Raw genomic sequence first — 57,671 nt, 5'->3', positions numbered from 1 at the left:
ACCACCAACCATCTATGAGATAACACGCGCTCTGTGTCTGGGTTTAGGCGAGAGTAACTTACTTGGGTAAGTTGCTTTAGTTTACTAATAATCTACAAGTAAGTAAGTCGGCGTTAAAAAATCAACTTAGTAACGAAGTGTAAAGTTAACAAAGAGCTTATAAATGAATCGTTCCAGGGTTTTTACAAAACTCAACATACCTTGATTTTATCGTGCCTACTTACTTATCAATTTAGGAGATACAGTGCGAATCGTTGGTGGATAAATGATATGAGAGTCCTGCTAGTCGAAGATGAACCAGATTTGGGTTCATTGGGCGCAGAATCCGATTAGAGAAATGTCTGCTTACTGCAGTGTAGCTTCTCCATTGAACGACGGGGGTGCATTTTATTACTGCTAAATACCCTAATTTTGCAACATCTTCAAAAGAACTTCTGGGCTGTCCATTTTGTCCATCACGACCTCAATGAAAGCAAGTTGGTGGCGATTTTGCTCGGCTTTTTGCAATGCCGACTCTAGCTCAGACTCGGTGCTTACTTTAATGCCCCAGCCATTACTAGCAAAAATTTCATGGAGCTTGTGATAATTCCACCGTTGAATGTCGTTATATGGCATCGTTGCACCGTGTATATCACGCTCTATGGTATATCCATCGTTGTTAATCAGAAAAATAATTGGCTTCAAGTCATAGCGTAATATTGTTGAGAGTTCTTGTGCTGTCATTTGAAAAGAACCGTCACCCACTAGTAGAATAGCTCGTCGTTGTGGCGCTGCGACACAACAACCAAGTAATGAGCCAACTGAATAGCCAATCGAACCCCAAAGGACTTGCCCAATGAAGGTACTTCTCTTTGGCAAAGGAATTACTGAGGCTCCAAATAGACAAGTTCCAGTCTCAGCAACGATAATGTCATCTTCTTTGAGGAAATGAGCTAGCCTATACCAAAAACGCCGTTGTGTAATAACCGCATCCGTGTTGGGTTGGAAGGGAGTTGTGAAGCCAGCATCCAAATTCTCCATCGCAGGCTTGAAGTCTAAGGTTTGAGCGTCGCGGCGCTGCAAGCATTTGCTTAAACCAGATAAGACATCCCGCATTGCTACATTGTTGTACAGCGCACGTTTAATCTTTAGATACTGCCCATGCACTTCAATAGTTCGACCTGGATCAAGTTTGGCAGAAAACTTTCCTGTGTTGAAATCAGTCATCAAAGCACCAATACTCAAGACACAATCTGCCTCTTCAATACGTTTTCTGACATATTCCTCACTGGCAGCACCATTATATATGCCGATGAATTGTGGGTGCGTTTCCTCCAATAGCCCTTTTCCCATGTTCATGGTGGCATAAGGGTATCCGGTAGCTGCTAGCAACTCTCGTAATTCCATATGCAGGCTATAGCGATCCACACCAACATCAGCAAGAATCACTGGTTTTTGGGCTTTCTCCAGTATAGTTACACAGGCATCAACTGCCTCAGCTAAAGTAGCGCTAGCGCTTTGGAAGACAGGGGGTATCAATGAATCAGACGGTATAGCCACTTCATGGAGAGCAACATCCATCGGTATGGAGATGTAAACAGGTAATTTCTGGAGAAGACAGATACCTAAAACTCTGTCAATTTCTGCTGTTGCATTCTCTACTGTCAAATATGCTTGAGCCACCGTTACCTTTTCATACATTCGCGCAAACATAGAGAAATCACCAGTACCAAGCGTATGATGGACAAGCGAACCAGATGCTTGAATTTTAGTAGCAGGAGATCCAGTAATCGTGACAACAGGAACGTGTTCGGCGTAAGCGCCTGCAACACCATTAATAGCACTGAGTTCACCAACACCAAACGTAGTTACTAACGCTGCAACACCATTGATCCGACCATAGCCATCGGCAGCATAGGATGCATTAAGTTCGTTACAGGTTGAAATCAACTCAATTCCATCCTGGTTAACAATAGAGTCGAGAAACTCCATATTGTAGTCCCCAGCAACACCGAAAATATGCTTGACACCGATCTGCACCAGACGAAGCACTAGGTAATCGCCTACAGTAAAATTTGTCATTGTTTTAGCCTTCATTAATTTTTTTAGGATTTAAAATATTTTTCTAGTAGGCACAAAAATATTGGTGCTTAAATTTAGAATCGAGAAGTTGCAATTCCAAGGAACCAATTAATAAAAATTTACGACTGCCACTAAGTTTATTTGCACGTTTACCTATTATTTTCTACAGGTTTAAACTTTTTACCATCTGCCATTGGTACAGGATGAACTTGGATTATTTTTGATAACTTATCAGTTCTTTGTTTGCAAGGCTCCTCCCAACGGCTCTAGACAAGTAGGGTTTTTGAGTAAGGGCGACTTAATAGAGGAATTTGCAGCGATCGCATTTTCTGCCAAAGTAACGCTAACATCTGCAATCAGAGTAGAACAACCTCTAAATATCGTAGGTGATTCTGAGCAGCTTTATCGTCTGGTTTCTAATTTAATTATCAATGCAATTCAATACACGCCACAATTGGGAAAGGTGACTGTTATCTTAGAGCGCAGTGAAAATTATGCTGTGATTCAGGTTCAAGATACAGGTATTGGCATTCCACACCAGGAACTGACTCGAATTTTTGATCGCTTTTACCGGGTGAATAGCGATGCCTACGGCGGGCTGCGCCTACGCTCTCGTAAAACTGGCGGTTCTGGATTAGGATTAGCGTAGACGCAAAGCGGCTTGTCGTCAGACATCGCTAAAGCAATTATTCAGGCACACCAAGGTAGTTTAAACGTGCAAAGTGAATTAGGTAAAAATAGCACTTTTACTATTCAATTACCTTTCGATATCACCCCAATTTCCCAATTTAAATTGCTGTATTACCTCAAACCTAAATTTAAGTAAAACTTTCTCTACCAAACTTTACTCATATTCAGAATAAACCCAGGCAATACCAACTCGCCGCTAACTGTTGCAGGATTATCTAAACATTCCTCTGGTAATCCAGGACGATAAATATAAACTTTACGCTGCTTACGGTCAATCAACCAGCCTAAATATATTCCTGGCTCATTCATATATTCCTCCATTTTTTCCTTCAAAGTCTGGAGGTTGTCGCTAGGAGATTTAAGTTGGACTACAAAATCTGGACAAATGGGTGCAAACTTTCGCTGTTGTTCTGCTGAGAGAGCATTCCACCGTTCTAGTTTAATCCAGGAAGCATCTGGAGAGCGTTCTGCACCTGTTGATAGCTTAAATTCGGTACTAGAGCTAAAAGTTATACCAGTACTATCTTGTTCCGACCACACCCATAATTGCCCAAATATATTACCTTCTCGGTTTCCTGTCTCTGAACCAGTAGGAGGCATAATTACCAATTCTCCAAATTTATTGCGCTCAATGCGTAAGTCACGATTCACCTGACAGAACTCAAAAAATTGTTCGTCTGTCATTTGCATTGATGACGGAATTTGCAAAACCAAAGGAGATGAGAACATAGGGATTTCCTCCAGCTTCAGATGCCTAGCTCACTGACTATATTCTCAGGCAAAAAGACAAAGAGAAGACAAAGACGCAAAATTATAACTTTGCGCCTTTGCTTTTTTATCCGAAATCATTTTCAGATTTACTTATTAGGCTGAGGAGTTAGCCGCAGATAGGGTTTAACTTCCTTGTAGCCTTTGGGGAATTTCTCTTTGAGTACTTCTGGATCTTTGAGTGAGGGGACAATTACAACATCCTCGCCATCTTTCCAGTCAGCTGGTGTGGCCACACTGTAGTTATCAGTCAATTGCAGAGAATCAATCACCCGCAAAAGTTCATCAAAGTTGCGTCCCGTGCTGGGAGGGTAGGTGAAAGTGAGACGGAGTTTCTTATTGGGGTCAATCACGAAAACCGATCGCACTGTCACAGCCGCATTAGCATTCGGGTGGATCATGTCGTAAAGATCAGAAACCTTGCGATCGGCATCTGCCAAAATTGGGTAGTTAAGGGTGGTGCTTTGAGTTTCTTCAATGTCTCCCACCCAGCCGTTGTGAGATTCAACGTTATCAACGCTAAGTGCGATCGCTTTGACATTCCGCTTGTTAAATTCTGGTTTGAGCTTGGCAACTGTGCCGAGTTCTGTTGTACAAACAGGTGTAAAATCAGCAGGGTGAGAGAACAGCACAACCCAGCTGTCACCTGCCCATTCGTAAAAATTGATGTCGCCGTGTGTTGAGGCTTGCGTAAAGTTGGGTACTGTGTCACCTAGACGGAGAGCCATATTGATATTCCCTGTAGTTAGAAAAGCATATATATTCTAGTATGCCATCATGACATAAAACCCCTATTTTCCCATCGGACTTTAGCGGTTTGAAACAAAATTTTAGGTTGTCAGCACTCTCGAATATGAAATGAGAGGAAGGTAAAAATTATTGACTAAAGTACACATATATGCGCTAAATTAGTATTTTTTCCCTACAGGTTTTTCTTTACATTTCAAAAATCAAATAGGAATCCTATAGTTATAAATTTCCACGCCGACTTACTTATCTTAGCTGTGAATGCGTAAGTCTATATCAACTTTACCTTGTTTGACTTGAGCAACGCATCGTAACCACTCATGCCAAACAGCAGGATCACCAGTTTCACCATCTTCTATAGTACTCATGTCTCCAAGTAATCCTCCCAACTCATTTGATTGGGTTCTTTCATACACTTGAACTAAGAAGGCGTACATTGCAGTATAAGCTTCTTTTTCAGTCAGATTGATACTCATTAATTACTTCCTCCTGGTGTGAGACTGGATAAGCCTGTATTGGGATTATATTGTCAAAGCAGTTCTAGCCCCTATTTGGCAAAAACTGCTGTTGTCTGCATTGAATTAAATTAATTTGTTCGTCAGAATTTCCTGGTAGGCTTGGATTGTTTGCCTTGCGATCGCATCCCAGCTAAAATTTTCCAATGCATATTTTTGGGCGTTTAATCCGCGTCGTTGGCGTTCTACGGGATTTTGCAAAGCTTCTTGTAGTAACCCTACCAGTGCTTCGACATCTGTTGCGCCTACCCAACCCGATTCACTATCACGTATCTGTTGACAAATATGCACTTGGTCAGAAATGACTACGGGTGTTCCTGCTACCATCGCTTCAGCGACAGCAATCCCAAAATTTTCGTAGTAGGAAGGCAAGACAAATAAATCAGCAGCTTGTAGTAAACTAACTTTTAGTTCACCAGTTACAAAACCAGTAATTGTAGTGTGCGATCGCAGTGGGGAATTTTGAATTTGGGATATTATCTTTTGTTCGTAATCTGGATCTTGGGGATTTGTTCCAGCTAAGACAAAATGAAACTTATAACCAAGCGCTAACAGCTTCTCTAGCGCTGGAATCAACAAATTCAACCCCTTTTTTGGGTCAATTCGTGACATAAACAGCACTAATGGTACATCCTTTGGTATTTGCAACTGATCAGATACATTTTTAAGGGGGGATTGAGGGGGGATTACACCCAAGGGAATCACCAAATCTGGCGTAGATACTCCAAATCGTTCTGATATTTTAGCTTCTTGATCACTGGTAAAATGAATTGCTGCCGCACTAGCTAAATTTTGACGTTCTATCATTGCGACATAAAGCTGTTTTAATTGCTTTTTCTTGCGTAGATCAGCCGGATCGAGAGTACCTAAAGGACGGAAAATATAAGGTAGCTTTTGCTGACGACACACAATAGCAGCAGCACTAATTATTGGGGAGAATAGAGCATGAATATGTGCTATGTCAAACTCGTGAGCATGACGTTTTAGCCAGTTTAATAAATCTAGGGAAAATTTGTAGCGACGAAACGGGGCGCAACGAAAGTAAATTATTTCATAGCCATCTTGTTTAATTGGGCGATTTAAAGGAACATCGAGAGGTGTTTGACCATTATCGCCATTACTATCAGTTGTGATAATTGTAACTTCTACTCCCTCTTTAACCAATGCTGGAGCTAGCCCTAGTATCATTTGACTGGGACCGCCGTAAATCAGAGAAATTGAGGGGACAATTTGTAATATTTTCATTTTTTTTATCATTTGTTCTTTGTCATTTTTTATTCACTAGATATCTTGCAAAAGCCCCTAACACCCCATACTGGCTCCCCCTAATCCCCTCCGGTAGACAAAGCGTAAAAGCGTAGCTTTGGCGGGGTGGGGTTCTTATTTGTGATTTATGCAAGAAGTCTACTAATGACCAATGACTAATGACTACTAACTAAATCTTGATAAAACTCTAATTGCTGTTTAGCTAAAGCTTTATTTGTATATTTTATCATTGCTTTTTGATAACCCATTTCACCCAGACTGTGAGCAAAATAGGGTTTATCCATTAACTGAACTAAGCAATTAGCTAGAGCTTGAGCATCACCTTCGGGAAATACTAAACCAGCATCGCCAATTACATAGGGAATTTCCCCAGAATCAGAACCAATTACAGGTACTTGGCAAGCCATCGCCTCAATTAGCACATGACCAAACTGTTCTTTCCAGCCAACAGAAGTTAAAGTTTTAAACTTGTAAGTTGTTTCTGAAGGCAATACTAAAGTACTCATTAAATTGATATAGTTTGTCACATGATCATGAGGGACACTTTCTACCAAAATTAACCGTTCTTTAATATTGTTTTCCGTCGCTATTTTGATTAATTCACTTTGCAACTCTCCCCGTCCCAGCAGGAGTAATTTCCAAGGTTTGTTTTTCAAAGTGATTAAGGCTTGTAAAAGTGTTAATAAACCCTTCTCTTGCACAAAACGCCCTACAAAGCCTACCACAAAATCGCCTTTTTCAATACCCAACTTAGCTGCTAATTCGGGTTGGGCTTTGGGAGTAAATAGACTTTCATCTATGCCCAGTTGTGGCATGACTTTAATTGACCCTTGATATCCCCGTTGTCGCAAAACTTCTGCTCCATCCTGATTGCCACAAATGATCCCGTGGCTATGGTTGAGGTTATATTTTTCTAACAAAGAAACTGGTGGTTTCAGTTGGTATGGAAGATTCCACCAAGTAAAAAATACATTTTTTGCCTTGAGTCCTAAGAGTTTATTTAAGACAATCATTTGAGTATAAGCCAATGCTCTAGACCCTTGTTCTACCTGAATAATTTGGGGACGAAACTGTTTTAACAAAGATATCAAATCAGCACCAAAGGTAAGGAGTCCCTGATGATTTTGACTAAAATTAGAAATAGGAACTATTCTAAATGTGCCTTCATCGCGGTATTCAGTTTCAATAATTCGGTTTTGCACACCACCTGGTTTCCAGCGCTTTGGGACTACTACTGTCACTTCAATGTTGGGTTCTAGTTGAGATAAAGCCCGTAATTTTTCACAGTTCAGGTCTACGATATAAGTGTGACTAGCAACTAAAATTTTCATTGTTAGTTATCCTTTGTTATTCACTAACTCCTAACTCCTAACTCCTAACTCCTAACTAAACTTTTTGATCTAATCGACTGTAAATTTGACCATCGTTCCATATTGATTGAATCATAGTACCCAAGGCTTTGAAAAAACCCAAAATGTAGAAAATAGCGCGAGTGGCAATTTTGATGGGCGAACCGCTTTTATGGCAAGGTGGGCGTCCCAGAACGTGACAGTCAAATAAACGGCCGAATAGGCGTAAAGCTTGAGTAGGAGTGAGGTTTTTCAGTCCCAGCAAGAAATGGTTGTGGTAGAAGGTGAGTTGATATTTGAGCGATCGCATACTAATATCATGACAACCCCCTGTTTCTTCGCCTAAATGCACCAAATGGGCTTCTGGGTCGTACCAAATCTTATACCCCGTCTGGCGCACCCGCAAACAAAAGTCTGACTCTTCCCGCACCGCACTACCGCCAAACCTTTCATCAAACCTGAGTCCGTACTTAGTAAAAATTTCGCGCCGAAAAGACATATTGCAACCCCTTGCTGTCAGCACTTGCTGGGGTTTAATCGTATGTACTAAATCAATATGATACCAAGCAATTCCTGGGTCCATAGCCTGGGGAGGTAGATATTCAATCTCTAAATCTCCTCCAGAATCACCCAATTTCATTCTGTCAAATACCCGTCCGGCGACAGCCCCCACCTCTGGATTTTGTAAATAATTTTTCGCATGGGCTGCTAACAATCCTGGGGTTAACTGAACATCATCATCAATAAATAATATTATTTCACCAGATGACCGCCGGACAGCATAATTCCGCGCCCCTGGCAAACTTGCCCAATCTAAGCGCAACCATTTAATTTTACCTGCCTCCACCATCTCTTCCAGGTAGGCTTGAATTTCTGGTTGGTGTTTTGGGGTTTGGTCTACAACTAAAACTTCAAAATTTTGATAGTCCTGTTTTAGGACATCCACAATGCTATCGCGTAGCGCTTCTTCTCGACCATAGGTTGGTATAACTACAGAAATTAAAGGGTAATTAGTCATAATTTTTTCTACTATTTTATCTAAAGGTAATTGGAATTTTCGTTAATCATCTGAAACACTAATTTTGCTTCTTCATTACTGTTCCAAGTATTTTCATCACGAATCGCTCTATTTTAATAAATGAGAATACATAAATTCCTAGTAAAATACTCACTATCATTAAAGAAACTCCTATCTTCAAATAGTTATTTATCTGAATTAAATAATTTAATTTAGGTAATAAAACAAAATACAAAGGTTGATGAATTAGATAAATTTGATAAGAATAAATTCCTAATATACTAATAAAGCTTAATATAGGTCGAATTTTAGCTATTTTATCGAGACGTGATAATAATGCTTGAATACCCAAAAAAAATAAAGGAGTAAATAGCATATCTATACCTAACATATATATATATTTGATTTTAAAAATAGTTAAGATAGCATAAATAATAAATCCCAGACTAAAAAGAATGCTTGCAACAATAAAATCTGTTTTTCTAAAAATTTGATGCTTGGCATAGATAATTCCCCAATAAAGTCCTAGACACAACTGAAATAAATAACTTCCTATAAAATTATCTTGTAAGAAAAATAAATAATTATTCGTATCATGATTTATTAAAAAATAGAAAGCTCCTAACTTCGTTATTATTGCTCCTATAAGTCCTAAAACTAATATTTTATTCGGCTGTTCTTTGCAAAATATAAATATCAATGGTGTAAGTAAATAAGCCTCTAAAATTACTGTAAAAAACCAAAACCCAGGGTTGATTGATTGAAATCTTATCCCGGCTATACCTATAAATGACAAGAGAAAATTTAGGTTTAAATTAATCTTAATATTAACAAGTAAATAAAGTAAGCAAGTTAATATAACAGCTAGTATATAAGCAGGATATATTCTATATAAACGTTTAAATAGCCATGATTTCCAGTTAACTTTAATCTCCTCTATCTGGTTCTTTTGTAACTTAGAGATGAGAGCATAACTTGTGTTGAAACCAGCCATTAAAAAGAAGATATCTACAGCAGCATATCCGAGCTTTGCTCCATTGCTATCTAAAACTAAAATTAGTTGCGCTCGCGCCGGATAATTTTGAAAAAAATGAAATATGACAATTGCTAAAATTGCTAATCCTTTTGTCTGATCAATCCAATTAAATCTAGTTTGGCGTGCTTGATTGTGAGTATTCATATATCTGATATCTCGGAGTTTATGTTCAGCTTGATATCTAGCAATTCGACCTTTAGGAGCTGGTTATTCGCTAATATCTGCTGATAGCTAGAAAGATACCAGACTTAGCCACTAGGAGGATTTAGTAACCCTTGGTTAAGCTTAATACACAAGCAAGGTTCTGTCCACCGACAGCGTACTGGAGTATTTTCACTATGTCCAATATCTACTAATACGTTCTAACCTTCAGTATAACCTTGCCGCTGCTGCGTAGAGATTATCGAATAACTCATTTTGTTTTTCAGCGTCATGGACATTAATCACTTGTGCTAAAGCTCCAGCACTGAGAGACTCGTAATGTTCTTGTTTATCACTTCTATCTAAAAATTCTTGTACTTGTTGTAATGCCTGCTCTGCTAAATCATCGTAGGTATGATTGACAATTTCCCAATATTCTTCAGTTTTAGTTTTTTCACCATTTAGCCAATTACCCCAATGTCTGAGTTTGTCCAGTGGTAATTCTAAAACATACCCATTTTCATTATGACGAACAATTTCTGGCAAAGCACATACATTGGTTGTAATTGCCGGAGTCGCAACAGAGAAACCTTCAATAATGCTATAACCATAGGTATCCATTAATGATGGCATCAGTTGAAAATGACTTTGCGATAGTAATTCGATAACTTTTGCATTAGGAATTATGTTATGGAAAACGACATTATTTAAATCGAGTAACTTTAAATCTTCTGTATATCTATTAGCATCAGGAAAATCAGTAGGTACGCCGAAACCACACCATAGTTCAGATACTATATGTATAGTAATAGGCAAACCTAACTTTGCTGCTTTCTTGGCTAGTCTTAAAGCTACAACTCCGCCTTTTCTGGCAATGTGGTTACCGATAAAAATAAGTTGAAGATTTTGCTGATTTTGATAAGACTTATGCTGGTTAACCCTGACAGGAAAATTTGGATGTATAACATCTACTTTACCGATTATTTTTGATGCTACATCCCATTCTTGTACCCAGTTCAAGAATCGCAATCTAGCATAATCAGATATGGCAATAATTTTTTTGCAGTTTTCTAATGCCAAACGATTATTGAGAAATTTATAAGTTAATTCTTCTAGTTTGCTTTGCGGATCTCTATACAAAAATCGATGATCTTCAAAAGTCACAAACCAAGGTTTATTAGTATAGATAATTCTATTAAAAGTATGAATTACCTGGTATCCGCCCCATACAGGTCGCCAAGGCATAAAGCTTCCTAAAGGATACCAAACTTTATCTATAGGATATTTGCCTGCGAGAAAAGTTTTAGAACGAATGAGAGTATGTTCAGAATTACGAGGAAGATTAGGAACGCTGAGATGTTGTTGACCACCTATAATAACTTTCACCATTTTTATCCTAATTAAAATTCTGTTTTGAATCGTTTATTTGGAATTTGTGGTTGAGATTCAGCATCTTTTATCTCTTGTTTATCTAGCTCTGGCAATTTAAAAAGAACTCCCGCAAAAAACCAATAATAGACAGCAACTGGATCAACATCTAGAGGATAGTAGTAAGTGTTGTAGCTAATAAACAATATAAACACCCACAAAGCTGCTCCATAACTGCGGAAATTACGGTTCTTTATCGAGCGATAGGTTTTAAAGCCAATAATTGTTAAACTTGTTACCAAACCCAGAAACGCTAGTACTCCAATAATTCCAACTTCATAAAGTACTTTGGGGTAGTAGGTTTCCACAAGCTTAGTTTTACCCAATGCACGGGTAGAATTAGTTGCTCGACCTAAGCCACTTCCCAGTGGACCGTCTACGTTTTTCCAATTCTCTTCAAATTGCTGGATGATAAAATCTTGAGGTGGTGAAGCCTCCCAGCGACCGGTAAAACTCTCGGTTCTCTCTTGCACCAGAGTAGGGTTAGTCACGATCGCAATTCCCACAATCAAGGCAAGTCCCACGCCTATGGGGATAAATCGTTTCAGGTTGCCAATTTGTCCAGTGATCAATAGCAAAATCCCGAAGCAGATTGGTACTAAAGCTAAGGCGATTCTCTGTCCAGAGATGACAGCATTAAGAAATACTGTCACTAAAGAACCTAAACCAACTAGCCGCCATATTGGGGAGGGATCGGTGAAGCCCGTGGCAAAGGTAAAAAAGGTGCCAGAAATTAAGAACCATGCCCACTGCCAAGGAGCTACAAATGTCCCTGGTAGGCGAATAACCCCTTCTTCGGGACTATATACTAGCGCTCCACCAAAATAACATCTGGCTTCGAGTGTTGCTCTAAATAAGGCATCTCCTTCAAGACCTCTGGTGCCTTGACATACACCCGTTATTAGTAAGAAGTATTGAATAAATCCCAGCACACAGCAAATTAGTATAAGAGCAATCTGGAGGCGTGATAAAAATAAAAAATCCCGTTTATCCCGAATTAAATAGTAAGCACAACCAATCAGGGGGACATAGCCTAAAAATACTTTTAGTCCTAGAATTCCCATACCTAATGGTATTTCTGGGGGTGCTTTTTCTAATAGTCCCGAAATAGGCGGGTTAAACTGCTGTCCACCATTGATAAACAACAGCGTTAGCAGACTGCAACCCAAAACAATATAAAGTGGGATTTTAATCTTTTGGGGAATAATTAGGGGTAGCCCCTGTTTCCGGCAAGTCTGCCAAATTCCAATTAGCGCTGGAACGTAAAAAGCATCTTTAGCTAATTGCAGTATGGGACTATTGCCTAAGTAGTAGGTGATAGTACCCCCAATAGGTACGTAAATGATGAAGGCATATAGCGCTTGGCGCGGATATTTGTAGGAAAGGGACATGATGATTATCGCCAAGACACCAGGGACTGCTGCTTTAATTCCAGCTATGAAAAAGAGCAGAATGCCAACGAATATACCGCCAAAGGTGGCGGTGGTGAGTAAGCTAATGAGTTCTTTACGTGCTTGGGCTGCTTTGCGCTTTTGGGCTAACTGTTCTTTGAGGTTAAGGGTAGAAGTTTCCTTTTTAGCCTGCTTTTTCGATTTTTTAGATTGCTGAGATTTTGACTTGAATTTTGGCATGGTGGTGCTGTAGCCTATCAGCCTCAGAGAATCTATTATAGTTGACAAATTTATTTGGATTGCTGTAACTCGTACAATCCGAATTCATCTCTAATTGATTGATTTAATAATTTGTAATTAAAAATGCTAAATCTTAATCTTTTTGAATTATCAAAAAAAATTCTCTCCTTTTTCCAAAATATAAATTAGCCAGGTATGATCTAACAATACTAGGACTTACGCAAAGCTACACACGGTAGGGGCAATTCATGTAGCTTTAGGTTGCCGCAGGGTATTGTCCCTACCTAAAAATCATTCTTTTCGGCTATTGTTTGCGTAAGTCCTGAATACAAATACAAATGTCACAGCTTCTATAGATAACCAAGGCTGGTTAATTTGCAGAAGCTATGACGAAAAATTGGTGCTTGTTAAAAGCTGAGATAATAGCTAATTTAGTCCATCAGATGTTGCTGGACTTGCGAAACTAATTCATTTGTCCAGTGGTTCGCAAGGTCGGCATTGGCTGCTTCCACCATGACTCTGATCACTGGTTCTGTGCCAGAGGCGCGAACCAAAATTCTGCCGGAATCACCCATTGCAACTTCAGCAAGAGCGATCGCTTGTTGCAGAGGTTGGCAATCTTGCCATCCCAAACGGCGATCGCGATCGATAACTCGCACATTTCGCAACAATTGCGGATAGGTCTGGAAGCTTTGATCTACTAATTCGCTAAAGGAAACACCCGCCTCTTTCACCAAAGCTGCTATATGTAATGCTGTTAACAAGCCATCTCCAGTCACAGCATAATGACGGCAAAGAATATGACCTGATTGTTCGCCGCCTAGCATTGCCCCAGTCCGCAACATTTCGGCTTGCACGTATTGGTCGCCGACTGCGGTACGAATGAAGTTACCACCCTGTCGCTGCCAAGCTTTCTCAAAGCCTAAGTTGGCCATGACAGTAGATACAATCAGGTTGTCTGGCAGTTGTTCCTTTTGTTCTAAGTGGCATCCCCAGAGATAGAGAATGTAATCGCCGTTAACTTGCCGTCCGGTATTGTCTACTCCTAAGACGCGATCGGCATCGCCATCGAAGGCAAAGCCGATGTCGGCGTTGTGTTCTTGTACTGTTGCTGCCAGAATATCTAAATAAGTGGAACCGCAATTAACATTAATGCGATCGCCATCTGGTTCGTTATGCAAGCAGATTACCTCTGCCCCCATTTCTCTAAATACTGATGGTGCTAACCCGACTGCTGCACCCCACGCCAAGTCTAAAACAATCTTCATTCCTTGAAGATTTAGGCTACTGTTCAAGGGTTTTTTCAACGCCGAGCTATAATCCCCCACTAACTCCAAACGTGAGTAATGCCGGCCGCAATTACTGACTCTAGCAATAGGTGATATTTTACCACGCAGTCCGGCTTCTATTTCTGCCTGCAATATTTGCGGTAACTTCCCACCATCGGCACTAAAAATCTTAATCCCATTGTCTTCTGGGGGATTGTGGCTGGCAGAAATCATCACTCCGCCGATGGCTTCACTGATGCTGGTGAGATAGGCAACGCCAGGAGTGGGACATAATCCCAAATACCACACCTCTAATCCTGCTGCTGTTAACCCTGCACTTAACGCCATTGCCAGCATATCGCTGGAGTTTCTAGAGTCCTGTCCAAGAATGACTGGCCCTAGTTCAGTAGCATGGTTACGTAAAACAATCCCTGTCCAAAAACCAACTTGTAATGCTAGGGGCGCACTCAGTAATTCTCCCACTCGTCCGCGAATCCCATCTGTGCCAAATAAGGGATTTACTGGTAGTGGGATTAAATTCAGTGCAAAACTGCTCTCAATCCCTTTGCCCAATCCCTCAACTTCGGAAGCAGAACCCCCAGCAATGCCCGATGTCCGAGTTATAGATGAAACCATATTGTTTAAACACTCCACACAATCACACTGAAAAATAACACTTAAGACTTTATTCAGCAATTTTGAGATGCTTTTTCTCTTTAGAAATTCATTCCAGATTAGGCGAAGATTACGTAATAATACTGAATTCACTCCAATGGAATTGTAAATATTTTATAAAGTCAGTCTTGCTTTTTAGATTATTAGTAAAGTTTCCACATTTTAGCGGATTATTCCTTTTATGCCCTCAACTTTACTCTTGATTATCTGTATTAGTTCACATTTTGCAATGCTAATAATAAAGAATAAATTGTAATAAATATTACACTTGTTTCATCACAGGTGTTTTTCAGGAAAGCTGAGGATGAAAGCAAAATTCAGCTAATAACAACAAAAAATCAAAACAGCGAAATGTAAAATTCTATTCCCTTAGGCTTGTTGGTGTGTAAAAACCTACAAAATCATTGCAGCTTAAAAAATTTTAATATAAATTCTCATCAAATAGTTTTAAGGTAACGTTTTAATGGCTTTTTTAGCCGTTAGTGAATCCAAACTTCGGCAGTTAACTTTTTAAAGTTGAGAATTTTAGCATGAGCAGCAATTTAGCAACCAAATTACGTGTAGGCACTAAAAAAGCCCACACAATGGCAGAGAATGTAGGTTTTGTCAAGTGCTTTTTAAGAGGAGTAGTCGAGAAAAACTCTTACCGGAAACTAGTTGCTAACTTCTACTTCGTCTACTCAGCGATGGAAGAGGAAATGGAAAAGCATCGCCAGCACCCAATAGTTTCTCAAATTAACTTTCCCCAGTTAAACCGCAAGTATACCTTAGAGCAAGACCTGAGTTATTACTTTGGTACCAACTGGAGAGAGCAAATCAAACTATCTCCCGCAGGTGAAGCTTATGTACAGCGCATCCGAGAAATATCTGAAACAGAACCAGAACTGTTAATCGCCCATTCATATACTCGTTACCTGGGTGACTTATCCGGGGGACAAATTCTCAAAAATATTGCTGTAACAGCGATGAATTTGTCTGATGGGCAAGGAACAGCCTTTTATGAGTTTCCAGAGATTTCTGATGAGAAGGCATTCAAAGCCAAATATCGTCAAGTTTTGGATGAATTACCCCTTGATGACGCTACGTGCGATCGCATCGTTGATGAAGCTAACGCCGCCTTTGGTACGAACATGAAGATGTTCCAAGAATTAGAAGGCAATTTAATTAAGGCGATCGGTGTAATGCTTTACAACAGCCTCACACGGCGTCGTACACGCGGTAGTACTGAACTGGCAACTGCTGAGTAACTGTGTTGAGATTGCGGAGTATGGTGTGTGGAGTCATAAATCCAGACAGCCTGATGAAGGATAATTCATAGGTGTTTCTGGAGAAAGAGCGATGCCTAGATTGGGCGATGTCTACGTTAAAAACGCTCAAAATAAAATACTTAGGGGCAATAGCCTTGTGACTGCTTTTGATTTGTGAAAGCAAGCATGGGGAGATTGCCCCTCAATTATGTTTAAGAGTTAGCAGTTCTTAAGTAGTTATGCAAAATTAAATATACATTTGTCATTGCGAGGAACGAAGCAATCGCAAGGGTTTGGGCTTTTCGTAATTATATAAATATTTTTGCGTAGGTACTTAACACCAATATTTTGGGGTTTTGCATAAATTTTCAACTTATAGCAGAGTTGAAGAGGGCGAATGCACGCGATCGCACTTATGGGTTTATCTGAGGTAGTCCAATGAGTGCCACTGCTGACTGCATCGACCCTGACTTGACCGCATTGGGTGTTGGGAATTGGGGGATTGAAGGATTGGGGCGATCACCCTTAGAGTAAATGGGTGAAAAGTAACTTATGTCTACTGTTGACTACTAGTACCAAAAAAGGTACAAGAGTAATGTGATGTCAAATTTATCTAATTAAACATAGCTCTGTAAAGCTACAATATGTGCTTTTGCAGGTTTATGTATTTTTAGAGAAATTTGATATAGATGGAAGAAAAACGAATTCCTGCACAGTTCTATCAAAACGAAAATGGTACAGAACCTGTTCGTGATTGGTTAAAGGACTTAGACAAAGAAGATCGAAAATTAATTGGTGCTGATATTAAAACAGTAGAGATTGGATGGCCAATTGGGATGCCAACTTGCCGTCCAATGGGTAAAGGGCTATTTGAGGTACGTACAAATTTACCTCAAGGTCGAAAAGCTCGTGTGTTGTTTTGCATTTATGACGAAAAAATGATTCTTCTCAATGGGTTTATCAAAAAAACTCAGAAAACTCCACAAAAAGAATTGGAGTTAGCCTTAGAACGCAAGCAAAAACTGGAAGTGCAAAGATGAGCAAAAATCCATATATTGGTTCGTCTCTTGATGACCTTCTTGAAGAAGAAGGCACACTTGAAGAAATTAACCTGATTGCTGCTAAACGTGTTATTGCATGGCAGATTAGCAAAGCAATGGAAGAAAAAAAGTTGAATAAGGCAGCAATGGCAAAAGAGATGAAAACTAGCAGATCATCTCTTGACCGGTTGTTAGACCCGAATAACTCATCTGTATCCTTAGACACCATTGCTCGTGCTGCCAGAGTGGTTGGTAAACGGATACGTTTGGAATTGGTGGATGCAATGTAGGCATAATTCAGCATTACCTATCTTCCTAACCTATCTGATCAGAGATGGGTTAAATTTTGCCCGTCTTCTCTCCTCCAGAGTCGCCCTTCACTAACCTCGGTCAAGCAAGTTCTGACTAAATAGGCTATTGCTGTGCCCCTAAATAGCGAGTCTATTTACCTGAAAATAGCTGTAAAATAACTAAGTCAATCTTCAAACCAAGCTTAATCTCAGTATTGAGTTTTGTGACTTTTGAAACTTCTAATACTGAGTAAATCAGGCAAAAATATGGCTGCAAAAATTCCTGTCACAGTGATTACAGGCTTCTTAGGTAGTGGAAAAACCAGCCTAATTCGCCACCTGCTACAAAACAACCAAGGACGCCGCATTGCTGTTATAGTCAACGAATTTGGCGAACTCGGTATTGATGGCGAGTTATTAAAATCTTGTCAAGTTTGCCCCGAAGATGGTGAGGTTGACAGTAATATCTTTGAATTAACTAACGGCTGCTTATGCTGCACCGTGCAAGAAGAATTTTATCCGATGATGCAAGAGTTAATCAAGCGGCGAGATAGCATCGACTGCATTTTGATTGAAACCTCTGGTTTAGCCTTACCAAAACCGTTAGTGAAGGCTTTTCGCTGGCAGGAAATTCGCAACGCCGCCACTGTGGATGCAGTGATTACTGTCGTAGATTGTGCGGCGGTAGCGGCGGGAACATTTGCTAGTGATCTAGAGGCGATCGCAGCCCAGCGCCAAGCAGATGATAGTCTAGAACATGAAACACCTTTGCAAGAACTGTTTGAAGACCAACTTGCTTGTGCAGACTTGGTGGTGTTGAATAAAATTGACTTGGTGGATGCCGAGACAAAAGCCAGAGTTGAGGAATTGATTAAGCAAGAGTTGCCCAGAGTGGTGAAGATTGTCGAGAGTGATGGTTCTAAACTCGATGCATCTATATTATTAGGATTCCAAGCCGCAGTCGAAGACAACTTAGATAGCCGTCCTACTCATCACGATACCGAAGAAGACCACAATCACGACGAAGAAATTACCTCAGCTAATTTAATTTTGGATCGAACCTTTGACCCAGAAAAGCTGCAACAGCAGTTGGAGAAATTAGCACAAGAACAAGAAATTTACCGGATTAAAGGCTTTGTGGCGGTGCCAAATAAATCCATGCGCTTAGTGATGCAAGGCGTGGGAACCCGATTTGATAAATTTTACGATCGCCCCTGGAAACCAGAAGAGACCCGGCAAACCCGCTTAGTTTTCATCGGCCGTGATTTGAAGTCTTCTGAAATTGAATCACAACTTGTAGCTTTATAAGTATACGCACATCCCCGACTTCTTTGAGAAGTGGGGGATCTATCTCTTGAGAGTTACGAGTTATAAATAACTAGTTAATTCAAAAGAAGAAAAACATAATAACTGAGAATCTTTCACTTGACAAAAACATGACAATATCCCAATTATTTAACGTTGCCAATCTTTTCGTATTGCCATTTTGGGCATTGATGATTTTATTGCCAAACTGGAAAGTGACACGGCGAATCATGGAATCATATTTGCCTTTTGTGCTGTTAGCAGGGGCGTATTTGTATTTGTTTATCAACAGCATTACCCCAGAAAATGCTCAAGCTTTATCGAATCCCAAATTAGCTGATATTGCGCGATTTTTTGCAGATGAAACAGCTGCTGCAACAGGTTGGATTCATTTTTTAGTGATGGATTTATTCGTCGGTCGCTGGATTTATTGGGAAGGGCAAAAAACAGGTATTTGGACAATTCACTCTCTAGTTTTGTCTTTGTTTGCTGGGCCTTTAGGATTACTGTGTCACATTTTGACTGACTGGATTGCTAAGACATTTCTCCCGAAGTTTCAGCAGAATGAAACGACGATGGTAGCAGAAAAACCTGCATCATCTGGAACATAATACAGGGCTTACGCAAACAATAGCTAAAACCCTGATTTTTAGGTAGGGGCAATTCATGAATTGCCCCGGAGGGCGTGTAGTTTTGCGTAAATCAATAATGGATAATCAGTTTACCAACATTACCAATTACCTGATTTCAAAATGATTAAGCGTTATCGTGTCTATACTCGGCATCTAACCAACAGCGTGGTAGAAGTTCACCTGAAGGAAAAATGAGATTTTCTTTTTTAAACGTTTCAGGTTCCTGTTCTTCTTGACCTTCTTGATCTTTTGCTTGAACAACATCACTATTTGGGTCAAGTAATTCCTGAATTTCAACAATTTTGACCAATGCGCCAGTATCTTTGATTTGTAAAAGCATGTAAATTGCCTCAATAAGTTTGCATGAAAGTTTAAAGCAAGTCTCAAAATAAACTCGCTCACATCTCAACCGATTTAGAAGGCCGAGATTCCTTAATTGTTAAAGGAAATTTTTACCGCCTATCTACACATAAATTGTACGATATTCATCTATGTGTAACTGTGGGTTTCGTTTTTATAAAATTGAAGTAGCAAATAAATCCCCAATTCAGTATCTCAAATCTAATCAGGGAATACTAACTAAAACATTGTCCAACTAAAATAAATAATCTTAGTTTTAGCGATTAGATTTCGCGTTGATATTTTTCCAAAATATCTACTAAGTTGACCTGGCATTGCAGTGGTAGTAAATCGATTAAAGGAACTTCCCTTCTACCGCCACCAATTTTTATTGGAATTGATTCCAAGACTTTTCTAACTTGGTCTTCATTTACAGTGTTGGAAGTAATTAAGGGATACAACTGTTCAGCAACAAGGGTATGCAGTTTGGCATTAGATAAATAAAGATGCCATTTGGCAATGTCCATGTAGACATTTTCGCCAATTTCAGCTGCTAGGGCTTCCAGTAGTTCTGTGGTGTTAGTCTTAGCCATAAAAGTAACCCTACATTCAGAAAGAGCGAGAAATCCAGGCTTTTTTACATTATTGCTCACTTAACAGGCTGATTCTACTACCACAGGTTACAATCGCCCCAGCATCAGCAGTCCGTCTTCAGGTGGATTTAGATGAATCGCTATAATTAGCGATCGCACTAATATAAATCAGATGCACCAACAATATTCCTGTCCAACTTAGAGTCACCAAAGGCAGCCACTCCCAGGTAGTGCTTTTTAGGATGTGAAAAAACCACAAGCCAGAATTAATAGTAGCAGCGATCGCCACATGCATAGCAAAATTCATCCGGTCATCGATCTTGCGGTAATCTGGGTCTTTGCGATCGGGTTTGCGAGGCCAACGAGGAGGCATAAATATTTGTTACAGATTTAAATACACCCTATTCAGGGTAACTGAAAGTTCATGTCAGCGGAAGAAAATTATTTTACATAATTCCTGAAACAGCAGGTTTACTACTTTACAAGAAACAGACGAGAGTTTGAAAGCCCCGGAGGAACAGGGGCACAGCATTACTCATACGTGTCAACTTCAGAAAAAATCTGCTTTGAGAAGACGTTTTGCCCTCATCCCCTAACCCCGAATCCCAACTTAGGATTCGGGGAACTAGATAATTTGCTCCCCTCTCCCAAAATTGGTCGAGGGGCTGGGGGTAAGGGTCAAACCTCGAAAGCTTGCCAAGCCTAACTTCTACGTTAAGTTGACACCAATGAGCTTTTTCTGTGCCCCTACGACAGATATGGTTCAAATACTTGAATTCTGCTTTAACTAGGAAAGTGTCAATATAGGCTTATATCGAAGTGGAAAAATCAAGTACAACGAATTAACAATGACAGACGCTAAAAACGTAATCGACGGAAACCTAGAGGTTTGCTGTACTTCTCCGATGAGTGGGTTTTACCGCGACGGTTTTTGTCGCACAGGTGGTCAGGATTTCGGAGCGCACGTCATCTGTGCCGAAGTGACATCAGAATTCCTAGAGTTCACCAAATCGCGGGGGAACGACCTCAGCACACCTGTTCCTGATTTTAATTTTCCTGGACTGAAGCCTGGCGATCGCTGGTGTTTGTGTGCTTCTCGCTGGCAAGAAGCTCTTGATGCTGGCGTTGCTCCACCCGTCATCCTTTCAGCAACCCATGCTAGAGCTTTAGAAGTGGTTTCCCTAGACGAATTGAAAAAATATGCCCTAACTTCCTCTTGATTCGGCATTAGGCATTCGTTGGTTCATCTCCCTGATCTCCCCCCACTCCCCACTTCCTTTTCTACAAAGAGCGCTGTAACCCTATCTTGTTCTTAACAGTCGTTTGGATACTGCATGAAGCTGGACTTGTACTAAAGTTGCAAGTGTAGGTTGCCAAGGGTTCTTTTTGATAATTAAATACCCGGACATTGTAACCAAAATTCCGTGCAGCGCTACCCAAGCGATTTATGAAGTCGTAGCGCTCTACATACTCTAGTAAGCTCCAAAATTGCTGATTCACGATCAAGTCTACCCGTGCAGGTTCTTTTTCAGAAGCTGGATATGCTATCCAATTATCCAATAGCTTTTTCTCAGAGTTTTGTTGTGCCCACCATAAACTGGGAACGGTTAATCGTTCTGGGTTTATGGTGTTAGCTGTGATTACATAGTCTTTTGGCTTGGTCAATAACTCTAGTTCCAGAGGCGCACTAGAAGGCGATGGTATTGAGGGCGTTTGCGCTAGTGAAGGCGGGACTACTAAAGTGGTGAGGCTAATGGTTAGTAGTAATAAAAATAATGTCTGGCGTTGGCACAATTCCAGTATATACATAACTGATACTATTCCTAATTAAGGTATAAGTAAAAATTCGCACAATTTAAAGTTTTATGGCAACTATACGAATTCTTCGATAGTCTGCTGTCCAAGTTCCTTGTTGATACAGCGTTGGCTTCAGATATTCCTCGACGGCGCGAATTACTTGTATTTGTTGCTTACTAGAAAGCCCTGCTAAAAAAGTGCTGGCGAACATCTGAATCCAGTTTGCCATACCTGCTTCTCCCTCTGCTAAAGGAGTTGGACGAGCAAAAAGCATGGCATGAATGACATCAAAGCCTTGCTGTTCTAGCAGAGTGGCGTATTCACCAATGCTAGGAAAATACCAAGGATTTCGGGCTTGTGTAGAGATATTAAATGCTTCTAAGGCAGTTTCTAAAGCTGTGGCGATCGCCTGCACATTTCCCTTACCACCAAATTCTGCCACAAAACGTCCCCCAGGTTTTAGGGATTGGTGTATGGAAGCGATCGCACTATCTGCTTCTTTCACCCAATGTAATACAGCGTTGGAAAACACAGCATCCAATCGCTTATCTACTTGAAAGTTTGTAGCATCAGCAATATCAAAGTGGATATGGGGATAGTTTTCTCTGGCTTTTTCGATCATCGTGGGTGCATGATCAACTCCTATGACTTGAACCCCAGCTTGGGCAATTTTTTCTGTGAGTTGTCCAGTACCACAACCAAGATCCAAAATCGATTCTCCTGGTTTAGGGTTGAGGAATTTTAGTAAGTCGTCACCATACTGCCAGACAAAGGCGTGTTTATCTTCGTAAAGGGCAGCATCCCAATCATTATTAGGTATTGAAAGATTGTTCATAAGTGGTGAAATTACAGAGTGTTGATTATCGGAAAATCAACCATGTGCCTTGGGTTGATCACCGCCTATTGATCACAGTAGAAAATATTTTTAATTATGTCCAATATATACTTTTAGCTTAACTAATATTTTAAAGATATTAATTCAGATAACAGATGGAACTACGACACTTGCGCTACTTTGTCACTTTGGCAGAAGAACTGCACTTTCGACGAGCGGCGGAACGATTGCACATTGCCCAACCTCCCCTAAGTCAACAAATTCGGCAGCTAGAGAAGGAAGTGGGATGATGGAATGCAAGAATTAAGAGAATTATTTAAACCTAACATTGAACATACTGAATTTTTGGGTTGAAACCAAGATATTAAGCTAAATACTCTGGCAGATTATGATTGGTACATACGTTTTGCAAATCAAGATAGATTAACTTTCAACGTTCACTCTCATCCCTCAATAAAACTTTCTGATATTGTGCGAAATATAGGTCATCCAGAACCTCAGACTGGGGGAATTGAAAAAACTACACTTAATACTCTTATGGCTTTTGCTCTACCTGAAAGAGTTAATAATATTTCACATCTTATACAAGCAGAGTTTAAGTTAGAGACTTCCCTTAAACCTATTGTGGCGTAAAACTGATTTTTAGTCTAATACCAATTCTGTATGAAGATGCGCCAAAATAAGAAAAAAGGTGGGTACATTAGGTTTAACGGTTATGGGTCTTCGATTCCAAGTTGAGATAAAAGAGAGCCAAGAAGAATTGGAAAAGGCTGTTAAACATGCCACAACAGCAAGTAGCAAAGAGCGACTGCAAATGCTCTTTTGGCTTAAAAGCGGTCAATTACAAAGTAGGCAAGCGTTGGCAGAACGTTTAGGGCGCGATCAAGCAACAATAACTCGTTGGGTGAGAAAGTATAAAGATGGAGGACGCGATCGCTTGCTCGAAGTTAAACATGCACCTGGTAAAGTTCCGATCGTCAGTGGTGAAACCTTAGAAAGGCTCAAACAAAGGCTGGAGGAGCCGCAAGGATTTAATAGCTCTGGTCAAATTCAACGATGGCTCGTTGTCGAGTTTGGACTGGATATCGCCTATAAAACGGTCTATGAACTTGTTCGTTATCGAATGCGTGCCAAGTTGAAAGTCCCTCGTCCCCAAAGCCTTAAACAACATCCTCTAAGTCAATCTCACTTTAAAAAAAACTTCCCCTAGCACTAAAATTCTTGCAAGATGAATTTGGAGAATGTTGAGGTTAAGGTACTTGTGTCAAGACGAAACACGTTTAGGATTAAAGACAATCGCAGGAGGTTTAATTACACTTCCTGGAGTTAAACCTGTAGGTTTAAGCCAGTGGCAACGCCAGAATTTTTATTTATACGGGGTTGTCGAACCTCTGAGTGGATACAGCTTTTTCTATGAGTTTCCCTACCTGAATGGGGATTGTTTCCAGCGTTTTTTAGAGTTGCTATCTGCTGACCTTGGTGATGATATCGCAGTTATCCAGTTCGACCAAGGGTCATTTCACAAAGCTAAAGCTCTCGATTATCCAGATAATATTATCCCTATTTTTCAACCTCCTCACTCTCCCGAACTCAATCCAATTGAAGGCTTTTGGGAATTTCTCAAATCGAAACTGCAATGGGAAAGTTGTAAAACCCTCGTGCAACTACAGCAGAAGTTAACTGATGTAATAAAAACAATTACGCCTGAGGTGATTGCTTCTCTCACTTCTTACGACTTTATTCTTGAAGCTTTATTTAGCGCAGCTTCATAAAGAATTGGTATTAGGGATAATAAGTCTTTTTACCCCAAACCCTTGAACTACCCAAAGCTACAAAATTTGGTGAATACTCTCAACAAGCTGCTCAATAAAATCAACCGTATCACCAACCATTGATTCGTCGATATACCAGCGATTACCTATGTTGAGGGTAGGATCTATATCTGCTTCATGAGCAATTTTATTTCTGCGATCCACAATTAAAGTAAGTTGTTGCTTAATATCTTTAGGAGGTTTACTCATTTTACTAGCAACCTCATCCCACAATTGTTTATCCGAAATTTGCCTAATTGCATCAGCTATTTTATCAGGCTGCTGAAAGCTTTTATAACTTAAACCTTTTCTAATCTCGTCTTCTAACCATGAAGTATTATTTAATCTGTTCAAAATACTATTTGATATAGCTGGAATTAAATTAGAAATAGTATAAGACTGCTGTAAAAAGTTAGCTCCATAAACCTGCTGAATGTCACTCTCTATCCAAGAGGTGATATCTATGGCTATTCTTCTATCTTCACGGGCGCTTCCCAAGGAAACTTGAAAACGGGAAAAGGCTGAAGATGCTGGTTCGGCACGTTGTCCTCGATGAATTTCCAGCATACCCAACGTGACAACCTCATGGATATAATAATCCAAGGCACTAACAGTTAGAACTAGGGCAGCTCGTAAAATGTCTGAAAGATCCAGAGCAGCAGTAGCTTGAGCCTTAACGGAAGTATGAAGAGCAATCAGATCCCGAACACGCTGGATACTAATGCGAAATTGGTCAAGCGCTGACTGCATAACTGGATGAGAGTGCAATAATTTTATCTGCTAAGTCAGAAAAAGTTGTTTTAAATTCCTCTTGCTTTCTTTGATTATTCTCGCGCACTATACCAGTTTGTCTTAATTGTTCCGTTGTCAGCGCATAAACAGGTGTACTGTGTTCCTGTGATAGAGCAATTAAACTGTTAAAATTAGAAATTTTTGTCAGAGTACAACTACCATTCATACCCTGTTCAGTATAGACTGCTTTAGGTAATAACAGATTATTTTTATCTAGAATTGGTTCTAGTTTATCAATTACTGCATCCTCAATTTTTTCTATCCATGTTTGAAATGCTGCTGTTTCTTTACCCCTAATAATTCTATAGTTTTGAACTATAATTCCTAAAAATTTTAAGTTAAATTCTGGAAATGGATAAGTAGCTTCCTTTAATATAGGGTTTACGCTTGCCATCCTTGCCCAACTACACCACTTTGATAAAATTCTAGACAGAGAATCAATTGCCATTACAGAGAAAAAATCAGCCGTTGTAGGCACTAAGAAAAAGTCACTTGTCATCAGTAAGTTCTGATTGATTGCTCCTAAACTTGGACTCATATCAATCAGAATATAGTCAGCATTAAATTTATTAGCAGTTTTTTCTAAAAGATCAGAAATAGCACCTGGCAAGTTTTTGAGTGTCTGAATTGCTCCACTGAGTTCCTGCGCGATACCTAATGTTACTTCGTATTCAGCAAAGCCAACATGACCAGGTAATAAAAATAAACCTTCTTGTCCTTCTATCGGAATACAATCTACAGCTTCAATAGCCCGTGGCTGTGATTCAAAAGCAGGAGCCAAACCAGTTTTTATATTTGAATGTGTGTTGTAGATGTTTTCTATCCTTGCTTCGTCATCTTCAGTTTCTTCTTTTAGAGCTATTCCTGTTAGATTACATTGAGGATCAGTATCTACAAGGATAACTCTCTTACCCTTTGAAGCAAGCATCCAACCTAAGTTAAAAGTCGTTGTGGTCTTACTGACACCACCTTTGTGATTGAACAAGGCAATCTTGTGAACCATTTTATTTTGCTTTTGATACTTCTGAAATCTTTTGAGTACAGGTATCATTCATTTTAGAACCTGTATGACTTAAATATAGCTTCTAAAAAGCTTAAGTAGGTACGCACAATTAAACCGAACTACATAAACTTATGTAAAGTACCAGAAACTCTTTGAAAATAAGCTTTTAAGCAATTTACATTTATTAATCTAGTTGTTTTTTTTAGCGCCGACCTACTTACAGAACAAAAAGTTATTTAACGCCCCCTTACCCCAATCCATCAACATCAGCACTTTCGCCTTCTGACTCCACAAGCTCAAACTTCACTTTGTTATATAAATCCTGCAATGAAATCTCAAATGGTACAGTTGTAAGTGCGATCGCTTCATCTTCTTCATCATATTCACGAAGCGCCCATTGCTTTTTTCCGGTTTTGGAAAATTGATCTACATGAATCCTTGTTTGATCAATTAATAGATATTCTTGGAAAGTAGAAATAGTTCGGTAAGCCTGAAATTTATCTTCACTATCGTAGCCTTTGGTAGATTTTGATAAAACCTCAACAATAATCTGGGGATTCAGAATTATATCCTTTGGGTTGTTAAAAAACTCTGGTTCACCCGCCAGAATCATCACATCTGGATAAGTGTAGGTACGCTTTTGGAGTATCCATAGACGAACATCACCCATAAAAACCCGGTAGTTCTGCTTTTTAAAAGCGAAATTCAACTCACTACTTAAGTTGAGTGCTATTTGATTATGATTTACTGTTCCACCCGCCATAGGAATTATTTGCCCATCAATGTATTCACTTTTGTAATCAGCAGCTTCTTCTAGCTCTAAATATTCCTCTGGGGTATAGTATCGCTGTTTTGTTATTTGCATAATTTTATCAGGTAGCAATGTTTAACGATACGGAGTGTCTATCTAGTGACCCATATTTACTAAACAGTTTAACGTGGTTAGATAGAGATGTTATGTGCTTTGTACAAAGTGAGCGTAGGCGCAGCCCAACCTAGGCATCGCTATCTAAATTGAAAAGTAACTACTAGCCTCTTTTCCTATTGATAACCGGCTGCTTGTAACAGAAACAACTTGGCATAACGTCCTCCTAGCTGTAACAACTCTTCGTGAGTTCCCTGTTCTATAACTTCGCCGTTTTCTATTACTACGATTTTGTCAGCCATTCGTACCGTCGAGAAGCGATGGGAAATCAAAAGTACCATCTGATTTTGAGTAATAGCGCGAAAATGATTGAAAATCTCAAACTCAGCTTGGGCATCTATTGCTGATGTTGGTTCATCTAACACCAAGATATCTGCTTGCGATCGCATGAAAGCACGAGACAAAGCAATTTTCTGCCACTGTCCCCCAGAAAGTTCCTGTCCTCCCTTAAACCAACGACCAAGTTGAGTCTGGAAGTTGTGGGGTAATTGGTCAATAAAAGATTGGGCCATGCCTTTTTGGGCAGCAGTTTGCCAACGGGTTTTGTTTTCGAGATGTTCTACATCACCCACGCCAATATTCTCACCTACTGTAAACTGGTAGCGGACAAAGTTCTGAAAAATTACACCAATGCGCCGCTGCAGCACATCCACATCCCATTCCTGCAAATCCAAGCCATCTAAGAAAATTCGCCCAGAGTCCGGGGTATAGAGTCGGGTAAGTAGTTTGATTAAGGTAGTCTTGCCAGAACCGTTTTCACCCACAATTGCCAGTTTTTCTCTGGGTTTCAAATGCAGCGAAATGTTTTTCAACGCTGGCTTGGAACTTCCCGGATAAGTAAATGATACGTTCTCAAAACGGATACCATCTTCCGGATTTAAACCAGTGGTTGCCTTCCCCCAAGACTTTGGTACTTCCTCTTCCAGGAAATCATAGAGATTTGATAGATATAGGTTGTCCTCATACATTCCTCCAATAGAAGTGAGGGCATTGGAAAAAGTAGACTGTCCTTGGCGAAAAACCGTCAGATACAGTGTCATATCTCCCAAGGAAATCTTACCTAGCACTGTTTCTAGCACAATCCAAGCATAAGCTACGTAAAAAGCACCAGTACTAACTAAACTCAGGAGATACCCCCACAATCCTCGCCGCAGAGTCAAATCGCGGTCTTCGGCATAGAGTTGATCGAACAGGTTGCGGTAACGTTCTAGCAGCATCTCTCCCAGCTGGTAGAGTTTGACTTCTGTGACAAAATCTTCTCTCGCTAGCAGATTTTCTAAGTAGTTCTGTTGGCGGGTTTCTGGCGCACGCCAACTAAACAAGCGAAAACCTTCTCCAGCAAATTTCGTTTCGGCAATAAATACAGGCATAGCTGCCAAAATCAGTACCACCACCGCCCAAACTGAGAAATTTACTAGTAAAATACCGTAGGTGACAAGGGAAAGGGCACTTTGCACCAACCCAAAGGTGCGACTTACTAGGGAAAGAGGACGAACTGATGCTTCTCGTCGTGCATTGGTCAATTTGTCATAGAATTCTGAATCTTCAAACTGCCTAAGATCCAGTTTCAGCGCTTTTTCTAAGATCAGTACATTCACCCTCTGACCCATTAGCGCCCGCAATAACGACTGACAAATGATCAGTCCACGTTGACTGCCTGCTAGTAAAATTACAGCGATCGCTTCAAATCCAACATACAACAAAGGGTGAGAAATATTCACAGAACCATTGCTGTGTGAGTTAACTTGAGATGCAAATACCACTGCATCAACAATTAATTTAGTGATGTAGGATATCGCCGCCGGTAAAAGACCAGCGACTAAAGTTAAACTAGCCAGAAGAATAGTCAGCGATCGGCTAGTAGTCCATACTAAGTTTACAGCCCGTCCACTGTAGCGGAAAACCGTCAGTGATTGGCGTAGGATATTTCTTTTTTTTTAATTTTCATCTTTTTTTGGGCGAGATCCCCCAGCTTGGGCGGATCTACCTAAGTCTATATTAATCTTTATAAATTTTACATTTTTATCAGAATGTTGGCTGAAAACCCCGAAGTTGAAACCTAAAAACTAGTTTTGTCGGGTGTGTTATGCCGTAGGCTAACGCACTAGGGTGTTAACTTTGTACCATTTTAGGTGTTCAAAATTCATGTAATATATATCCACTAGTTTTAATCAAGCGGATTCCGTCTGCGTGTTAAGGGGCGATTTATTCGCTGTTGAGGTTCCCTCATCTACTCCACCGTTTCAAGTCCGCTTCTTCGCAGGCGACCAGCGTAATTTTTCCGAGAACCTTGACGCTTCAGTTCGAATGCACTCGGAAGTGATGATTGTGGAACTGTCCTCTGATGCACCTCAGGTCGTTAGTTTAGTCACCTCACATCACACTTGATTGGAGTCCTCTGTAGTGTGATCGCTAACCTTGTATGTTGGGTTCCTAGCGTCAACCCAACATCTTCCCCTCACAGTCTGGATCACTTACACCCTTCCAGCAATCACAGCCTAACAACCCCCTTGCAGCGGACGGACGAGAAGATATTGGCTTTGTTTATCACTGATCTGCCGCCGATGAAGGGGAACGTTATACGTCGTTATACATATAGCTCCAGAGGGTGCAATTACACAGGTCAAAGTAGGGCGATCGCCTATCGCCGTAGGCTGGGTTGACAACAGGAAACCCAGCATCACTTTTCTCTGGCAGTACTAACCAGAAGCCAGATTGCACTTTAAGCTGCAACCGTGGATGCGATCGCGAGGCTAAAATGAGAGAGCGATCGCTTCCTTTCACCAGCCCTCAGACGAGGAGATTCTCAAATGCCATTAGCTGAACTCATGTCACAAATCCAGGAACTTCCAAAAATTGACAAGCTTCGGCTAATGCAGTTCCTTGCCACAGAACTGGTCAAGGAAGAAGATGCAAACTTCTTTGTTGCGAACGGGGAGTATCCAGTCTGGTCGCCGTACAATTGTTCTGAGGCTGCCAATGTCTTGATGAATCTTCTGGCGACAAAGCAGCAAGAGAAGAATGGTTGACACTCAAAAATTTCCCTACAAAATCATTGATAGCAACCTTGGCATGGTTGATCGAATGCCATACCTACCTTTGACGCTCAGTCTTGATGGTCAATCTCTGAACACTGAAGGTTTATTGGATACAGGTGCAAGCGTTAATGTTTTGTCCTATGAGTTGGGTTTACAACTGGGCTTAATTTGGGAGGATGAAACTCTCTCAGTTCTATTGGCAGGGAACTTGGCTCGATTTGAAGCTCGTGCAGTCGTTGTTGATGCTCAAGTCAGTTCATTCCCCACCATTAATCTTGCATTTGCTTGGACACAAGCATCCAATCTGCCTTTAATCTTGGGGCAAGCTAATTTCTTCTTTGAGTTTGATGTCTGTTTCTTCCGTGCGCGTTCTGAATTTGAAGTTCGTCCTAAACAAGTTGGATAAAATGAAGACAGGAGCGTACCTCAGCGATCGCTGAGGTACGCTCTAACAATCCCGTTGTACACCGACCGTACAGAGTCGTCAATCCCACAACCTCCTACCTACTTTCCCATTTAATCTTTCGTGAGCATCTTCCAACAAAGCTGGAATATCTAACTTTTCTGGACAACGAGGCAAACAGTCACCGCATTCTGTACATCGGTTGCCTTTCATTCCAGGGAACCAGTGACCGGCATTTTCAAACATTCCATAACGATATTGTCCATAGTCTTTCATGTCGTATGCGACTGCAAGATTACGTAACCGCAATACCTCTGGAATATTGATATTTTCTGGACAGGGCAAACAAGCATAACACTGGCTACATTTGTCGGTTCCCAAAGCAACTTTTTGGTGATTTTCTAATTGCTCGAAAGCAGAAATTTCTGCTGATGTTAACTCTCCATCATCGTCAGCGATTCGCAAAGATTCCATTAATTCATCGGGGGTTGCTGGCCCTATACTCAAAGTAGTAATCCGGTTGTCAGCAAGTAAAAATCGATAACTTAATTCTAAGGGTGAATACGGCTGACACAGGTCTTTTAGGGTTTGAGGTGGCGTGTAGAGGCGTCCTCCCTTATCAGCTGGGGAAATTATAAAAACGCCCATATCTTTCTCAGCTGCTAGCTGAATCGCTGGTGCATTTCTTTGGAAGAAATAGTAATAATGCAGATTGACAAATTCAAAAATATCTGTATTGATTGCTGCCTGAATTAGTTCTAATGGGCCGTGCGTGGAAAAACCGACGTGTCGCACTCGACCATCAGCAACAGCTTCTTTTACAGCTTGCATACAGCCATTTTTGGCTTGCACCCACTCCAAATGTTGCCAAGTGTTCAAACCATGAACGCCTAAGCAATCTAAATAATCTAGCTGTAATCGTTCTAGGGATTCGTCGATGCACCGACGCATGGTATCAGCGTCTGCTGTGGGTGAGATTTTAGTAGTGACATAAAGTCTCGTTCGGGGTACTGACAACCCAGCCTTTAGCGCCCTACCAAGATACTCCTCACTTTTGCCGTAACCTCTGGCGGTTTCTAGATGATTAATTCCTAGCGCTAAGGCTTGTTCGATGGTTTGGTGAGCATTTTCAAAACAAGCCAAGTACCGCATTGTTCCCAGAGAAAAAGCCGAGAGGTGCAGATTAGTTTTCCCAAAGCGTCGGTATTGCATAAATTTCAGTGCTGAGTGGGGAGTGCTGAGTGCTGAGTAGAAACACAATTAATATTGTTTGTACAAAATGAAAGGTGAAAAAGAAAGAATAAAGAACTTATTTTTTAGATTCTCTATTCTTTCTCAGCACTCCCCACTTAGTACTCAGCACTCCCCACTCAGCACTCAGCACTCTTTTAACTGTCGCCATTACCAAAGCGCTTAATCAAATCTTCAGGACGGAGATTGGAAATAAATTCACGGAAGGCTTGCTGTTCGGCTTCATCTGCATCGCGATCAACAGGGATAGAAGCATCGGCAATCACTTCCTCCATTACCCAAATGGGAGTATTTGTACGGAGGGCAATGGCGATCGCATCGCTAGGACGCGCGTCAATTTCTTTTTTAACATCGCCTTGCTGGACGATTAAAGCTGCATAAAATGTATCCTTTTGTAGGGAATGAATGATCACCTTTTCTAGAGTCATGTTCCAAGTCTCTAGAAGATTCACAATCAGGTCGTGGGTTAAGGGTCTGGGAGGCTTCTGATTGTCCAGTGCGCCCATAATTGCCCTAGCCTGTTCCTGACCAATGTAAATTGGCAAAGCCCGCCGATCTGAAGAATCTTTCAAAAGTACGATCGGGCTGCGAGTTATGGCATCTAATGCTATGCCAGCGACTTTCATTTCAATCATTGGCTAAGCCTCTACAATCCTTTGAGAGTCTTGAATGCTGTGTAACAAATAGTACCCCTTATTTGGAGATTTGCCGACAGTAATAAACATAAGCATTTGTTCTCTATAATTGCTTCTATTAAACTCCGAACTTGTGGTGAAAACCAGAGTAAGTCAAATTGGTCTTCTTAGACAATAACCTTATTACCCAAGTATGCCTTGTGAACGATGCTAATGTGTTAATATCCCTATCCGAAAAAAAGTCAAAAAATATACTTGGATATTCTAGATTTCTGTGAGAATTACCAATTGATTTCAGGCAAAATTAGGCAATAAATAGAGTTAGTTTGACAAAAAAGCCGTGTTTACAGGATTAATCCAGGCATTAGGAACAATGGAACCCTTAGGGGGCGATTCTTGGCAAATTACTTCTTTAAGCCAGTCGGGTGAAGTAATTATGCAAGATTTGGCTTATGGCGACAGTGTTGCAGTAGATGGCGTTTGCCTGACAGTAGAAAAAGTTTTAAAAGACGGGTTTATTGCCACGGCTTCACCAGAAACGCTACGCCGCACAACTTTGGGAGGTGAACAAACGCCACAGAGATATGTCAATTTAGAAACGTCGCTCAGGGTGGGCAGCAAAGTTGGCGGTCATTTTGTGATGGGTCATGTAGACGGCATCGGTCGATTGCTAGCGGCAGAACAAACGGCTAGTTCTTGGGAAATCACCTTTATTGCTTCCGTTGCGATCGCCCGCTACATTGTCCCTAAAGGTAGCATTGCTGTCAATGGCATCAGTCTCACAGTAGCCGCATACGAGCCAGAACTCTCCCAATTCAAGGTGGCAGTAATTCCCCTCACATACAGCGAGACAAATCTTTGCTATTTGGTTGCTGGGAGTTTGGTCAATCTAGAAGGAGATATTCTCGGCAAATACGTGGAAAAATTCCTTTACTCTGGCAACCCACACACCACAGCCCCTGATGACAATAGTATAGATGGCATTACACCCACATTCTTAGCAGAACACGGGTATCTCTGAATTTTAGATTTTGGATTTTGGATTTTAAATTAATCTAAAATCCAAAATCCAAAATTTCCAATTTAGCTGCCTGGTTGCTGGCTTACCTGAGCAGTTTGTAAGCCTCGCACTAACTGGCTGAGGGCGCCTTGTAATTGCACACCTGGGTCAACAGCAACCCACCCGTCCTGTGTTAGGTGGCGAACTTCAAAGTGCAGATGAGGTCCTGTGGAAGCCCCGGTGCTGCCAACTCGCCCGATGACAGTTCCAGGTTGTACCCATTGACCGGGTTGCACAAGGATTTCTGACATATGACCGTAGAGAGTTTGTTCAGCAGATTTGTGATTTAGGATAACGGTTAAACCATAACCACCCATCCAGTTAGCAGTTTCCACTTGACCAGCAGCAGCGGCCAAAACTGGTGTTCCCGTAGGCGCACCCAAGTCTGTACCAGCATGGAAGCGTTGGTTCCCTGTGATGGGATGAACTCGCCAACCAAACAACGAGGTAATGGGAGCGGGAATAGACAGTGGATACATCATTCCTGTACCACTGTAGGCGACTGCCCCAGTGTAGGGGATTTGCGGCAATACTGATGCCAGCGAGAAGTCGTAAGTTACGCTGCTGGGGCGGGGTGCAATGTTGCCATCTGCCATTGGTGGAGGTAAAGTACCGCCACTGGGCGTGATGGGAGTTGCACTCACTGTTGTAGGGCTGAACTCGCCAGGACTCGGGATAAACCGATTCCGGCGAAATGCGGTCTTGGTGTCACCACTAGAAGCACTTTGAGTAGGACGCCATCTGCTGGGGCTACCAGTAGTTGCAATCTGCCGCACGGGTGGAACTACTGCTAATTGTGCATTTTGACTTCTTCTAAGCCAATTAGGTGCTGGTTTACCATTAGAATCAGCTAGACTCTTTTGGGGTACTTTGGCGCAAACGCCGCCTAATACGCTTTGCCCTGACGGTAAGATGGCTCGACAACCACTGGAACGGTCTGTGAGAATTACAGAATTTGGTGCTTGATAACTAGCTGTGGCACCACTGTCATAACTATTAGGATCAATATAGGCGTTATTATAATCCTTGGTTTTCTCCGCCGTTGCACTGACACTACTGTTCGAGTTATTTAATGGTTGAGCAACTTCTCTTAGTTTTTCAGGTAAAGAGCGGGCTGGGGTATTGGGTTTTTCCTGTCTCACCCTTGCAGGAGTAACTTGGGAGGTTTCTACCTTGGGCTTTGACTGGATAATCACAACAGGTTTAGCAGCTTCAATTTTGGGTGTAGACTGCCTAACTGGCTCTTTTGATTGAGCAACCTCTGGCTTGTGTAGTCTCTGTCTGAGTCTGGCTCGCCGTTGGGAAAATTCCGGTGGCGCTTGAGCTGCTTCCGGCACAACAGCCTGTTTTTTAACTGCTGTTGGCTGGGAACTTTCAACAGTGGGAACGATGTTGTCTATTTGTGTTTCCGTTTGGGCAAACACAAAGCCGCCGCTAAGGAGGCTAACGCTACTCAGCCAACAGAGGCTCTGAGCTGGTAGTGTCGAGGCAAAACGTTTTTTTGTCAGACCTTGCTGCCATAAGTAATGCAAACGATGATGGGCAGAATTATTGCGCTGCGTCATTTGTTCTCTCAGTTGTGTGTAATTAGCCTAAAGAGATGATGCTAGTAGTTTGTGCTTGCCCAAAGAGCTATATTTTGAACAAACCTCAAATTTAAACGGAAGATTTATGGTATCCCAAACTGATTGTACCGGGTTCAATATAAATTTCCGGTGTAATTAGTTCCTTTGTATCATCTGTTTCCAAATAAACTCGTAAATTTCCTTGAGATGTCACCCCAACTACAGTACCTGAAAGATTATTGACGTACACCTTATCGCCCATGTTTGTAAGCAAGTCTAAATAGCGAGACAAGAGTATGCTTACTCCTTCTTGGCAAAGGCACTCCATACCGGATTCTATTCCCAGTAAGACTGTAGAGGTGAGCATTTCCAGACAATAAATTGGTCTGATATCTTGGGATGCTTGCCACGATTCCAGATTGATTCCAGTTTCCGGTACTGGGTTTAGCCAGTTAATCCCAATACCAATTACTGCTTGGGTGATTTGTCCTTTGTTTACTTTGGTTTCTGTCAAAATGCCGCCTAGTTTGCGACCATTTAAAACTAAATCATTGGGCCATTTTATCCCAACATCTACACCGCATTGGCGCAATTGAGACGCAATTCCCCAAGCAGTAGCAAAAGTTAGCTGGTAGCTGTCAATAGCCTCTATTTTGTGGTCGAAAGAAATCGCCACAGAAACATATAATCCTCCAACAGGTGAAATCCATTGGCGTCCCCATTGTCCCCGTCCAGCAGATTGCTGAGTTGCAATTACTACTGTTCCTGAAATAGCCCCTTGCTTGAGTAAGTCCCAGAGGGTTTGGTTAGTTGAGGAGACGCTTTCAAAAAAGTGGAGGGAAAATGGTATATGTGTATACTTACGCCCTGCTTTCAAGGCTGCTTCTAAGTTTTGCAGATTAAATCCCACAGCAGTTAACCCAAATTCCGTTGTTCAAGTTAGCATTGATTGGCTGATGAGTGATTTGTGTTTAGGTTTGGTTGAAGATGCACACTTGGCACTGGCGCAATTGGGAAGGACTGCCTTATCTAACTTGTAGTATTCTGGAACGTTGGCATCACGGCTTCTTTACCCAGCAGTTTTGGCCGCGATCGCCACAAGTTATCACAGAAGTATTGCAACCAGAGGCATCAGTCTATCGCTTAAAGCAGGTACATGGCAATACTATTCTCACCCCCCAAGAAATTAATAGCATCTTTTGCACTCTTGGGGATGATTTAGCATCGGCAGATGGTTTAATTACCGAACAGCCTCTACAAGCTGTTTGGGTAGCTAGTGCAGATTGTACACCCGTGCTGATTGGGGATGTAAAAACTGGACAGGTGGCAGCATTACACGCAGGTTGGCGCGGGACTGCTAAAAAGATTGTCCCCTTAGCGATCGCTCGGTTACAATCTCAAGGCAGCAAACTCGATGATTTGCGAATTGCGATGGGACCTGCGATCGCTGGTGAGGTTTACCAAGTCTCTATTCATGTGGCGGCTGAAGTCGGGGCTAGTATTATACCATATAACGACGAACAAAAAATTATCACTGGATTACATGAGTTACCAAATTCACCTTTGCTGGAAGATCCCAATCCTGGAAAGGTAAGGCTGGATGTCCGGCGAGTGAATACCTTACAACTGGAAAATATGGGGATTAGTGGAGAACAAATTGCGATCGCACCTTATTGTACTTTCCAAACTCCAGAGCATTTCTTTTCTTACCGCCGGGAGCAAGAGAAAAAAGTTCAGTGGTCAGGGATTGTTAGTGGCGAAACGAATCAGTAACCCCTATTTTCAAATTAGATTCTCATCTGAGATCGGAACTTGGAGAATGGAAAATATTCTTGCGAAGTCTTGACTCAATTGCTTTAGGGAACTTAACTGCTCACCACCATCTCAAGGGTTAATATTCCTTTCGGTTTGTTAACGACCAACTGCATGATGTCCAGCCACAAGGAACCGATGATGGTATCAGGGATGTCATCTCCAACATGAACGGGAATTACAAATTCAGTTCCGTCAATGATCAGTTTGCCTTCATAGAGATCAAATCGTGCTTCCCCCCGTGCTGTCTGCATCTCGATTTGTGCGCTCATTAATGACCACTCCAATACTTCCAAGTCTTGAGTATTGATGGCTAACCACCCATCTGTAAACCCGGTATCGAATAAAGCTTCAACAAAAAATTTCTGATCATTAGCAGCAACAAGCTCAATTTCAAATAGTAGCTCGCCATTATCCCCAAACAAACCTGCAATCATAACCTGCCGCAGGTTCCTGTGTCGTTGAGTCGGAATATGGTAAGTTTTACTTCGTTAGTATTGCCATAAGCATCATAGATTTTTTGCGTTATTCCTAAGAATGTTGGGTCAATCAGGTACTGTTCTGTTTCAGGATCGATGGCAATATGCCAGTTGTAATGCGTTTCGATCAGAGTTGGACGTAAGCGCTCGAAAACAGCACGACACTTTATAGCAAAAGCATCACGTTGTTCCTGACAGTCGGGTACTTCTTTAGGTACTAAGGTTGATGCTTGTACAATGCGGCTGCGTCGTGGGTGCGATACCTGTGTCATATCAATAAAATGTACGCGCTTGTGTGATTTTATTATGGCGTGATTTCGAGCTACAAACCTTTAATTATTCACACCCACTTACTTTTGACTTCTGATGTTCTAATTTGACACGCGATTCAAAGGTTCACATTTCATCACCTGTTGTTGACGTAGGGAACTAATTGCTAAGACTAAAATACTTAAAGTGAGTGCTAAAATTGCATAGCTCGGTAGGGCGAAGATAGTTACTTTCATGATGTATGGCAATTCCCCTGCTTTCACATTCCAACGCTTTGCTAGAGAGCCGATGAGCCAGACATGAATAACTGCTGTTTGCACTGCAAGAGAGCAAACTCCTGCTAACCAAACAGACATTCTTTTCATAGAGAATGTACAATGCCTAATCTGATAGAGCAAATCATTTAGCAAAAAAACAACAGCAGGTATTAACATCACAGAACTAGTTTCCTGTGAATAGTTGATGGCAATGCTTAAGCAAGAAATCAGTACCATTTCTGCTAAGTAGATTTTTTTTGACCAGGCTGTGAGAGATTGTTGTAGATACCAATACCAACCCGCCCAACCAAGAAGTATCAGAACAATTAAGTCTGAAAAAAGCTTGGCAAAGAATGGGTTATTGGGAAATAATCTTGGACCGACGACCATCAAATCGAGGCGACTAATCGAAATATAGGGGCTAACTGATGGATCATTTAGCCACAGTGAAAATCCCTGAGCTGCATCTGACATGAATTGTGTCAAAGAATTGCCCGTCAAGGCTAGACCTAAAAATGCTAGAGAAGTAACTGTGACAACAGATACAAAAACTAGAGAAAACCGTCTTTTTAGTAGAAAATATAGAACGAATAATGCAGCTAATGTTGGTTTACAAAGAGCAAGTCCTAAGCAAACTCCTGCTAGAATATCCTGATGTTTTCTAGCGAAGATAAACATCCATAAGATTAAAGCTGCAATGAAAATGGCAACATTACCAACTTGAAGATCGTAAACTAAGCCATAAATCAAGGCAGTTGAGATTGTGCAAATAGTTCTTAGAGCTAGTGATCTCGACTCCAAGAGAATATTCGCTCCCCATAAAACCAAAGCGATTGCTAATATATGCATTACAACCCAGATTGTAAATGCAGTATTGATCGAAAAATAATCGAGAAACCAGATAAGAGGAATAATATTAGGTGGATAGACAAACGGTGGAATAAATCCACACACCTTAGTTAGGGTACAGTAACTTTGGTTAAAAATCTCGACATTAAAAGGACTCAAATGCTGATGAGCCAAATTACTCGCCACATAATACCACTTAAAATCCCAGAAAGGTGGATTTGGTTGATTTAGGAAATAAACTAGCCAACCTATATAACAGAGTAATCTCGTAACGATTAATACAACACCTGCTTGGACGAGAAAGTTAACAATTGGTTGACGAAAAAATTGTATCAACCCTTGGATTACAGAAGATTTTAAGAATAAAGAATTTTTCCAGACTGCCTTTTCATCATCTAATCGCCAATTATTTTTGAGAACTAAGGCAACTACAATTACTATAATTAGGTTCCAAAAGCCAAAGCTTATCATCAGAATGATCTCAATAATTATTTCTGGATATCGTATATAATATCGCCTAAACAGTCGTTATAAACGATACTTAAGTATTTTCATTATCAATTTATAAAAGTTTGAGAATTACTCCCTTGCCGCCATAAGAGGATGTTTGAAAAGTCGTAGAGTATACCAAAAGCCCAGCTTCCATTCATCTTTCTGCTTTGGGCTACGGTGTACACACAAGTCTCTCTAGACACAATTTACGGTTTCTCAAATAGCTCAAGAAAACCTCACCCTGGTTTTGCGTAGCAAAACCTGTCCCTCTCCTTACTAAGGAGAGGGATTAAAGTCAGGACAGGGTGAGGTTTTTGGGTAATTTGAAGACTTGTGTGTACACTGTAGTCGCTTCGGGGAAAGGCTTTGAAACTCCTATATGCAATCCGCCCAATTACTGAGGTTTTAGTCTTAATTATTACAAAAAGCTTGGCTCAATAACTCGCGGTGCATTAATGCCCTATCTAGCAAAGATTGGATTTTCTCTGATGATAACGGCTCACCGTTAGCATAATGCTCTATCCAAGTCAGACTAATCAAATTGGGGTCATCGGGTAAACTCGCCAAATCCCATCCAGGCATTTCCAAGTCTTCCATGAGACGATTTATTTTGGGGTCATAACTGAGAGCAAAACAGCGACAACCTTCAGCAGCAGCCATAATTAAACTGTGCAGACGCATCCCAATTGCCATCTCCACGCCGCGAAACACACCTTTCAAAAGTTGCGGTTCTTCCAGACACAAAATCTGGCTGACATCTTTAAGTTGGGGTTGAATAGCTTCGGCAATACTTAAATCTTCACTTTTTTGAAAGGGCAATAGTAAGATAAATGCTTGCGTAGCTTTTTGAAAGTCAACCAAAGCACTAGTTAAGTTTGCTAGGCGTGTTTGAGTCAGTTGGGGATGCGATCGCAACGTTACCGCAACTCTGGGCGCAGGTAAATCCCAAAGTCCCGGTACTGGTTTCGACTCCAACGCCCAAACTGGGTCAGGAGCTATAATACAAGGAATTTGCCAATCAGATAATAAAGCAGCACTGGCGCGATCGCGTACACTAACTTTAGTACAATTACCAAAGGTTTGCCTTGCCAGCCAACGAGTTTGGGGACGCACTAACGGGCCAATACCCTGCGCCCAGGCAACAGTTTTCAAACCCATTTTCTGCGCCAATGCCATCAGCCCCCCATAATAAAATGGGCTGATAGTGCTGGTAACATCTTGAATGAGACTGCCGCCGCCCCAAATCAAAGCATCGCAAGAGCGTAAAGCTTCAAATATATGTAAGGGAGCCATGCGATCGTAGGTTTCTACATTGTAGCGATCGCGCGTTTCCTCTGGATTACCAGAAAGCACCACAGGCGTTACGTGAGATGGTAACATTTGCAAAAGCGTTGCCAACAAAGCTTCGTCACCACCGTTACCTTTACCATAATACCCAGACAATAATGCCCGCATCTTGACCATTTTGGACTTCGACTTCGCTCAGTCGAACGATTTTAGATTAATAGCTATTGTTAAATGAATCTCTGTCCCCGATACAGATGGTAAACTCATTCCCAAGTTCTACTTTCAATAGTGTAGAAGATAGTTAGAACTTCCTCTGAACTTGGACGTTGAATCTCTGAACTCGGACGTTGAGCCTTTGAACTCGGAAGTTGAGCCTTTGAACTCGGAAGTTGAGCCTTTGAACTCGGAAGTTGAGCCTTTGAACTCGGCACTTGAACCTCTGAACTCGGACGTTGAGCCTTTGAACTCGGCACTTGAGCCTTTGAACTCGGACGTTGAGCCTTTGAACTCGGCACTTGAGCCTTTGAACTCGGCACTTGAACCTCTGAACTCGGACGTTGAGCCTTTGAACTCGGCACTTGAACCTCTGAACTCGGACGTTGAACCTCTGAACTCGGACGTTGAACCTCTGAACTCGGCACTTGAACCTCTGAACTCGGCACTTGAACCTCTGAACTCGGAATTTTTAAAATTCTAAAAGAATAAGTGAAGATTTTGTTTAAACAAATATAAATTTCAAGCTAGATATCACCTTGACACTCCTAACTCCTAACTCCTAACTTTCTTATGAACGCCCTTTCAATTCCCACCTGGATTATTCATATTTCTAGCGTTATTGAGTGGATTGCCGCCATTTGGTTAATCTGGACTTATGGCGAACTCACTAATAACCGCAATTGGTGGGGATTATCCCTGGCCATGTTACCAGCTTTAGTCAGCGCCATGTGTGCTTGTACTTGGCATTATTTCGACAACGCCGAATCTCTGGAATGGCTGGTAACGCTTCAAGCTACCATGACCTTAGTTGGTAATTTTACGCTTTGGGCAGCAGCGTTCTTGATTTGGCGTTCTACCAAATCTGCTAACACTGTTGAACCAAAACCTATTAAATCAGAACAATGATTTCTAAAGAAACCCTGTTTGCACTTTCACTGTTTCCCTATTTGGGTTTCTTGTGGTATATCAGCCGCAGTCCGCAAATGCCGCGTTTAGCGCTGTATGGATTTTACGGGACTCTCGTCTTTGTTGCCATCACCATCCCAGCCGGAATTTATGCTGTATTGCATTATGGCAAGTCTTTGGCAGATATAGATTGGTTGCATGGTGGTGCAGAAGTATTTTTGACCCTTTCTAACATCTTGCTTGTGCTGGGTTTTGGGCAAGCTGTAAGGCAATTAAAAATAACAAATGAAAAATAGGAAATATAGCTATAGCTATAGCAGTTGAGTCCAATACAGACCTAACCCCCAACCCCTTCCCTACATTCGCGCAGCGTCTCGAAGAGAGGGAATGGGAGTAAGACTCAAAGCCTCTCTCCTTTTAGGAGAGAGATTTGGAGAGAGGTCAAAACCGCTATAGTGTTTGATTGCATTGAGTTATGAGGAAAAAATAAATGGACGTAATTCCAGCGATTGATTTACTAGAAGGTCAATGTGTGCGACTGTATCAAGGAGACTACGATCGCTCACAAGTTTTTAGCGAAAATCCGGCTGATGTTGCCAAACAGTGGGTAGATCAAGGTGCTACGAGATTGCATATAGTTGATTTAGATGGTGCTAAAGCAGGTAAAGTAGTAAACCTGGGGGCAATTGAAGCGATCGCTCATGCGGTGTCAGTACCCATTGAAATTGGTGGAGGATTGCGCGATCGCACCAGCGTCCAACAATTATTTAATTTAGGCGTACAGTGGGCCATTCTCGGCACCATCGCCGTCGAACAACCCCAGCTAGTGCAAGAACTCTGTCAAGAATTTCCCGAACAGATTATTATCGGTATTGATGCCCGTAACGGCCTCGTAGCAACTCGCGGTTGGTTAGAAACCTCAGAAGTTTTAGCAACCCAACTGGCTGTACAGATGCAAGAATTGGGTGCAGCCGCGATAATTTACACAGATATCCACCGAGACGGTACACTTACAGGCCCGAATTTAGAAGCTTTGCGAGAACTTGCAGCAGTAATTTCCATCCCGATAATTGCCTCCGGTGGGGTAAGTTCTCTCACCGATTTGTTAAGTTTGTTGGCGTTAGAACCTCAAGGCGTGACTGGTGTGATTGTCGGACGTGCTTTGTATACTGGGGATATTCTACTCAAAGAAGCATTACGAGCGATCGGACCTGGGCGGATTCAGGATATTCCACCGAATTTAGGTTTTTCTACCTTTGCTTGAGATTATTTTTACCAAGATCATCCAGTTTTCCAAAGTTTGTGGTTCAAATATCTGGGAACACTAACTTGAGGTTGACATGGTTATGGCTGATCTATCACGATGAAAATTTCTCACAAACTGCTTGGAAGCTTTGTTGGTATTTCCTTATTAACGAGCCTTGTTGGTGCGGTTGCGATCGCCCAAAACCAGAAAATTGCTGAAACTCTGGCGATCGCCGAAGCTCAACACGTTGCCCAAGTACTTGCTATTTCGATCCACCATATCTCTAATGATCACGAATCCATTTCTGTTGAACGTTCCGACGAACTGCAAGACTTGACCAATTTGCTGCATGATCTGCAAAAGCGCGACATTGTGGTGGTCAATCGGCAGAAGCTAATTTTGGCGGATGCCGTTCCTAAAAGTGTCGGCACGATTTTTGATGAGGACAAGGGCAATGAAATCCAGAAAACGATGCAGGATAATAACTTCAGAACTTTTATGGAAAAGAGCGTTGATCATCCCCAAGGGATTAAATCAATTGTCGTTCCCCTGATAAACAATCAAAAACAGGTAAATGGTGCCGTGATTTTAGAGTGGTCATCGCTGTATGACAATGCGATCGCCCAAGCCAGACCGACAATGATTGCGATCGCTATCACCAGTTTAGGCTGTGTTATTTTCGCATTGATCATCGGATTTAGAATTTCGAGCAGCATTGCCAAACCACTGCAATCCGTGACATCGGTGGCGCAGCAAGTCACCCAAGAGTCTAACTTTGACCTGCAAGCCCCCGTCACCACCAAGGATGAAATCGGTATTTTAGCGACTGCATTCAACCATTTGATCGAACGCGTGAAAACACTGCTGACTGAAAAAGAACAACGTTCAACAGAACTTCAGCAAGCTTTAACTCAGCTTCACAGCACTCAACAGCAACTCGTTCAAACTGAAAAGATGTCGAGTCTGGGGCAACTGGTCGCTGGAGTTGCTCACGAAATCAACAACCCTGTCAATTTTATTCATGGCAACATTACTTATATTGATAGCTACAGTCAAGACTTACTGAAATTGGTTCAGGCGTATCAGGCGCACTACCCGAATCCGCCCCAAACACTCCAGGCAACTTTGGATGATGTGGATCTCGACTTTCTGAATCAAGACCTGCCCAAGATACTGCAATCAATGAAAGTTGGCACTCAGCGAATTCGGGAAATTGTTTTATCTCTCCGTAACTTCTCCCGCCTGGATGAATCCGAATTCAAAGCTGTTGATCTTCATGAGGGGATTGACAATACGCTGCTGATTTTGCAACATCGCCTCAAGGCAATACCAGAGTCTTTGGCAATTGAAGTGGTTAAAGATTACAGTCAATTGCCTTTGGTTGAGTGCTATCCCGGACAACTCAATCAGGCATTTATGAACTTACTGGCGAATGCCATCGATGCGCTGGAGGAATCTGCTCAACAAACACAACCTGGTAAAATTTGGATTTCAACTCAAGTTACGGCTGATAATCGGGTGCAGATTGCGATCGCTGATAATGGTTCGGGGATACCTGAGAAAGTGCGATCGCGCATTTTCGATCCTTTTTTCACCACCAAACCTATCGGTAAAGGCACTGGCTTGGGCTTATCCATCAGCTACAAAATAGTCATAGAAAAACATCATGGCAAGATGTGGTGTGATTCCACATTAGGAGAAGGTACCAAATTTATGATTGAGATCCCAGTTCATCAACCTGAATCAATGCCGAGATGACGGAGCTACTTGGTATCACTAAATTATAGTTGTAAATCCTGCCCTGTTTTTGGGAACACTAAATACTGAGGTCTCAAAAATTAAGCCGTATGGTCAGCATTCCCGGATATGACGTTAGCAAAGAACTATACAACGGTTCTCGAACCTTAGTTTATCGCGCTAATCGAGAAACTGACCAAAAATCTGTGGTAATTAAGCTGATGAAAACTGCTTATCCCAGTTTCAGTGAATTAGTACAGTTTCGCAACCAGTTCACGATTGCCAAAAATCTAAATCTACCTGGAATCATCCAAACCTACAGCCTGGAACCGTATCAGAATGGCTATGCGTTAGTGATGGAAGACTTTGGCGGAATTTCTCTCAACCAGTGGGAAGGGAGAGGAGAAAATGGGGGGATGGGGGGAACACCACAAAGTCTCATTCAGTTTTTACAAATAGCGATCGCTCTCTGTAATGCCTTAGATATTCTAATTCGTAATCTGATCATTCATAAAGATATTAAACCCGCCAATATTTTAATTAATCCAGAAACTAAAGAAGTTAAGTTAATTGACTTTAGTATTGCATCTCTGCTGCCACGGGAAACTCAAATCTTGATGAGTCCTAATGTGCTAGAAGGGACACTCGGCTATTTATCTCCAGAGCAAACTGGACGCATGAATCGGGGGATTGACTACCGGACTGATTTTTATTCTTTGGGTGTAACTTTTTACGAATTACTAACAGGGCAATTACCATTTCAATCGCACGATCCGATGGAATTGGTACATTGTCATATTGCCAAACTTCCGCCTTTAGTACACGAGATTAATCTGCAAATTGCGCCTGTACTCTCATCTATTGTCAGCAAATTGATGGCGAAAAACGCCGAAGACCGCTATCAGAGTGCATTCGGGCTGAAATATGATTTAGAAATTTGTTTACATCAGCTAAAAGAAACGGGTAAGATTGCAAGTTTCCCAATTGCTCAACGAGATGTGTGCGATCGCTTTATTATCCCAGAAAAACTCTATGGTCGTGAGCATGAAGTTGAAACTCTGCTAGAAGCATTTGATCGCGTTACCAACAATCAGACGGAACTAATGCTAGTGGCTGGTTTTTCTGGTATTGGTAAAACTGCTTTGGTGAACGAGGTTCATAAACCCATTGTCCGGCAAAGGGGCTACTTCATCAAAGGCAAATTTGACCAATTTAATCGTAATATTCCCTTCTTTGCTTTTGTGCAAGCGTTTCGAGATTTAATGGGGCAATTGCTCAGTGAAAGTGATGCCCAATTGTCAACTTGGAAAAATAAAATTTCACAAGTACTGAGTGATCAGGGGCAAGTTATTCTTGAGGTAATTCCCGAACTAGAACAAATTATTGGTCAACAACCACCTGCAACCGAACTTTCATCCAGTGCAGCCCAGAATCGTTTTAATTTACTCTTCCAAAAGTTCATTCAGGTATTCACCACAAAAGAACATCCCTTAGTAATTTTCCTCGATGATTTACAGTGGTCTGATTCTACATCACTCAAATTGATGCAGTTGCTGATGAACGAGTCAATAAGTGGATGTTTACTTTTAATTGGAGCTTATCGGGATAATGAAGTTTCTGCTGCTCATCCGTTGATGTTGACTTTAGCGGATATTCGCAAAGCCAATGCCACGATTCACAATATTACTTTAGCTCCGTTAAGTCAAGCCAGTTTAAATCAATTGGTGGTTGATACTTTGAGTTGTTCAGATAAAATTGCCCACACTCTAACACAACTCGTCTATCAAAAAACTCAAGGAAATCCATTTTTTGCAACGCAATTTCTTAAAGCATTGTATGAAGATAGACTGATTAGTTTTAATTTTGATCAAGGGTACTGGCAATGTGGTATTGCTGCGGTGAAGGCACTCGCCCTCACCGATGATGTCGTAAAGTTCGTAGCGCTACAATTGCAGAAGTTGCCAGCAGCAACGCAAAATATGTTGAAATTAGCCGCCTGCATTGGCAACCAGTTTGATTTGCTAACCTTAGCAATCGTTTCTGAACAATCTGAAACCGAAACGGCAGCATCTTTATGGAAAGCTTTGCAAGAAGGGTTAGTTTTACCTACTAGTGAAGTTTATAAATTCTTTCAAGATAGTGGGCATAATTCTGACTCAAACCCCTTTAATTCCAATTTCCAAATCCCAATCTACAAATTTTTACACGATCGTGTCCAGCAAGCTTCCTATTCGCTGATTCCAGATGAAGAGAAACAATTTACCCATCTGAAAATTGGTCAATTACTCTTACAAAATACCTCTGAGTCTCAGAAAGAGGAGCGACTTTTTGAGATTGTCAGTCAGTTAAATTGTGGAATAGCACTAATTACCCAGCCGACTGAACGTCAACAATTAGCTCAGTTAAATCTGAATGCTGGTCGAAAAGCGAAAGAAGCTACCGCTTATAGTGCAGCAATTCATTACCTCAATTATGGAATGCAGCTGTTGACGATTAATAGTTGGGAAATCGCCTACGAACTGACTCTAAATTTATACGAAGAAGCCGCCGAAGCTGCCTTTCTCAACAATGAGTTTGAGCTGATGGAATCTCTGATCCAGGTTGTCATCCAAGAAACAACCACCTTACTGGATAGAGTGAAAGTTTATGAAGTTCAACTTCAAGCTTATCAGTTGCGGGATCAATCATTGGAAGCGATCGTAACTGGGCGTGAACTTCTCGAGCAACTTGGGGTAACATTACCTAAATCAGTAACACCTTCAGACATTCAGCAATATGTATTAAACACGCTCTCTAGATTGGCAGGTAGAAGTATTGAGGGCTTAGTTGATTTGCCATTGATGGATGATCCCAAAGCTTTAGTTGCTTTGCGGATTATGGCTAGTATCGCTCCTGCCATCCACCAGAATTGCTCGTATCTGTTTCCAATTTTGGCCTGCGAAGAAGTGAATTTATCTCTTAAATACGGCAATGCACCACTTTCTGCACCAGGGTATGCAGATTTTGGAATTGTACTTAATACTTGTAACCAACTGGAGTCAGGCTACGAATTTGGTAAGCTAGCTTTAGTGCTTGTAGATAAATTTCAAGCAAAATCTGTTCAAAGCATGACTATATTTAAGGTAGCTGCATTAAATCAATATAATAAACAACATGTTCGCACCTCAATAAGTTTATTACAGGAATCTCATACTATTGGATTAGAGACAGGCGATTTTTTTCATGTGCTTACATCCATGATTTTCAAGTTATTCTATGTCTATTTAAGTGGCAAAGAAGTTTTGGAAATCCTGCTAGCAGATATTAAAGCCTACAAGTTGCATTTTGCCAAAAACCAGCGCTTATTAAATTGGTCTAATATAGTCTGTCAAAGCATTAAAAATCTAACCGAATATAGCAATAATCCAGAGTTGCTTATTGGCGAATATTGTCAAGAAGAACAACTTTTATCTGCGCTCCTCAAAGAAGACGAATTAACACCCCATATATTTTTTTTAAATAAGTTAATACTCAGTTATCTGTTTGAGAATTTTCCGGCGGCAGTTGAGAATGCAAATCAGGGAGATCAATACCTCAACGGTGTTCCAGGAATGCTATCTGTGCCAGTCTTCTACTACTACGATTCTTTGTCCCGGCTTGCTGTCTATCCAACGGTTGAACCGTCTCAACAGGAGCAATTACTCTTGAAGGTTGGCGAAAACCAGGAAAAATTGCAGTTTCGAGCTAAATTTGCACCGATGAATTTCCAGCACAAATTTGATTTGGTGCAAGCAGAACGCCATCGGGTTTTGGGCGAAAAGATGGCAGCAATGGAATTCTACGATCGCGCCATTTCTCTGGCTAAAGAAAATGAATACATCCAAGAACAAGCCTTGAGCAATGAACTAGCTGCCAAGTTCTACCTCGACTGGGGCAAAGAAAAAATCGCTCAAATTTATATGCAAGAAGCTTATTATTGCTATGCCCGTTGGGGTGCTAAAGCCAAAATCCAGGACTTAGAAAAACGCTATCCTCAACTCCTGTCTCCCATCTTACAAGAGCAACTTAATCGCTTTCAACTAAGTCTAACCGTCGATACATCATCATTTCCAAATCAAACTATCCACACAAACATTTCTAGCAGCAATATTTATGAAGCCCTCGATTTGGCCACCATCTTTAAAGCCTCACAAGCTCTCTCCAGTGAAATTAAATTAGAGCAATTACTCACTATCCTTTTGCAAGTGGTGATGGAAAATGCCGGGGCGCAAAAAGCTGCCTTGCTTGTACTCCAACAGGGGAACTTAGTGGTTAAAGCCGTAGCCACCATCAATGAAGGAGTCACTCTAGTATCTGTACCATTGTCAACCAGCGAAGGCATTCCGATTACACTGGTAAACTCTGTCAAACACAGCTTAAAAACTCTTGTGTTCGATGATGTAACAGCACAAACTAATTTTATCGCCGATGCATATTTCATCCAGCAACAACCTAAGAGTGTGTTGTGTACGCCGATGTTAAATCAGGGTAAACTCATCGGGCTGGTATATCTAGAAAATCCGTTGACAATTGGTGCATTTACGAGCGATCGCATTGAAGTTATCCAACTGCTATGCACCCAAGCCGCCATCTCTCTAGAAAATGCCCGTCTTTATCAAGAATCTCAAAATTATGGACAAGAGTTAGAGCGATCGCTGCAAGAACTTGAGCAAGCCCAATTACAAATGGTGCAAAATGAAAAAATGGCAACCTTGGGCAATTTGGTTGCAGGGGTGGCACATGAAATTAATAATCCCCTCGGATTTTTGAAAGGCAGCCTCGACAATGCCGAAGAGTATACTCAAGACTTACTCACTCATATCAAATGCTACCAACAACATTATCCCACTCCAGCGATCGCAATCATTAAGCATAGCCAACAAATTGACCTAGAATTCCTAACTGAGGACTTACCAAAGCTAGTAAGTTCAATGAAGATGGCAAGCGATCGCATTGAAGACATTAGTACCAGCCTCCGCACTTTCTCCAGAGCCGATACAGCTGAAAAAGTTGCTTGTAACCTCCATGAAGGGATTGAGAGTACGTTGTTGATTTTGAAGTATCGCCTCAAAGCTTACGAAAAACGTCCCGCGATCGAAGTGATCACTGATTATGGAAAATTACCGCCCGTCAAGTGCTTTTTAGGACAGCTAAATCAAGTATTTATGAACATCCTCGCTAATGCAATTGATGCCTTCGATACATCTGTTGGGGGACGTTCTTTTGCTGAAGTGCAAGCCGATCATCAGCAAATACTGATTCACACCGAAGTATCCAGTGACCAACAAATGGTTATAATTCGGATTAGAGATAACGGTCAGGGGATGCCAGAGGAAATTAGATATCGGATCTTTGACCACCTGTTTACAACTAAAGAGGTGGGGAAAGGAACAGGATTAGGATTAGCGATCGCTCGTCAAATTGTCGAGGAAACCCACAATGGGCGGTTGAGTTGTAATTCTGTGCTTGGCGAAGGAACAGAATTTGTCATTGAGATTCCAGTGTCTTAATGGCTACTATTCCGATATGATTTAGGAAGCTGCTGTGGTATATGTTACATTTTGTAAAGAAAATCTAAAAGAATTAACCCTAGTAGAAGCGTGGTTGCAATAAGGCGAGATAATAGATTCAATCTAATTCATAATTCATAATTAAAAAGGGTTTGTACCCGGTGCAACTATCAAGCAGTCTTGTTTGAGTTGGGGTTTGAATCCCGATTTAAAACATAATTATGAATTATCAATTATGAATTATGAATTTTTAATCATTCTAATTGATACAACCACGGTCTTAGACTTTTGTGAGATCAATGTATACCAGTGAATCGACCAAATATTCTGCCAGAACGGACATTGGACAAACCAGCCGTATTTTAGTAGTAGAAGATGAAGAATTAATCCAGGAAATGCTAGCTGTAGCCTTGGAAGAAGAAGGTTATGGGGTGATAACTGCACCCGATGGGCGGTCTGCTCTAGAGTATCTCAAAAGTTTTGAAACCAATTCAGGGGAACTTCCTTTTGATCTGGTGATTCTTGATTTGATGCTGCCTCAAATCAATGGGCTAGATATTTGTCGTTTGTTGCGTCATCAAGGAAACCCAGTACCGATTTTAATGCTCAGTGCTAAGGGTAGTGAAACTGACCGCGTTCTGGGGTTAGAAGTGGGAGCAGATGACTACCTGACCAAACCCTTTAGTATGCGCGAATTAGTGGCTCGTTGTCGGGCTTTACTCCGTCGCCAACGCCTAAGTAATTTACCCCCAGTACCAGTATTAAAATTCAAAGATGTTACCTTGAATCCCCAAGAATGTCGCGTACTGGTTCGTGGTCAAGAGGTGAGTCTTTCCCCTAAAGAGTTCCGTCTGCTAGAACTGTTTATGAGTTACGCCCGTAGGGTATGGTCACGAGAACAATTACTCGATCAGGTTTGGGGACCAGATTTCGTGGGCGATAGTAAAACTGTAGACGTTCACATTCGTTGGTTGCGCGAAAAATTAGAGCAAGACCCCAGTCATCCTGAATATATTGTGACTGTACGAGGTTTTGGCTATAGGTTTGGATAATTAGTTGAGATAGTTGTTAGTTTTTATTTGTAACCAAGAAACTAACAACTCAAATGCTCTTATTGGGATTTTTTCTGGGTTTAGCGGTAGGCATTGGGTTTTGGGTTTGGCAACAGGTTCAACTTAACCGCTACCTGGGGCGTTTACTCCGACCGTTAACGTCCCATCTTTATAAGATGCGACTGCTGCTGATTCCTGGGTTGCGGCAGGAAATAGCGATGGTGAAACAGCAACAGCAAGATTTGCAGCAGTCGTTGCAAACTTACCAAGACCTGCTAGATTTTGCCCCAGTGGGATATTTGCAAGTAGATGAGGAAAATCAACTGCTGTGGTGTAATCGGCAGGCGCAGGAAATTTTGTATCTTCATTGGCAACCAGAACAGGTACGTTTGTTACTAGAGTTGGTACGGTCTTACGAACTTGACCATTTAATTGAACAAACTCGTGATCGGCAAAAACCACAGACGGGAGAATGGGTATTTCATCGATCTTGTGAGGATGCCGCAGAGATGCCAACAATAAAATCTCTGGCTTTGCGGGCGTCTAGCTTGCCTTTACCCAATGGACAAGTGGGAGTATTTTTAGAAAATCGTCAACCCCTATTAGATATAAATCAAGTACGCGATCGCTCTTTTTCTGATCTAGCACACGAACTCAGAACGCCACTAACCTCGATTCGCTTAGTTGTGGAAACTTTACAAAACCGCTTGGAACCACCTTTAAATCGTTGGGTTAACCGCCTAATGCAAGAAGTTGACCGGCTGATTAACTTGGTGCAAAGCTGGTTAGAACTTACCCAAATGGAAGCAAACCCAAATATGCAATTGCAAGTCAAAGCTGTAGAATTGCGATCGCTGATTGCATCTGTTTGGGAAACACTAGAACCTTTGGCACAGCATCAACGTCTGTCTTTTTCTTATTCTGGCCCAGAAAATGTTTGGATTAAGGCAGATAAAGCCCGTATTTACCAAGTTTTTCTCAACTTGCTAGATAATAGCATTAAGTACAGTCCACCTGGTACAAGTATTCACGTCCAAGCAAAAATCCTCTCAACGAATAATGGGGGCGATGCTGCTTCTCAAATTATCGAAATAAATCTTATTGATTCTGGAGTCGGGTTTTCGGAGGTAGATTTACCCCACGTTTTTGAGCGATTTTATCGAGGAGATAAAGCGCGATCGCATTCTCCCCAAGATGGTAACTCCATAGGGGCGATCGTTGGCAATGGGTTAGGATTAGCGATCGTTGAGCAAATTCTGATCGCCCACGGTGGTTCAATCAAAGCGATGAACCATCCAGAAACTGGTGGTGCGTGGATGCAACTCCAATTTCATGAAGTTATGGCAAACTCCCTAAGCCAAGACTATAGTTAGTAATATCTTCACGTTTGAGACAACAAGTGTGAAAGCTATCGATTATAGTCCCAATCCTCAAAGACCTCAACTTGCACGCGCCATTAGGCGCTTAGAACGAGATGTATTACGCATGGGTGCTTTAGTCGAACAATCATTTCGCCTTAGCCACCAAGCGTTATTTGCTCGTAACTTACCAGCAGCTGAGCAACTTCCCCGATTAGATAAAAAGATTGATCGCTTTTATCGTCAAATAGAATCAGACTGTACGGCGATTATGACGCTGCAAGCGCCTACGGTTCAAGATTTGCGCTGCTTGAGTGCCTTTATGCAGTTGGTGCGAGACTTAGAACGCATTGGCGATTATGCTGAGGATTTAGGTGAGATTGCGATTAAAATTTTTCCTTATCCGCCTCATACGTCTTTACCAGAAATTGAAGCTATGTCCCTTCACGCTCAGGCGATGCTAGCAACTAGCTTAAAGGCTTTGGGAGATTTTGATGAAGCTGGTGGACGCCGTTTAAAGCATCTTGATGATACTGTAGATGATGCCTACGATCGCGTTTATCAAACTTTAGCCCAACAACGGGATGTCCCAGGCGTAGTCGAGCCAATTATACTGCTGGCACTGGCAATTCGTTGTCTGGAACGCATGGCAGATCATGCCACTAATATCGGTCAAAGGGTAGCATATATTGTCACCGGTCAACGCTCTTAATTGACGTGCTGCCTAGATCCCCGACTTCTTCAAGAAGTCGGGGATCTAAATCCAGTTTAAGCAAGCGCCATTCCACCCTACTATTTTCATAATTATTTCCGCCTACATACTTAGTCTTCAGAAAATATCAAATAATTAAAAATAAGTTAACTAAATATTTTACTAAAAGCTTACCTCTTCTTAAACTTGCACAATTAAACTAAGGATAAACAACTAAAACATTTTGGATCTATCTCACTGATAGATACCTTAAACGAGAAGTTGTTTCCATAAAAAAATTTTGAGTTAGCTCTAGCTCTGATTCAGAAAAATACACCTTCAGATAAACAGGTAAAATTTGATACAAATTATTAGAGTTTCTTAATCATTGTAAATAGCGAGATTCCCTGATAATTATGTAGTTACGGTTAACCATGTATTCCACAAGTCCTACATCAAACTCTTCTGCCGTGCCAAATAGCTCTGCTTTGGGGGGACAATTACCCCAGCAGATATTTACCCGTAGAGAAGTAATTCCACTTCAAAATGACGTACTTTGGCATATTGATCACGGTGCAGTTCGTACCTTAACCTGGAGTGAAAACGGAACATTTATCACTCTCGGTTATTGGGGGTTAGGGGATCTGATTGGTTATCCTTTGTCTAAAGTCAAGCCCTACCAGATTGAATGTCTCACTGGCGTGGAAATAAGCATTGTGCCACCTCATCTGTGGCATCAACATATTAATGCTTTATTGTCTCACATCCAACAGGCAGAGGATCTACTAAGGATTGTGCATCGAAAACCAATTTCGCTACGTTTATGGCAGTTTTTGGTGTGGTTAAGCGAAAAATTTGGACGTGATGTCGATAAGGGCAAGCTAATTGATTTAAATGTTACCCATCAAGATATTGCTGAAGTCTTAAATACCACACGAGTAACAGTTACCCGGCTCCTACAACAGTTGGAGTCGGAAGGAACAGTTTTACGTCACAAACGCCGGATTATTTTGCGCTCACCAAATAAATTAATTAAAAATTATGGTTCAGTATTATATTAAATGACTTGTATTTATCACATGAGATAGGTATAATCATTGCTGTGAATGTGTGTGAAAATTCTGAAAGTAAAGTATTTTAAGTATTTTACGATGATTGAATTAGTAGGTGTGAGTGAGACTAAAAACATGACAAAACAATTCTGGAATCTTTTTAAGGTTAGTCCGGTTGTTGTAGCTGCTACATTTTTTGTTGCCAATAGCGCCTTAGCTGCTGAAGTCAACGACCCAATAACAAATGTTTCCCAGTTATCTGAAGCTCAAGAGTCTAACAACATCGGTCAAGTAACATCAGTTTCGCAATTTTCGGATGTGCAGCCCACAGATTGGGCATTCCAAGCTTTACAATCCCTGGTTGAGCGCTACGGCTGTATTGCAGGTTATCCCAATGGTACCTATCGTGGGAACCGTGCTTTGACCCGTTATGAATTTGCCGCAGGTTTGAATGCCTGTCTAAACCGGGTTAACGAACTGATTGCTACAGCCACTGCCGATATAGTCAGTAAACAAGACTTGGCTACTTTACAGCGCTTACAAGAAGAATTTTCTGCTGAACTAGCAACTTTGCGGGGTCGTGTCGATGGACTAGAAGCCCGCACCTCTGAGTTGGAAGCCAATCAGTTCTCTACTACTACCAAGTTGGTTGGGGAAGCGATTTTCAACGTGTCTGATGCTTTTGGTGGAAATAGGGCAGTTGCTGCTGGTAATTCAAATCAAAACTTGGATTCTAACACCACTTTTTCTGACCGCGTTCGTTTGAACTTGTACAGCAGTTTTAGTGGTCAAGACCAGTTGCAAATCCGTTTGACTGCTGGCAACATCGTTTCTAATGCTGCTGTGACTGGTACTAACATGACCCGCTTGGGCTTTGATGTCGGTGCTCCCAGCAACAACAGCGTTAGCATTGATAAAATCAACTATGCTTTCAACCTAACCGACGCAGTGCGTGTCAAGGTTGATGCGACTGGTGGAGAGTTATGGGAGAATGTGAATAACTTCAACCCTGACTTTTCTAGCTCAGCCAGAGGTGCCCTTTCTCGCTATGGACGTTTCAGCCCCATTTATCGTCAAGGTGCCGGTGGGGCTGGTTTAACTGTTACCTTCAATCCTAAAGGCCCGATCAGCTTGAGCGGTGCTTATCTAGCTAGGACTGCTAACGACCCTAGCGTTAATAATGGGCTGTTGGAAGGTGATAACGCGATCTTTGGTCAGTTATCTTTCCAACCCAGCAAAGCTTTTAATATTGGTCTAACCTACGCCCGCAGTTATCAAGGTGATACTGTTGTCAATAACCTTTTCCAAGCTACAGGTAGTGCTTTTGCTAACAATCCTTTTGGGGCTAACACTCGTACCGAATCCGACAACTACGGTGCAGAGGCTACCTTCCAACTTGGCTCTAAGTTGGCTCTCAGTGGTTGGGGAGGTTATACAACTGCCGATGCTCAGACTGGTCCTAATGCAGGTAGATATGCAGAAATTTGGTACTACGGTGCAACACTTGCTTTGAAAGACTTTGGCGGAGAAGGTAACGTCTTGGGTCTGATCTTTGGTCAACCACCCCAAGTTACTGGTGGTAGCATAAAAAACGGTAGTACTTTTGACTCTGGTACATCTTATCACTTAGAGGGTCTTTACAAGTACAAGGTTTCCGATAATATTCAAGTCACTCCTGGCTTGTTGGTAATCTTTAATCCAGAGAACAATAATAATAACGACACTGAATATGTAGGCACTCTACGTACTACCTTCACTTTCTAAAATGGGTGATGAAATATAAAGCTCAGAATTAGGTAAACAAAACCCCGCTTAAAGGTGGGGTTTTGTTTAGATTTTTCAATATAGGAGATGGTCGCAGATTAATAAATCCACATTCATCTGAAAAAATTGGCTATGTAGGATTATCATCTGGCGGATTGGATATCTCTTTTGGGGGGCGATCGCTACTCCAAGCCCACCAGACAGAACCACACTGACAGTAGTAGAACTCTTGCCATTTGCGACGACGGTCTTCTGTAAGTACAGGCGATCGCCGATTTAGCCAAACTTTTTCAGCTTCCAAGCTACTCAAGCGGCAGCTAGGACAGCAAAACTCATAAGCGTGTGTTGCTTTATTCGTCCATTCAGGCGGGATAGAAACAAAAGCGTCCATGATTAGGACAGGGAGTAGGGAGTAGGGAGTAGTATTGAAAAAAGCTGTCAAACGACACTATTCTGACAAATTTGTCTATTTTATTTAGAAATCTTATTTTACGACGGTTTGTACTTATAAAACAGCTTTTTTAAATCCTGCGAGAGTATCTCACAAATCAAAGATTAACACGAATGATAACTAAAATAGTTACTATCCACATTATGGCTAATAATTAAATTTATGGAGCCAAATGTTGAAATTCGCCGTTTGTTAGATTTGATGCCTGCTTCTGGTCGGATGACGACAAAACTTGTTAGTAAGCCACAGCAAGCAAAAGTGATTGACGCCTCCTTTCCCCAACCCTGGAATCAAGCGCGGCCGATATATATTAATTTCGATTTGTGGCGTCGCTTGACAAAACCGCAACGAGATTTGCTGCTGTTGCAGATGGTTAGCTGGTTGACGGGGGTGAAGTGGTTTAAACCCGACATTTATCAAGGTATGGTGCTGGCGGGACTGGTAGGCGGATTCTTGGAAGCAGCACAGTCAGATGTGGTAGGTGTAGCCGTAGCTGGGGGATTAAGTGCGATCGCGGCTTGGAGGATCTGGCGCACTAATAAATCTCAAGAGTCAGAGTTAAATGCCGATGCAGCAGCAATTAAAATAGCACAACGGCGCGGTTATTCCGAAGCAGAAGCAGCGCAGCACCTGTTATCTGCAATTGAAGCGGTAGCTAAAATTGAAGGGCATTCCAGTTTAAATTTTGCTGAGTTGATTCGTTGCCAAAACTTACGAGCGATCGCAGGTTTATCACCAGTGGGTATGCCAGAAAGTTATGATAAGTAGAATAAATGTCTCTGCTGCCCATTTGTAGCAACATTTAAAGTGAAAAGTCTTTATGTGGGTTTTTGACAGCGATCGCAAAACGTCTAAATTTCAGATGAGGTTTTGGTCTTGTCTATGCTGAAGTTTTAGCATAGGTTCTCATTTTTTATAACTACAGCAACCTTTGACTAACAAATAGGGCTTTCTGCATTTATTTAGCCCCAGCCTTCTAGGGTGTGTCATCAAATAGGCATCAATCTATTTTAGAATTAGTGGCTGATGGAAAATTCAGAAGAGTGAGGAGTGTTATCATGACACGTCGT

Annotated in this window: 55 protein-coding genes and 2 pseudogenes (1 of these 57 running past the window's edge); 25 read left to right on the top strand and 32 right to left on the bottom strand. The window is 41.4% G+C overall.

Annotated features, from left to right (window positions below):
- Positions 1–26, bottom strand: the beginning of a protein-coding gene (locus V7K15_RS02220; protein WP_334902624.1) for a hypothetical protein. Its footprint begins 118 nt before the window's first position; the window shows 26 of its 144 coding nt (coding positions 1–26); it begins with the start codon at positions 24–26; its stop codon lies beyond the left edge, outside the window.
- Positions 27–405: 379 nt separating this feature from the next.
- Positions 406–2,061, bottom strand: coding sequence for an alpha-keto acid decarboxylase family protein (locus V7K15_RS02215; protein ID WP_334902622.1), 1,656 nt, complete (start codon positions 2,059–2,061; stop codon positions 406–408).
- A 295-nt stretch (positions 2,062–2,356) separates the two neighbouring features.
- On the opposite strand from V7K15_RS02215, the pseudogene V7K15_RS02210 reads away from it, so the two are divergent.
- Positions 2,357–2,887 (top strand): annotated as a pseudogene (locus tag V7K15_RS02210) (sensor histidine kinase); the annotation flags it as partial.
- A gap of 8 nt (positions 2,888–2,895) precedes the next feature.
- Here the strand turns inward: V7K15_RS02210 and V7K15_RS02205 are convergent.
- The 10 genes from V7K15_RS02205 to glmM form a co-directional block, all read right to left on the bottom strand.
- Positions 2,896–3,480 carry a Uma2 family endonuclease gene (locus V7K15_RS02205; protein ID WP_334902620.1) on the bottom strand — a complete coding sequence of 195 codons (585 nt, stop codon included), beginning with the start codon at positions 3,478–3,480 and terminating at the stop codon, positions 2,896–2,898.
- Positions 3,481–3,608: 128 nt separating this feature from the next.
- Complete coding sequence (locus V7K15_RS02200) at positions 3,609–4,247, bottom strand: peroxiredoxin (protein WP_334902618.1); 639 nt, start codon at positions 4,245–4,247, stop codon at positions 3,609–3,611.
- Between the two features lie 270 nt (positions 4,248–4,517).
- A complete protein-coding gene (locus tag V7K15_RS02195; RefSeq protein WP_334902616.1) occupies positions 4,518–4,742 on the bottom strand; it encodes a hypothetical protein in 225 nt (74 codons plus the stop codon).
- 105 nt (positions 4,743–4,847) lie between these two features.
- Complete coding sequence (gene hpsP / locus V7K15_RS02190) at positions 4,848–6,026, bottom strand: hormogonium polysaccharide biosynthesis glycosyltransferase HpsP (RefSeq protein WP_334902614.1); 1,179 nt, start codon at positions 6,024–6,026, stop codon at positions 4,848–4,850.
- Positions 6,027–6,202: 176 nt separating this feature from the next.
- Positions 6,203–7,378, bottom strand: coding sequence for a hormogonium polysaccharide biosynthesis glycosyltransferase HpsO (gene hpsO / locus V7K15_RS02185; protein WP_334902612.1), 1,176 nt, complete (start codon positions 7,376–7,378; stop codon positions 6,203–6,205).
- A 55-nt stretch (positions 7,379–7,433) separates the two neighbouring features.
- Positions 7,434–8,414, bottom strand: coding sequence for a hormogonium polysaccharide biosynthesis glycosyltransferase HpsN (gene hpsN, locus V7K15_RS02180; RefSeq protein ID WP_334902610.1), 981 nt, complete (start codon positions 8,412–8,414; stop codon positions 7,434–7,436).
- A gap of 58 nt (positions 8,415–8,472) precedes the next feature.
- Positions 8,473–9,594, bottom strand: coding sequence for an acyltransferase family protein (locus tag V7K15_RS02175; protein WP_334902608.1), 1,122 nt, complete (start codon positions 9,592–9,594; stop codon positions 8,473–8,475).
- A gap of 225 nt (positions 9,595–9,819) precedes the next feature.
- The gene (locus V7K15_RS02170) at positions 9,820–10,980 is read right to left on the bottom strand and encodes a glycosyltransferase family 4 protein (protein ID WP_334902607.1); all 1,161 of its coding nucleotides are present in this window, start codon (positions 10,978–10,980) and stop codon (positions 9,820–9,822) included.
- A gap of 11 nt (positions 10,981–10,991) precedes the next feature.
- Positions 10,992–12,650: a hormogonium polysaccharide biosynthesis protein HpsL gene (gene hpsL / locus V7K15_RS02165; protein WP_334902639.1), complete on the bottom strand. Its 1,659-nt coding sequence runs from the start codon at positions 12,648–12,650 to the stop codon at positions 10,992–10,994.
- 431 nt (positions 12,651–13,081) lie between these two features.
- Entirely contained in the window at positions 13,082–14,554 is a 1,473-nt protein-coding gene (gene glmM / locus V7K15_RS02160) for a phosphoglucosamine mutase (protein WP_334902605.1), read from the bottom strand.
- Positions 14,555–15,123: 569 nt separating this feature from the next.
- Between glmM and V7K15_RS02155 the strand changes: the two genes are divergently transcribed.
- The 5 genes from V7K15_RS02155 to V7K15_RS02135 all read left to right on the top strand — a co-directional run bounded on the left by V7K15_RS02155 (position 15,124) and on the right by V7K15_RS02135 (position 19,086).
- Positions 15,124–15,840 carry a biliverdin-producing heme oxygenase gene (locus tag V7K15_RS02155; protein WP_334902603.1) on the top strand — a complete coding sequence of 239 codons (717 nt, stop codon included), beginning with the start codon at positions 15,124–15,126 and terminating at the stop codon, positions 15,838–15,840.
- A 689-nt stretch (positions 15,841–16,529) separates the two neighbouring features.
- Complete coding sequence (locus tag V7K15_RS02150; protein ID WP_334902601.1) at positions 16,530–16,880, top strand: type II toxin-antitoxin system RelE/ParE family toxin; 351 nt, start codon at positions 16,530–16,532, stop codon at positions 16,878–16,880.
- On the top strand, positions 16,877–17,170 hold the full coding sequence (locus tag V7K15_RS02145; protein ID WP_334902600.1) for a helix-turn-helix domain-containing protein: 294 nt from the start codon (positions 16,877–16,879) through the stop codon (positions 17,168–17,170). Before V7K15_RS02150 ends, V7K15_RS02145 begins: the two co-directional genes overlap by 4 nt.
- A gap of 267 nt (positions 17,171–17,437) precedes the next feature.
- The gene (cobW, locus tag V7K15_RS02140) at positions 17,438–18,478 is read left to right on the top strand and encodes a cobalamin biosynthesis protein CobW (protein WP_334902598.1); all 1,041 of its coding nucleotides are present in this window, start codon (positions 17,438–17,440) and stop codon (positions 18,476–18,478) included.
- A gap of 128 nt (positions 18,479–18,606) precedes the next feature.
- Entirely contained in the window at positions 18,607–19,086 is a 480-nt protein-coding gene (locus V7K15_RS02135) for an ABA4-like family protein (RefSeq protein WP_334902596.1), read from the top strand.
- 145 nt (positions 19,087–19,231) lie between these two features.
- Here the strand turns inward: V7K15_RS02135 and V7K15_RS02130 are convergent, their stop codons facing one another.
- From V7K15_RS02130 to V7K15_RS02120, 3 genes are all read right to left on the bottom strand, one after another.
- Positions 19,232–19,447, bottom strand: a complete 216-nt coding sequence (locus V7K15_RS02130; RefSeq protein WP_334902594.1) for an acetyltransferase — start codon at positions 19,445–19,447, stop codon at positions 19,232–19,234.
- A 283-nt stretch (positions 19,448–19,730) separates the two neighbouring features.
- Positions 19,731–20,039, bottom strand: a complete 309-nt coding sequence (locus tag V7K15_RS02125; RefSeq protein ID WP_334902592.1) for a DUF3181 family protein — start codon at positions 20,037–20,039, stop codon at positions 19,731–19,733.
- Between the two features lie 118 nt (positions 20,040–20,157).
- Positions 20,158–20,412, bottom strand: coding sequence for a hypothetical protein (locus V7K15_RS02120; RefSeq protein ID WP_334902590.1), 255 nt, complete (start codon positions 20,410–20,412; stop codon positions 20,158–20,160).
- 475 nt (positions 20,413–20,887) lie between these two features.
- On the opposite strand from V7K15_RS02120, the gene V7K15_RS02115 reads away from it, so the two are divergent.
- Entirely contained in the window at positions 20,888–21,259 is a 372-nt protein-coding gene (locus V7K15_RS02115; protein WP_334902588.1) for a DUF2237 family protein, read from the top strand.
- 61 nt (positions 21,260–21,320) lie between these two features.
- Here V7K15_RS02115 and V7K15_RS02110 read toward each other — a convergent pair whose 3' ends face one another.
- Both V7K15_RS02110 and V7K15_RS02105 read right to left on the bottom strand, forming a co-directional pair.
- Complete coding sequence (locus tag V7K15_RS02110) at positions 21,321–21,848, bottom strand: hypothetical protein (RefSeq protein WP_334902586.1); 528 nt, start codon at positions 21,846–21,848, stop codon at positions 21,321–21,323.
- Between the two features lie 46 nt (positions 21,849–21,894).
- Entirely contained in the window at positions 21,895–22,671 is a 777-nt protein-coding gene (locus tag V7K15_RS02105; RefSeq protein ID WP_334902584.1) for a class I SAM-dependent methyltransferase, read from the bottom strand.
- A 155-nt stretch (positions 22,672–22,826) separates the two neighbouring features.
- On the opposite strand from V7K15_RS02105, the pseudogene V7K15_RS02100 reads away from it, so the two are divergent.
- The 3 genes and pseudogenes from V7K15_RS02100 to V7K15_RS02090 form a co-directional block, all read left to right on the top strand.
- Positions 22,827–22,958, top strand: a pseudogene (locus tag V7K15_RS02100) (LysR family transcriptional regulator); the annotation flags it as partial.
- Between the two features lie 428 nt (positions 22,959–23,386).
- The gene (locus V7K15_RS02095) at positions 23,387–23,881 is read left to right on the top strand and encodes a helix-turn-helix domain-containing protein (protein ID WP_334902582.1); all 495 of its coding nucleotides are present in this window, start codon (positions 23,387–23,389) and stop codon (positions 23,879–23,881) included.
- 31 nt (positions 23,882–23,912) lie between these two features.
- Entirely contained in the window at positions 23,913–24,443 is a 531-nt protein-coding gene (locus V7K15_RS02090; RefSeq protein WP_334902580.1) for an IS630 family transposase, read from the top strand.
- Between the two features lie 57 nt (positions 24,444–24,500).
- On the opposite strand, the gene V7K15_RS02085 is transcribed toward V7K15_RS02090, so the two are convergent.
- From V7K15_RS02085 to V7K15_RS02065, 5 genes are all read right to left on the bottom strand, one after another.
- A complete protein-coding gene (locus V7K15_RS02085) occupies positions 24,501–25,232 on the bottom strand; it encodes a HEPN domain-containing protein (RefSeq protein WP_334902579.1) in 732 nt (243 codons plus the stop codon).
- Positions 25,216–26,277 (bottom strand): ParA family protein, encoded by a 1,062-nt coding sequence (locus tag V7K15_RS02080; protein WP_334902578.1) that lies wholly within the window; start codon positions 26,275–26,277, stop codon positions 25,216–25,218. Before V7K15_RS02080 ends, V7K15_RS02085 begins: the two co-directional genes overlap by 17 nt.
- 247 nt (positions 26,278–26,524) lie before the next feature.
- A complete protein-coding gene (locus tag V7K15_RS02075; protein WP_334902577.1) occupies positions 26,525–27,142 on the bottom strand; it encodes a Uma2 family endonuclease in 618 nt (205 codons plus the stop codon).
- A gap of 176 nt (positions 27,143–27,318) precedes the next feature.
- Positions 27,319–29,127, bottom strand: coding sequence for an ABC transporter ATP-binding protein (locus tag V7K15_RS02070; protein WP_334902637.1), 1,809 nt, complete (start codon positions 29,125–29,127; stop codon positions 27,319–27,321).
- 652 nt (positions 29,128–29,779) lie between these two features.
- Positions 29,780–29,986: a hypothetical protein gene (locus tag V7K15_RS02065; protein WP_334902576.1), complete on the bottom strand. Its 207-nt coding sequence runs from the start codon at positions 29,984–29,986 to the stop codon at positions 29,780–29,782.
- 26 nt (positions 29,987–30,012) lie between these two features.
- Between V7K15_RS02065 and V7K15_RS02060 the strand changes: the two genes are divergently transcribed.
- Together V7K15_RS02060 and V7K15_RS02055 are read left to right on the top strand one after the other, a co-directional pair.
- Positions 30,013–30,231, top strand: a complete 219-nt coding sequence (locus tag V7K15_RS02060; protein ID WP_334902575.1) for a hypothetical protein — start codon at positions 30,013–30,015, stop codon at positions 30,229–30,231.
- Positions 30,224–30,646 carry an aspartyl protease family protein gene (locus V7K15_RS02055; protein WP_334902574.1) on the top strand — a complete coding sequence of 141 codons (423 nt, stop codon included), beginning with the start codon at positions 30,224–30,226 and terminating at the stop codon, positions 30,644–30,646. The genes V7K15_RS02060 and V7K15_RS02055 overlap by 8 nt, the downstream gene beginning before the upstream one ends.
- Positions 30,647–30,724: 78 nt before the next feature.
- Here V7K15_RS02055 and V7K15_RS02050 read toward each other — a convergent pair whose 3' ends face one another.
- Complete coding sequence (locus V7K15_RS02050; protein WP_334902573.1) at positions 30,725–31,855, bottom strand: aldo/keto reductase; 1,131 nt, start codon at positions 31,853–31,855, stop codon at positions 30,725–30,727.
- A 176-nt stretch (positions 31,856–32,031) separates the two neighbouring features.
- Positions 32,032–32,529: a bifunctional nuclease family protein gene (locus tag V7K15_RS02045; protein ID WP_334902571.1), complete on the bottom strand. Its 498-nt coding sequence runs from the start codon at positions 32,527–32,529 to the stop codon at positions 32,032–32,034.
- 340 nt (positions 32,530–32,869) lie between these two features.
- Here V7K15_RS02045 and V7K15_RS02040 point away from each other — a divergent pair, with 340 nt between their 5' ends.
- Positions 32,870–33,550, top strand: a complete 681-nt coding sequence (locus V7K15_RS02040; protein WP_334902569.1) for a riboflavin synthase — start codon at positions 32,870–32,872, stop codon at positions 33,548–33,550.
- A gap of 62 nt (positions 33,551–33,612) precedes the next feature.
- Here the strand turns inward: V7K15_RS02040 and V7K15_RS02035 are convergent, their stop codons facing one another.
- Positions 33,613–35,154 carry a M23 family metallopeptidase gene (locus V7K15_RS02035; protein WP_334902567.1) on the bottom strand — a complete coding sequence of 514 codons (1,542 nt, stop codon included), beginning with the start codon at positions 35,152–35,154 and terminating at the stop codon, positions 33,613–33,615.
- Positions 35,155–35,245: 91 nt separating this feature from the next.
- Positions 35,246–36,064 carry a biotin--[acetyl-CoA-carboxylase] ligase gene (locus V7K15_RS02030; RefSeq protein WP_334902566.1) on the bottom strand — a complete coding sequence of 273 codons (819 nt, stop codon included), beginning with the start codon at positions 36,062–36,064 and terminating at the stop codon, positions 35,246–35,248.
- Positions 36,065–36,141: 77 nt separating this feature from the next.
- On the opposite strand from V7K15_RS02030, the gene pgeF reads away from it, so the two are divergent.
- The gene (gene pgeF, locus V7K15_RS02025; RefSeq protein ID WP_334902564.1) at positions 36,142–36,927 is read left to right on the top strand and encodes a peptidoglycan editing factor PgeF; all 786 of its coding nucleotides are present in this window, start codon (positions 36,142–36,144) and stop codon (positions 36,925–36,927) included.
- A 92-nt stretch (positions 36,928–37,019) separates the two neighbouring features.
- On the opposite strand, the gene V7K15_RS02020 is transcribed toward pgeF, so the two are convergent.
- From V7K15_RS02020 to V7K15_RS02000, 5 genes are all read right to left on the bottom strand, one after another.
- The gene (locus V7K15_RS02020) at positions 37,020–37,403 is read right to left on the bottom strand and encodes an aspartyl protease (protein ID WP_334902563.1); all 384 of its coding nucleotides are present in this window, start codon (positions 37,401–37,403) and stop codon (positions 37,020–37,022) included.
- Positions 37,400–37,717 carry a hypothetical protein gene (locus V7K15_RS02015; protein WP_334902562.1) on the bottom strand — a complete coding sequence of 106 codons (318 nt, stop codon included), beginning with the start codon at positions 37,715–37,717 and terminating at the stop codon, positions 37,400–37,402. Before V7K15_RS02015 ends, V7K15_RS02020 begins: the two co-directional genes overlap by 4 nt.
- Positions 37,718–37,816: 99 nt before the next feature.
- Complete coding sequence (locus V7K15_RS02010) at positions 37,817–39,292, bottom strand: glycosyltransferase family 87 protein (protein ID WP_334902561.1); 1,476 nt, start codon at positions 39,290–39,292, stop codon at positions 37,817–37,819.
- A 432-nt stretch (positions 39,293–39,724) separates the two neighbouring features.
- Positions 39,725–40,768, bottom strand: a complete 1,044-nt coding sequence (gene csaB, locus V7K15_RS02005; RefSeq protein ID WP_334902635.1) for a polysaccharide pyruvyl transferase CsaB — start codon at positions 40,766–40,768, stop codon at positions 39,725–39,727.
- 95 nt (positions 40,769–40,863) lie between these two features.
- Entirely contained in the window at positions 40,864–41,262 is a 399-nt protein-coding gene (locus V7K15_RS02000; protein WP_334902559.1) for a hypothetical protein, read from the bottom strand.
- 124 nt (positions 41,263–41,386) lie between these two features.
- On the opposite strand from V7K15_RS02000, the gene V7K15_RS01995 reads away from it, so the two are divergent.
- From V7K15_RS01995 to V7K15_RS01950, 10 genes are all read left to right on the top strand, one after another.
- Positions 41,387–41,722, top strand: coding sequence for a DUF2499 domain-containing protein (locus V7K15_RS01995; RefSeq protein ID WP_334902557.1), 336 nt, complete (start codon positions 41,387–41,389; stop codon positions 41,720–41,722).
- Entirely contained in the window at positions 41,719–42,018 is a 300-nt protein-coding gene (locus tag V7K15_RS01990; RefSeq protein ID WP_334902556.1) for a DUF3593 domain-containing protein, read from the top strand. Before V7K15_RS01995 ends, V7K15_RS01990 begins: the two co-directional genes overlap by 4 nt.
- A gap of 194 nt (positions 42,019–42,212) precedes the next feature.
- On the top strand, positions 42,213–42,986 hold the full coding sequence (gene hisA, locus V7K15_RS01985; RefSeq protein WP_334902554.1) for a 1-(5-phosphoribosyl)-5-[(5-phosphoribosylamino)methylideneamino]imidazole-4-carboxamide isomerase: 774 nt from the start codon (positions 42,213–42,215) through the stop codon (positions 42,984–42,986).
- A 99-nt stretch (positions 42,987–43,085) separates the two neighbouring features.
- Positions 43,086–44,726 (top strand): sensor histidine kinase, encoded by a 1,641-nt coding sequence (locus V7K15_RS01980; protein WP_334902552.1) that lies wholly within the window; start codon positions 43,086–43,088, stop codon positions 44,724–44,726.
- A gap of 89 nt (positions 44,727–44,815) precedes the next feature.
- Entirely contained in the window at positions 44,816–50,233 is a 5,418-nt protein-coding gene (locus V7K15_RS01975; RefSeq protein ID WP_334902550.1) for a trifunctional serine/threonine-protein kinase/ATP-binding protein/sensor histidine kinase, read from the top strand.
- Between the two features lie 299 nt (positions 50,234–50,532).
- Positions 50,533–51,285, top strand: a complete 753-nt coding sequence (locus V7K15_RS01970; protein ID WP_300417247.1) for a response regulator transcription factor — start codon at positions 50,533–50,535, stop codon at positions 51,283–51,285.
- 53 nt (positions 51,286–51,338) lie between these two features.
- Positions 51,339–52,658, top strand: coding sequence for a sensor histidine kinase (locus tag V7K15_RS01965; RefSeq protein ID WP_334902548.1), 1,320 nt, complete (start codon positions 51,339–51,341; stop codon positions 52,656–52,658).
- A gap of 28 nt (positions 52,659–52,686) precedes the next feature.
- The gene (phoU, locus tag V7K15_RS01960; protein WP_334902546.1) at positions 52,687–53,355 is read left to right on the top strand and encodes a phosphate signaling complex protein PhoU; all 669 of its coding nucleotides are present in this window, start codon (positions 52,687–52,689) and stop codon (positions 53,353–53,355) included.
- Positions 53,356–53,768: 413 nt separating this feature from the next.
- A complete protein-coding gene (locus V7K15_RS01955; RefSeq protein ID WP_334902544.1) occupies positions 53,769–54,395 on the top strand; it encodes a Crp/Fnr family transcriptional regulator in 627 nt (208 codons plus the stop codon).
- A 126-nt stretch (positions 54,396–54,521) separates the two neighbouring features.
- A complete protein-coding gene (locus tag V7K15_RS01950; protein WP_334902542.1) occupies positions 54,522–56,150 on the top strand; it encodes an iron uptake porin in 1,629 nt (542 codons plus the stop codon).
- A 130-nt stretch (positions 56,151–56,280) separates the two neighbouring features.
- Here V7K15_RS01950 and V7K15_RS01945 read toward each other — a convergent pair whose 3' ends face one another.
- Entirely contained in the window at positions 56,281–56,541 is a 261-nt protein-coding gene (locus V7K15_RS01945; protein ID WP_334902540.1) for a hypothetical protein, read from the bottom strand.
- Between the two features lie 222 nt (positions 56,542–56,763).
- Between V7K15_RS01945 and V7K15_RS01940 the strand changes: the two genes are divergently transcribed.
- Positions 56,764–57,369, top strand: a complete 606-nt coding sequence (locus V7K15_RS01940; RefSeq protein WP_334902539.1) for a DUF3318 domain-containing protein — start codon at positions 56,764–56,766, stop codon at positions 57,367–57,369.
- Positions 57,370–57,671 lie beyond the last annotated feature (302 nt).

Source organism: Nostoc sp. (assembly GCF_036919815.1).
GTDB lineage: Bacteria > Cyanobacteriota > Cyanobacteriia > Cyanobacteriales > Nostocaceae > Nostoc.
The sequence above is the reverse complement of the archived record's forward strand: the minus strand, read 5'-3'. Positions and strand labels throughout refer to the sequence as shown.

What these genes read in the sequence shown, in the direction of transcription:
- V7K15_RS02215 (WP_334902622.1), bottom strand. Translation starts at nt 2,061, where the DNA reads ATGACAAATTTTACTGTAGGCGATTACCTAGTGCTTCGTCTGGTGCAG.
- V7K15_RS02205 (WP_334902620.1), bottom strand. Translation starts at nt 3,480, where the DNA reads ATGTTCTCATCTCCTTTGGTTTTGCAAATTCCGTCATCAATGCAAATG.
- V7K15_RS02200 (WP_334902618.1), bottom strand. Translation starts at nt 4,247, where the DNA reads ATGGCTCTCCGTCTAGGTGACACAGTACCCAACTTTACGCAAGCCTCA.
- V7K15_RS02195 (WP_334902616.1), bottom strand. Translation starts at nt 4,742, where the DNA reads ATGAGTATCAATCTGACTGAAAAAGAAGCTTATACTGCAATGTACGCC.
- hpsP (WP_334902614.1), bottom strand. Translation starts at nt 6,026, where the DNA reads ATGAAAATATTACAAATTGTCCCCTCAATTTCTCTGATTTACGGCGGT.
- hpsO (WP_334902612.1), bottom strand. Translation starts at nt 7,378, where the DNA reads ATGAAAATTTTAGTTGCTAGTCACACTTATATCGTAGACCTGAACTGT.
- hpsN (WP_334902610.1), bottom strand. Translation starts at nt 8,414, where the DNA reads ATGACTAATTACCCTTTAATTTCTGTAGTTATACCAACCTATGGTCGA.
- V7K15_RS02175 (WP_334902608.1), bottom strand. Translation starts at nt 9,594, where the DNA reads ATGAATACTCACAATCAAGCACGCCAAACTAGATTTAATTGGATTGAT.
- V7K15_RS02170 (WP_334902607.1), bottom strand. Translation starts at nt 10,980, where the DNA reads ATGGTGAAAGTTATTATAGGTGGTCAACAACATCTCAGCGTTCCTAAT.
- hpsL (WP_334902639.1), bottom strand. Translation starts at nt 12,650, where the DNA reads ATGCCAAAATTCAAGTCAAAATCTCAGCAATCTAAAAAATCGAAAAAG.
- glmM (WP_334902605.1), bottom strand. Translation starts at nt 14,554, where the DNA reads ATGGTTTCATCTATAACTCGGACATCGGGCATTGCTGGGGGTTCTGCT.
- V7K15_RS02155 (WP_334902603.1), top strand. Translation starts at nt 15,124, where the DNA reads ATGAGCAGCAATTTAGCAACCAAATTACGTGTAGGCACTAAAAAAGCC.
- V7K15_RS02150 (WP_334902601.1), top strand. Translation starts at nt 16,530, where the DNA reads ATGGAAGAAAAACGAATTCCTGCACAGTTCTATCAAAACGAAAATGGT.
- V7K15_RS02145 (WP_334902600.1), top strand. Translation starts at nt 16,877, where the DNA reads ATGAGCAAAAATCCATATATTGGTTCGTCTCTTGATGACCTTCTTGAA.
- cobW (WP_334902598.1), top strand. Translation starts at nt 17,438, where the DNA reads ATGGCTGCAAAAATTCCTGTCACAGTGATTACAGGCTTCTTAGGTAGT.
- V7K15_RS02135 (WP_334902596.1), top strand. Translation starts at nt 18,607, where the DNA reads ATGACAATATCCCAATTATTTAACGTTGCCAATCTTTTCGTATTGCCA.
- V7K15_RS02130 (WP_334902594.1), bottom strand. Translation starts at nt 19,447, where the DNA reads ATGCTTTTACAAATCAAAGATACTGGCGCATTGGTCAAAATTGTTGAA.
- V7K15_RS02125 (WP_334902592.1), bottom strand. Translation starts at nt 20,039, where the DNA reads ATGGCTAAGACTAACACCACAGAACTACTGGAAGCCCTAGCAGCTGAA.
- V7K15_RS02120 (WP_334902590.1), bottom strand. Translation starts at nt 20,412, where the DNA reads ATGCCTCCTCGTTGGCCTCGCAAACCCGATCGCAAAGACCCAGATTAC.
- V7K15_RS02115 (WP_334902588.1), top strand. Translation starts at nt 20,888, where the DNA reads ATGACAGACGCTAAAAACGTAATCGACGGAAACCTAGAGGTTTGCTGT.
- V7K15_RS02110 (WP_334902586.1), bottom strand. Translation starts at nt 21,848, where the DNA reads ATGTATATACTGGAATTGTGCCAACGCCAGACATTATTTTTATTACTA.
- V7K15_RS02105 (WP_334902584.1), bottom strand. Translation starts at nt 22,671, where the DNA reads ATGAACAATCTTTCAATACCTAATAATGATTGGGATGCTGCCCTTTAC.
- V7K15_RS02095 (WP_334902582.1), top strand. Translation starts at nt 23,387, where the DNA reads ATGGGTCTTCGATTCCAAGTTGAGATAAAAGAGAGCCAAGAAGAATTG.
- V7K15_RS02090 (WP_334902580.1), top strand. Translation starts at nt 23,913, where the DNA reads ATGTTGAGGTTAAGGTACTTGTGTCAAGACGAAACACGTTTAGGATTA.
- V7K15_RS02085 (WP_334902579.1), bottom strand. Translation starts at nt 25,232, where the DNA reads ATGCAGTCAGCGCTTGACCAATTTCGCATTAGTATCCAGCGTGTTCGG.
- V7K15_RS02080 (WP_334902578.1), bottom strand. Translation starts at nt 26,277, where the DNA reads ATGGTTCACAAGATTGCCTTGTTCAATCACAAAGGTGGTGTCAGTAAG.
- V7K15_RS02075 (WP_334902577.1), bottom strand. Translation starts at nt 27,142, where the DNA reads ATGCAAATAACAAAACAGCGATACTATACCCCAGAGGAATATTTAGAG.
- V7K15_RS02060 (WP_334902575.1), top strand. Translation starts at nt 30,013, where the DNA reads ATGCCATTAGCTGAACTCATGTCACAAATCCAGGAACTTCCAAAAATT.
- V7K15_RS02055 (WP_334902574.1), top strand. Translation starts at nt 30,224, where the DNA reads ATGGTTGACACTCAAAAATTTCCCTACAAAATCATTGATAGCAACCTT.
- V7K15_RS02050 (WP_334902573.1), bottom strand. Translation starts at nt 31,855, where the DNA reads ATGCAATACCGACGCTTTGGGAAAACTAATCTGCACCTCTCGGCTTTT.
- V7K15_RS02045 (WP_334902571.1), bottom strand. Translation starts at nt 32,529, where the DNA reads ATGATTGAAATGAAAGTCGCTGGCATAGCATTAGATGCCATAACTCGC.
- V7K15_RS02035 (WP_334902567.1), bottom strand. Translation starts at nt 35,154, where the DNA reads ATGACGCAGCGCAATAATTCTGCCCATCATCGTTTGCATTACTTATGG.
- pgeF (WP_334902564.1), top strand. Translation starts at nt 36,142, where the DNA reads ATGCACACTTGGCACTGGCGCAATTGGGAAGGACTGCCTTATCTAACT.
- V7K15_RS02020 (WP_334902563.1), bottom strand. Translation starts at nt 37,403, where the DNA reads ATGATTGCAGGTTTGTTTGGGGATAATGGCGAGCTACTATTTGAAATT.
- V7K15_RS02015 (WP_334902562.1), bottom strand. Translation starts at nt 37,717, where the DNA reads ATGACACAGGTATCGCACCCACGACGCAGCCGCATTGTACAAGCATCA.
- V7K15_RS02010 (WP_334902561.1), bottom strand. Translation starts at nt 39,292, where the DNA reads ATGATAAGCTTTGGCTTTTGGAACCTAATTATAGTAATTGTAGTTGCC.
- csaB (WP_334902635.1), bottom strand. Translation starts at nt 40,768, where the DNA reads ATGCGGGCATTATTGTCTGGGTATTATGGTAAAGGTAACGGTGGTGAC.
- V7K15_RS01995 (WP_334902557.1), top strand. Translation starts at nt 41,387, where the DNA reads ATGAACGCCCTTTCAATTCCCACCTGGATTATTCATATTTCTAGCGTT.
- V7K15_RS01990 (WP_334902556.1), top strand. Translation starts at nt 41,719, where the DNA reads ATGATTTCTAAAGAAACCCTGTTTGCACTTTCACTGTTTCCCTATTTG.
- hisA (WP_334902554.1), top strand. Translation starts at nt 42,213, where the DNA reads ATGGACGTAATTCCAGCGATTGATTTACTAGAAGGTCAATGTGTGCGA.
- V7K15_RS01980 (WP_334902552.1), top strand. Translation starts at nt 43,086, where the DNA reads ATGAAAATTTCTCACAAACTGCTTGGAAGCTTTGTTGGTATTTCCTTA.
- V7K15_RS01975 (WP_334902550.1), top strand. Translation starts at nt 44,816, where the DNA reads ATGGTCAGCATTCCCGGATATGACGTTAGCAAAGAACTATACAACGGT.
- V7K15_RS01970 (WP_300417247.1), top strand. Translation starts at nt 50,533, where the DNA reads ATGTATACCAGTGAATCGACCAAATATTCTGCCAGAACGGACATTGGA.
- V7K15_RS01965 (WP_334902548.1), top strand. Translation starts at nt 51,339, where the DNA reads ATGCTCTTATTGGGATTTTTTCTGGGTTTAGCGGTAGGCATTGGGTTT.
- V7K15_RS01955 (WP_334902544.1), top strand. Translation starts at nt 53,769, where the DNA reads ATGTATTCCACAAGTCCTACATCAAACTCTTCTGCCGTGCCAAATAGC.
- V7K15_RS01950 (WP_334902542.1), top strand. Translation starts at nt 54,522, where the DNA reads ATGACAAAACAATTCTGGAATCTTTTTAAGGTTAGTCCGGTTGTTGTA.
- V7K15_RS01945 (WP_334902540.1), bottom strand. Translation starts at nt 56,541, where the DNA reads ATGGACGCTTTTGTTTCTATCCCGCCTGAATGGACGAATAAAGCAACA.
- V7K15_RS01940 (WP_334902539.1), top strand. Translation starts at nt 56,764, where the DNA reads ATGGAGCCAAATGTTGAAATTCGCCGTTTGTTAGATTTGATGCCTGCT.